Here is a 41,507-nt window from a genome sequence, read left to right as displayed (position 1 = left end):
TCGTCACGGATTCAGGTTAAAGTTAAAGTAACCAAAACAAAAACCAAACAGAAAGGACTCTTTATATGGTTACTTTAACGCAAAAAACACTTGATTTCAATCATAAAATTAAATTGTCAAATGATGGAGGTTCTCTTTCCTCCGATACAGGTGAGTTTCTTTTTAGAGAATTCGATGAAAAAATTGGTTTTTCAAAGACTTTAGTTAAGTACTTGAGACTTAACGATTCAAGGAAATATTATCTTCATTCAAATGAAAACTTGTTACGTCAAAAAGTCTATCAACTCATTGCCGGGTATGCGGAAGATGATGCGGCTGATCAGTTGACTCATGATCCTGTGTTTAAGGAAATCATTGAAACTCCAACACTTGCTTCCCAGCCCAGTTTGTCTCGCTTTTATACACGATTTGATAAAGATTCAATTGAACAATTAAATCTGGCTAACCAAGAAATGCTTGATAAGATTCATTGTTTTCGACAATCGAAAGAGTTATTTATCGACTTGGATTCGACTCATTCGGATACATATGGGGACCAAGAATCTTCGTCATATAATACTCATTATGGCACGATGGGTTTTCATCCATTAGTCGCCTTTGATGGTGCGACTGGTGACTTTTTGAAAGCACAACTCCGTCCCGGAAATGTTTATACATCAAATGGTGTGGTGGAATTTATTCGGCCTCTCATTAAACATTATAACGAAATGTTTCCGGAAACTACCCTGTTTCTTCGTGGAGATAGCGGGTTTGCTGTTCCGGGATTATACGATCTGTGTGAAGAAGAATCTGTTTTGTATATTATTCGGTTGAAATCGAATTCACAACTACAAAGTTTAGCGAAGGAATACCATCCTTCTTCCGCACCTTTAGATGTTTCCAAGACGGAAACCTATTATGAAGAAACGATTTACCAAGCAAAATCATGGTCAAAACCAAGAAGGGTGATTATTCAATCGGTACGTCCTGCAGGTGAGCTGTTCTTTACCCATTCCTTTTTTGTTACTAACTTTGAATTAGCTTTTCCTCAAGATATCGTCCGAGCTTATCAAAAAAGAGGGACGATGGAAAACTATATCAAAGAAGCAAAAAATGGCTTTTACTTTGATCATATGAATAGCCACGCTTTTCTAGTGAACGAAGTAAAAATGATGTTAACACTTCTTGCATATAATTTGACCAATTGGTTACGAACTCTTTGTTTTCCGGAAGGTCAAAAAACTATGCAAATTGATACGATACGTACTCGGTTAATTAAAGCGGCAAGTAAAGTCGTGAAATCAGGCAGATCCCTTTACTTCAAACTATCATCGAGTTTTGTGTATCAAAATTTCTTTTGGGATGTACTGAATCGAATTCAAAAGCTACAATTGGAATGACCAATAGAATACTTCTCATAACTGAAAAAAATAAATTTTTCAGTCAAGGGGCAAGTATGCCCAAAATACCAGAGTTGTTCTATTGAAAATTCAGTTATTTTATGAATTGGCTACGGTTCTTAATTAAATACCGTTATTTTCAACTAATTTAACAAAATTTATCAAATGGGATTTGTAGCTATGAATATTTCAGGTATCACTAAATCATTTTGTTGGGTCTAAACATCTTTGCCAATTTGGACCTTAACCAGATGCCAGACTATATCCCCAAGACACTTATACCTTAATTTATGAATCCAAACATTTCAATATTTTCCAGATAGAATTGAAAGTATTCATCACTAATATCGGCAGGATATTCACTATCTCCTCTCTGAATAAGAGCACCAACGACCAAAGCGTTCAGATACCGGTTTAACCTTTCACATTCCCCTCTCACTATAAATTCAGAAATATAGACCCCATCTTTACTTTCCAGTACAATATCAAGACGTCTTCCTTCTTGTTCATCCAATAAGATATGGTTATATTTCCACTCCGTTTTTTTTACTTTTTTAGGATTAAGCGGATTCTGCCTGTTGTCTTTTATCTCTTCCTTATGATCCTCTCTTTCCTTGTCCGAATATAGTTTTAACAAAACATGAGGATCATCGATACAAAGGCAGGTGAAAATCTTAGAGTATTCTAGTTGATCGTCATTCACTAAATCAAGCAAATCTTCTTTAGGAAATTCCCTTGCATTAAACTTTGTTTTTATTCGATCGACTACTTGTTCTTTCGTAAATGATAAGTTGCTTTGATTGTGTAAATACTGTTTGTACAATTTATTGTATTTATCCATCATTCACCCCTATATGCGCTTTAATAGAAAAATTCTCAGTTCTGATTCAAAGGGAACCTTTTTACGATTGTGCAGCATTCTATTTGCCATCTCAATTTCCTTGGCCGTATACCGTTAATTCATGAATTTTGTACATTTGTTCTTCTGCCTTTAAAATGAGGAAGTGCTTTTCTTTGCCTATTGGGCTGAGTGACAATCTTATAAACCGAACGTCATTTTTGCCTTAATGGTGCCTGTCACTTCCCTGAGTTTGTCAGGTTTCGACACGATTCGGATAGTTGACAGGCACCGCTAATGAGCATTGACAGTTCTCCAGTACCATTGAACCATATTTTCTTAAATCCTTCATCCCCCAAAAAATTTCATCCCATTGAAAAAGCATTTTTCACACTGTATGGTGAACATTCCTTTACATGGCCGGTGTATCTACCTTAAATTGTTCAGCCACATATTTCGCATACGTTTCATGCGTACGTACCAATTCATCATGTGTACCTGATCCTGTGACTTCACCTTTTTCAATAAAGTAAATCTTGTCGCTGTCCACAATGGTTGCCAAGCGGTGGGCGATGACTAAAGTCGTACGGCCTTTCATCAAATTTGTTAAGGCTTCTTGGACTTTCATCTCTGACTCACTATCAAGACTGGCAGTTGCTTCATCAAGCATTAAAATCTTGGGGTTGCGCAAGAAGGCCCGGGCAATGGCAATACGCTGACGCTGGCCGCCGGAGATTTTCACGCCGCGTTCCCCCACTTCTGTTTCAAGCTTGTCAGGCATTTCTTCGACAAATTTGCGTGCAAAGGCTAAATCTAAAACGTTCCAAAGTTGTTCATCCGTAAATGTACCGGCTAATCCGTAAGTCAAATTGTCACGGATTGTACCGGCCATAATCGCAGAATCCTGTGAAACGTATCCGATTTGACTGCGGTAATTTGTTAAATTGATCTCTTCAATCTTCACATCTCCAAATTTGATTGATCCGCTTGTAGGCTCATAGAAACGTTCAAGCAAACTAAAGATTGTCGATTTGCCGCCGCCGGAAGGACCTGCAAAAGCAATGATTTCATTTGGATTTGCCGTAAATGATACATCTTTCAGAATGGGTTCAACCGGCGCATCTTCGTAGGCAAAATCCACATGTTCCACTGATAAGGTTTTACCAGCCAAATCCAATTCAATGCCTTTCGTAAAATCTTCCGGCTTTTCAGCAAGCAATTCTTGTACACGGCGCGTTGAACCGGCAGCCTTTGCCATTTCTGAAAATAGGGTTGCAATGACCGGCATGGCCCCAATCAAGTTAAACAAATACATCAAGAAGCTCATTAATATCCCGATTTGCATTTCACCAATTGCAATACGGTGCATCCCATAAGCAAGAAGCCCAAACACCATACTCATGAATACCATCATCATGATAGGTTGCATCGTTGCATCAAAGACAGCTTCTTTTTTTCCAACTTTAAACAGTTTATTTATTTCTTTATTGGCACGAACTTGCGCTTGCTTTTCTGCATTTGAAGTTTTTACCAATCGGATTTCACTTAATGTTTCACTCGCAATCCCATTAAATTGAGCCATTGCCTCTTGGCGGATATGCCCTATTTTTGTTCCAAATGCCATGATTGGTATCATGAGGATCACGACGACCGGTACAGCTACAATCATGGCTGCAGTCATGTGCCAGTCCATCTTGAACATCATGTATACTGTCCCAATAACTGTAATGATGCTCGCTAATGTTTGCGGGAATGTTACAGCCAGCAATTGTTTGACTTGCGCTGTATCATTTACCAGACGGCTTGAAATTTCACCAGCCTTGACAGTGTCAAAATAGCTCACTTTCAAAGTGGTTAACTTTTGCCACAAGCTTTTTCGTAAGTTTTGGATTACATTTTCTCCAAAAATCCCCAGAACCGTTCCGCCAATTGCAGAAACAATAGCTGAGATAACAAATAGTGCTACGACTTTCCCTAATAACCCATAGTCAATTCCTTTTGAAAAATGATTGACAAGGGATGACGCTAATTTTGGCACATAAATTTGTATACCGGATGAAACAACCAGCAATAAGACACCCATTGCCAGCAACAGATATTTCGGTTGCGTCGTTTTGATGAGTTTTATAAATTGTCCAATTGAAAATTTGGTTTGATCTTTACGGACTGAACCATTGAATCCTCTTTCCATTATCTTTTACGTCCTTTCTTCCAGCCATCGAACCCGCCGCCCATAAATCCGCGGCCGCCAAACCCACCAAACCCGCTGCGTTCCAACATTTGTTCTCGTGCACGACCGAAACGGGCACTCATTTTTCCAAAAAGTTCCCAGCGTTTATCATTGCTGAAGACTTCGAGGAGCTTATCCTGAAATGCTTCACTTGAAATATTGGAAACCATGCGTTCAAGATATTGATCCAACATTGCAAGCTCATCCTCTGCAAACCCTTGGAAGAGGACATCTTTTAGCGTCGTTGAAATGGAACTGCGCTCTTTTAAGCTTTCATGTCCTTTATCCGTAATTTTTACAATCGTTACACGTGAATCTTGCTCAGATTTTTCACGCCGGGCAGTGCCGGCTTCTTCAAGTTTCTTGATAATTTGCGTCACACTTGACGGCTTAATATCAAGCACTTCAGAAATGCGGCCCGCTGTCACATTTTCTTCCGCTGCCAACAACTTCAACGTTTCGAAAGCATTATCTGTTTTTTCTTCTACTTCATTTACAAAAATGAGAAATGGCTGATGCGTAATTTCCAATAATTTGTCCAGAATTTCATCTTTTTTCATTTTAGAACCTCCAAAGATATTTACTTAGTTTTCATTCCTATTAACAAAGTAAATAATATACTGGTTTATTTTGTTTGTCAACAGAAAAACTAAGTAAAAATGAGAGAAAGAAAAGGAGCATCAGGAAAAAGCAGGGATGATACCGTTTGGACAAAAAAAGCCCCTGAAATCGGAATGTTTATGATTCCGAAAACAGGGCCTTTTTGCTAATAATTAAATATCTTTTTATTTCCATTGTAATCCATCTCACCAGCTACTAGAGGCAAGTGATCATCCATATGAAATTTCATACTTTTCTTCGCACGCCTAGATATGGCTGCTCAATTACCTTTATTTCTTCATTATTCGTATGAAAAATGTATAACTCCCGGTTTTGATTTTCCGCATGTAGTTTTTTATACACTTTCCATGCTGCATTGCCGTTTTCAAAGTCATCAATGACTGACATTTCCTCGATGATTCTTTCTTTTCCTCTTGTTTCGGATTTTAATGCTTCCACTAAGACACAACGTTCTGGAAAATGTTCACGAACTTCAAACCATTTCATACATATGCGCCCCCGGTTTCACAAATGATTTTTATCGGATTAACCCAGAAAAGGAATCCGTATTGGATTTTAACATCTATCACATCTGTTATGGTCTTAAGTGAATAGTCCTATTTCTCCACCCTTGACATCGAGACCACACACTCTACGTGCACCGTTTGCGGAAACATATCCACAGGCTGCATGTACGCTATGTCATAAGCCTTGCTCAATATGTGTAAGTCCTTTGCCAGAGTGGAAGGGTTGCACGACACGTAGACAAATTTCTTTGGTTTTACCTTCAAAATCGTCCGCAAGAGGGCTTCGTCGCAGCCCGAGCGCGGCGGGTCGACGATGACAACGTCCGGGCGCCAGCCTTCGTTCAGCCATTTTGGCAGGAGGACTTCTGCTTTGCCGGCAAAGTAATGGGCGTTCGGGATGTTGTGGGCGGCGGCGTTCTTCCTGGCATATTCAATCGCTTCCGAAATCACATCCATGCCCCGAATTTCAGATGCGCCATCCGCAAGCCACAAGCCAATGGCGCCGACACCGCAGTAGGCATCCGCAATTTTCTCCTTGCCAGTCAACGCAGCGGCTTTTTTCACTTCATTGTAAAGCTTCACCGTCTGGATCGGGTTCAGCTGAAAAAAGGCGCGGGCGGAGAGTTCGTATGTGAATTCTTCAAGCCGTTCTTCAATGATTTCTTTTCCGGATAAATGAATCGTTTCGTCGCCGAAAATAACCGACGTTTTTTTGGCGTTCACATTTTGCGCAACCGATACGACTTCCGGCAGGCGCTTTTTGATCTCGGAAAGGATGACATCTTTGCGCGGCAGTTCCCGCTTGGCCGTAATCAGCACAACCTGGGCCTGGCCGGTCTGGATGCCGACCCTTGTGACAATGGTCCGCACGATGCCTTTCCCGGTTTTTTCATTGTAAACAGGGACATGGAAATCATTTAAAATTTGTGTCACCACTTGTGTCACTTTGTTTGTCAGCGGATGCTGGACAATGCATTCCGGGACGTTGATCAGCCGGTGAGAGTCAAGGCTGTAAAGGCCGGAAATGATTTTCCCATGGTCTTCACCGAGCTGGAACTGGCTTTTGTTCCGGTACAGCCATGGGTTATCCATACCGATCGTCGGGCGGATATCGAGTTCGTCCACTTTTAACTTTGTATGGCGTTCGAGCGCCTGGATGACAATGTCGCGTTTTTCGATGAGCTGCTGCTTGTACGCAAGGTGCTGGAGCTGGCAACCGCCGCACTGCTCGTAAACCGGGCACGGGGCTTTTACCCGGTGTGGCGAGCGTTTGCGCACCTTTTTGACAATGCCTTCCACATATTTCGGGTGTATCCGTTTGGCTTCAACGACCACCTCTTCGCCCGGCAGCGCACCCGGCACGAAAACGACTGTCCGTTTAAAATAGCCGACCCCTTCCCCGTTGATGCCGAGCCGTTTGATCGTCAAAGGAAATTGCTGTTTTGGTTTAATGGTGACTTGTTTTTGCATAAAATCCGTCCTTTTATTCAATGCTGCGCCATAAGTACAGGGAGGCATAGCTCAAATACGGCTCCCAGTCTTTTGCGTAAGCGTCCATTTCTTTATAAGTCGGTTTTTTCTCAAGCTGGAAAAGTTTTTTCAATGCCTTTTGAATGCCGATGTCAGCTTTTGGAAAGTGATTTAGGCGGCCGAGTCCGAACATGAGAAAATTCTGCACGGTCCACGGGCCGATGCCGCGGATTTTCACGAGCGTTTTTAAAATTTCTTCATCCGGTTTCTTTTCAAGTGCCACCAGATCTAATTCGCCTGATGCCACCAATTTGGAAAGCCCGATCACATACTCCGCTTTCCGCTCGCTAAACTGCAGGGCGCGTAAATCTGTAACTTGCAATGCAGCCGTTTTTTCCGGAGACGGATAAAACCAGACACCGTCTTTTTGGAAACCAAAGTTATAGACGAAACGCTCTGTCAACGTGTGAGCAAATTTCATATTGAGCTGCTGGTGGATGATGCATTTGACCAGGCAGGCATATGGCGAAAAGTCTAGCACAAACGGCGTGCCGCGGTGTTCTTTAAAAAGCGGTTCAAGGGCAGTGCCGGTAAAATGCTGTGAGATCCCGGCGATATCGGTATCCCATTGAAATAAATGGAAAATCCGTTTTTCCACCATCTGGGCTGTGTCCGCGTTTTCCCCCTGAATCCGGAATTCTGGGTTTTCGGTTGTGCCGGTTGCGGTAATGACTGCTACCTCCGGCTGTTTGTCGTATATCGGGATTTTCACTGTCCGGCTAAGCGGATCCACCGCCTGCAACGGGTCGAGGCTTAATCTTTCGAGCGCACGGTCAAAATTGTACGGGCCATTGATTTTAATGATTTTCTCCCACATGGCGTCCTCTCAATTCGTTTTTAAGTATTATAGCACAAGCGCTCGCCCTTTTCATTGCCGATTCAACGCGGCATGAAAACATCACAGGATAAAAAGACCCGGCCGGTTATCTGTCTAATTAGGTTTTCAATGGGACAAATGCAGGAGGGATGCGCGGGCATTTGTACAGTTAGACCTTCCAACAATGAGACAAACGTGGGCGAGCAGCACGGTCATTTGTCTAATTAGCTTTTTCAATTAGATAAAAGCAGGCAAGCGGCACGCCCATTTGTCTAATTAGCGTTTCCAATTAGACAATTGCAGATGAGCGGCGTGGTCATTTGTACAGTTAGAGCTGCCAATTAGACAAAAGTGGGAAATCGGCACGGTCATTTGTCTAATTAGCTTTTTCAATTAGACAAAAGCAAAAGATCCGCGTGCGCATTTGTCGAATTAGACGCCCATGCGGCAGTGAACGCGGCACCATAGGAACTTTGCTTATGCAGCAAACCCTCATTCGACCCGGCAAGCACTTTTTCTTCTGGCCGGCAAGAAAAACAGAGCTGCCCTTCACTTTTAAGGCAGCCCTCTTTGGTTACTTTTTCAATTTCTCGGTTTTCATGAACTCATCCATGCTTTTGAATTTGTAGCCTTGTTTTTTCAAGTCTTTGATCACGCGTTCCAAAGCGTTGGCGTTGTCTTTTGACACGGTATGGAGCAAAATAATGGCTCCGGGGTGGATTTGCGACATGATACTGTCATAGGCAAATTGTGTGCCGCGCTGGCGGTTCACATCCCAGTCGAGGTAAGCCAGTGACCAGAGGACATGGGTGTAGCCTTCTTCATTGCCCAGTTTCAGCGTCCGCTCGCTCAGGATGCCGCGGGGTGGGCGCAAATATTTCATTTCTTTCTGGCCGGTAAGGCGGGCGGTTTCCGCTTTCACTTTTTCCAATTCTTCACGTACTTGCGCATCGGAAATCTGTGTCATGTCCGGATGGCCCCACGAGTGGTTGCCTATGATATGGCCTTCTTTCACCATCCGTTTCACCAGATCCGGATGTGATTTTAAATAGTGGCCGGTGACGAAAAAGATGGCGGGGACTTTTTCTTTCTTCAAAACATCGAGTATTTTCGGGGTGTACCCATTCTCGTATCCATTGTCAAACGTCAAATACACATACTTGTCATTCGGATTGCCCTTATAAATGCCGCCGTATTTTTGCAAAAGGGCGTTATAAGCGGCGCCGGCATCCGCCTGCTGCCCGTTTTTGCCTTTGTTAAATCCCCAGTTGATCGGGGCGTTGGAAATGGCAAAAGCATCTCGCTCTGGGCATACTGAAAAAAACAGGAACACTGCAAAAAGTGTCGCAAAAACTTTTCTCATAACCAAACTCCTTTGTTGTTTTCCTTATCTTTTTCATTTCTGCAGGCGGAAATGCTGGCAGTTTCTGTTAGTGCTGAAAAACAGGGCAACATCGTTCCAAAACGGTATTCTCCCCGGTCCACATCCGGATTCCCCGCTGCCAGATAAAAAACCGGCCTTTACAAAGAAGGGGCCGGTTTGCGCTTTTTAAATTGGTCTATTTTCATTTCGATTTCATCGATCATTTGAATAAGCCGGTCTATATCTTCAAGGCTTGCTGCTTCCGGATCAATCGAATCCAGAACCTCCAAAAAGATATTCAGCCGTTCCATTAAATAAGTAAGTTGCTGGTCCTTGTCATATACCGCTTTCCCCAAAAAAATCCTCCTCACGTACTACTTTCTTATTATAGTATACCCTATTTTCCGCACAGAAAAAAGCTGCCGTTCAGACAGCTTTCTTTATTGGCGATTGCCATAGAAAATTGGCATGAGACAGGCCTCCTCAAAATCCGATGAACCTGTCCGGGCCAATCTAAATAAACTTCTTTATTTCGGCTGTTCGCTCACAGAAAAACTGAACGAAACATAGTCCTGAATGGGAATCCAGGCACCAATGCCGTGGGAAGTGACGTTTTTAACCAAAATTTCCCGTTTCGTCCCTTTAAGGACAAGGTACACTTCGCCGTATGTGACTTTTCCTTTTTCATTCACGGCCGGAGCATATGCATACAAATAGCCGAGCCGTTTTTTCGGGACATTGTATTCATGGCCTTTTTTCGTGCCGGCCCCGATAATCGTGTCAAAGGAAAGCGGCAACTTCGAGTTTTCCATTGCTTTTAACAGCATCATTTTCTTTACATCGTCTGCTTGCGGAATCCTGGCAGTCAGGCCGCCGTGCACGATCTTTTGCGCTTCCTGGACATAGTGCATTTTATAATTGGCATCGCCGCCGCGGTTATCAAAGTAGTTCGTATTGATTTTTTGGTATTGCCAGTTTGGCGACGTTTCGCTGGATTCATAATTCAGCGGCCATTCGCCCAGGTAAATTTTCGCGCGCAGACCGAGCGATAAAAACGAACGGTTCACGCTTGTTTCATTCAACATCCGCACGAGATTCGGGTTTTCAATTCTCACATTGGACGTTTTCAGCAAGGTTTCGGTAAACTTGCTCGGCTGCAAGTAAGGCAGATCCTGTGACGAGTTCGGATACGTATTTTCTTTTGTAATGTTCAGGACCGACTGTGGAATTTGCACCTGTTTTTCTGTCGGCTTTGCTTCTCCCGCCGGCGCAGCAAAAAGTACGGCGAACAGGAAAATCAGGATCGTCCGCATCCATTTCATTGATGTTATCTCCTTTCACAAGAGGTTCACGAACGTACCGTTATTTTTTCCTGCCCGGATTAAAATATCCGCTTCCAACAAATAAAACCTGATCCCGGTATGCATCGTGCACTCGCCGCTCTATGCCATAACGGCCGGTAACATTCCGGCGTACTGAAAGCCGCATGACAACTTTTGGCATTACAGCAAGTAAAAGCCGATCCCCATGATAATGTAGGCTGCCAGCATAGTAGCCCCTTCAAACCAGTTTGTTTCGCCGTCATTTGCCAAAATGATCGTAAGCATGACCGCAGCGATCATCGAGACGAGCTCCGGTATGGAAAAGACAAGCGGCATGGCTTTTTCAAAAAACAAAGATGCAAGCACAAGGACAGGGACGACAAACATAGACACTTGAAGTGTGGAGCCGAATGCAATTTCAACCGCAATGTCCATTTTATTTTTCACCGCCATCAAAATAGCAGAAGCATGTTCCGCAGCATTCCCGACAATGGCGACGATGATAATCCCGATAAACATTTCGCTCCATCCGAAACTTTTTGCAACGGACTCAAAAGTATGTACGAGATTTTCCGAGATATAAGCCACTGCAAGCGTCGCAAGGGCAAGCACAATGATTGATTTTCCTTTTGACCATTCCGGCTCTTCGTGTTCTTCCTGCTCCTTGACCCGGGCTTCCCTGTCCTGGTAAATCCCGCGGTGTGTCACCAGTTTAAAAAACAGGGCAAACAAGTAAAGCAGGATTAAAATAATGGAAATGCCAATGCTGAGGCTGACCGTCTTCCCTTCTGACATCTTCATGGAAAAGATTTCAGGAATCACAAAAGCGACAAAAATCGCGAAAATTAAAAGGCCTGAGTTATGCCGTGCATCATATACGTTGAATTTTTGGCGTTTGTATTTGATCCCCCCGAACAAAAACGACATGCCTGCAACAAGCAGCAAGTTTCCGAGCACAGAGCCCGTCAAAGAAGCAAGCACGACTTGATGGAGCCCGGCCGCTAGGGAAAACAATGAAATAATCAATTCTACCGCATTCCCGAATGTGGCGTTTAACAAACCGCCGATCCGCGGACCCGCTATAATGGCGAGACTTTCGGTTGCCCGCCCCATAAAGCTGGCCAGTGCAATGATGGTCAGGCAGTAAACGGCAAACATCAACACGTTCGGCCAGTGCAGAAGTGCTCCAGCAACCGAGACGGGAACCCCGATGATCACCATAATGGCAAACATTTTATTCATAGCCATCCTCCTATCTGCTTTCTATAAAATTTTACAAAAGATCGGTTGGCTTGCCAAATTTTTCTGATCTGATTATGCTATAGAGAGCGAATGCACAACGAGAACAAGCCGGGTGAGAGCAATGAATCGTTATGAAAATATGCGTTTTTGGATTTTGGTGTTGATGACTTCTGTTTCCGGATTTACACAGGGCATGCTTTTGCCGCTGATTTCCATTATTTTTGAAAAAGACGGAATTGATGCATCATTGAATGGGCTAAATGCAACCGGCCTGTATATCGGTGTTTTATTTGCGTCCCCGCTCATGGAAGCGCCGCTGCGGAAATTCGGATATAAACCGCTTATTTTAACAGGCGGGCTGACCGTTTTTGCCTCACTGCTTTTATTTCCGTTCTGGAAATCGTTATGGTTTTGGTTTATTTTGCGCCTTTTCATCGGCATTGGAGACCATATGCTGAATTTTTCGGCGCAGACATGGATCACGTCTTTCTCCCGGAAAGGGCGGCTCGGGCGGAACATCGCGCTATACGGGCTTTTTTTCAGCCTTGGATTTGCCGTCGGGCCGTATATGACAAGGCTTGTAAATGTGGATGAACGCCTTCCTTTTATTACCTGCTCCATCATCAGCCTTTGTTTCTGGCTAACCGTTTTTCTTTTAAAAAATGAGCACCCGGAAGCGGATTTAGAAAATGTTTCTTTTCTGGCCACATTTCAACGTTTTGGAAAGGTGTGGAAATTGGCGTGGGTTGCATTGCTCCCGCCGCTCGGTTACGGATTCATGGAATCGTCTTTAAACAGCAGTTTCCCGGTTTATGCATTGAGAAACGGAATAAATGTCGATGCCGTTTCCATGATTATCCCTGCCTTCTCGATCGGAAGCATTGTTTTTCAACTTCCGCTCGGCATGTTAAGCGACCGGTTCGGAAGGCGAAAAGTGTTGATTGCAGTCCTTTTGATCGGCTGCGCCTGTTTTGCGGGGGCTGCTTTTAGCAAATCAAACGCCATCGCGCTGTTTGCCTGCTTTTTCGTTGCCGGTATGGCCGTCGGCTCGACGTTTTCCCTCGGGATCAGTTACCTGTCCGATCTGCTGCCGCGGCCGCTGCTTCCCGCCGGCAACATCATGTGCGGCATTCTATACAGCTTTGGCAGCATGGCCGGCCCTTATCTTTGTGGCGTGATCATTAAATATACAAAAGGGCCCGTATTTTTCCTGCTGATTTGTATGCTATTGCTTGTTTTGTCCGTTTTGATTTTCCGTTTCAAAAAAACGGCCGCTGCTGTTCCCCGGCACTCCTGACAGCTGCCCGCTTCCGGCTTTGCCTTTTGTCCGCCGTTCTCAGCAACCTCCTTTGCTGAGAACGGCTGCGATAAGATCTACCTGAAAAACCGGCCGCGATCTTAACCCGGGGATCTCTGTGTTTAGATCGCGTGGCATTTTGACTGCCTTTCTCTAACGAAGAAATTTGTCCGTCTGTTTTAACTTAGAACGCTTCTCTGTTAAAACAGGCGGAAATTGGAACGCCTTTCTTCACTTAGAATGCTTCGTCTTTTTACTAAGGTGTCATGGTAACTTGCCGCTTTTTTAATATGCGCATAAAAGCAATGATCCAAATTAGCAATTTTTGTGTTTATCATTTAAAACGGCATTCAGTTCACCGCCAAAAATGAGGATGATGCCGCTAATATAAAACCAAAGCATCATGATGATCATCCCGCCGAGGCTGCCGTATGTGGCATTATAATTCCCGAAATGGCTGACATAAAACGATAAGGCGAGTGACGCCACAATCCAGCCGACTGTTGCAAAAATGGCTCCGGGGACAACCGTCAGGCAGCCAAATTTTTCGTTCGGCGCAAAAAAGTATAACAAGAAAAACACGATAAACAGCAGTACCGGCGTAAGCGCCCATCTTAAAATATTGATCAAATTTTTCAAATCATTCGGTAGCCCGAAGTAAGAAAACACATAATGGATGAGCTGCTGGCCGAACACAGGAATTAAAATAACGGCTATAAACACGATAATCATCCCGAGTGTCAGCATCACCGACATGAGCCGTTGCATGACAGGCGGGCGTGATTCCTCTACTTTATAAGCCCTGTTTAATGCTTTAATGACCGCGTTCATTCCGTTTGAAGCGGACCACAAAGTCGCGATCATCCCGAAAGAAAGCAGGCCGCCGTGCCGATTGATCAGCACTTCTTTCAAGGTGGTTTCGATCAGCTTGAACGACTGGCTTGGCGCAAAATACCTGACCATATTTAACACATCATCCGTTTTAATGGGCAAATAAGGAAGCAAGGTAAACAAAAAGATCAATAGCGGAAATAGAGATAAAAGAAAAAAGTAGGATAACTGTGCAGCCATCCCGGTAATATCGTTCCGTTTTGAGTTCTCTAACAAAGCCGCAATGGTTGAACGTTTTTTTTCTGCCTGGAGTGCAATTTTATCCAATTTTCATCACCCTCTGTCCGTCCGGTTTACCACTATATTTCCCTCTCCGGTCCGTATGAAACGTTTCGGGATCGGTAGTCATGCGGTATAATAAAACAAGAAAAACACGAAAAGGGTGAAAATGTTGGATCTCTCAGAAAAATCAGCGCAAAATATGGCTTATATGGTGCAGGCAATTACAGCGAAATTAAAAATGGTCAATACGGCGGCACTGCAGTCGTCCCAGTTTAGCATTGACCATTATGACGATTTGTTTGACTTGTACGAAATGGTGATGAAAAAAAATACATTCAGCCCGAATGAAATGCAAGCCATTGTGGAAGAGCTCGGAAGCCTGAAAAAAGATTGATGCCGGCTGGTTTTAGAATGCAAAAAATTGGGAGCCTTTATTGTCTCCCTGATTTTGGGATCGAAGCATGGGAAGCCTTTGAAGGTTTCAGAATGTAAAAAAGCTGGGAGTTTTATTGCCTCCCAGCTTTTTTAAGTTTCCGGAATAGAAACCCGGATCCGTGTTTCAGTGCAGCATTAATCTTCCTGATCGGTAATGATCACAATGCCGTCTTTTGTAATCGCAATGGTGTGTTCATACTGGGCGGAAAGGGATCCGTCCATGGTTCGGGCTGTCCAGCCGTTGTCATCCATCTTCGTTTCATAGCTGCCGATATTCACCATCGGCTCGATCGTGATGACCATCCCTTCTTTGATGCGCGGTCCTTTATGCGGCAGCCCGTAGTGCGGCACTTCCGGTTTTTCGTGGATCGTCGGGCCGATGCCATGGCCGATAAAATTGCGGACAACCGAGAACCCCTGTGCTTCCACATACGTCTGAATGGCGTGGCCGATGTCACCGATCCGGTTGCCCGGTTTGGCCTGTTCAATTCCTTTATAAAGCGCTTCTTTTGTAACATCAAGCAGTTTTTGCGTCTGCTCACTTACTTTTCCGACCGGATAACTCCAGGCGGAATCAGCCAGCGCGCCGTTCAGGTTGACGACCATATCAATCGTGACGATATCTCCTTCCTTTAACGGCGTTTTCCGCGGAAACCCGTGGCAAATTTCATCATTGATGCTTGCACATGTCGCATACTGATAGCCTTGGTACCCCTTTTGTTCAGGGGTTGCCCCGTGCTCCCTTAAATAACGGTCAACAAATTCCTCAATTTCCCATGTTGTGATCCCCGGCTTGATCATTTTTGCAATTTTTTTATGCGTATCAGCAAGCAGTTTGCCTGCTTTTTTCATCATGTCAATTTCTCTTTGCGATTTCAGTGTAATCATCTTCTACTTCCTTTCATTATGGCAACATTATTCTATGTAAAAGTTCATTTTCTGTTTCCCCGCTCCATTTATCATATCCCTAATTTGCATTGTGCGCAAAGTAAAAAAACTGCTGCCCGGAAAGAGGCAGCAGTTTTTACATACAAGCTCATCCGTTCAGGAGTTTCAGCGATTCCCTGTTAAATGCAGGGATGTCATCCGGCGTACGGCTTGTGACAAGTTGGTTTTGGCATACGACAACTTCTTCGTCGCGGAAGTTCGCGCCGGCATATTCCATGTCAACACGGATTGATTTGTAACCTGTGGCAGACCGGCCTTCCAATGCTTTTGCCGTAATCAAAAGCTGCGGGCCGTGGCAGATTGCAAACACCGGTTTTTTCGAATCCATAAATTGTTTTACAAATTGGACAAAGCGATCGTCGGCACGGAGCTGGTCCGGAGAAAAGCCGCCCGGGATCAGGAGAGCATCAAAATCATCCACGCTGACATCATCGATGCCTTTGTCGATATGGATTTCGGTGCCGTGTTTCCCTTTTACCGTTTTTCCGGCTTCCATTTCAATATTGACAATTTCATGGCCGGCTTCCTTATATGCTTTCACCGGTTCGGTGTACTCAGAATCTTCCACTTCATTAGTGACAAGTACAGCGATCTTTTTAGCCAATCGAACCATCTCCTTTTCTAATCTTTGGGACGTTTATATTTTACCTCGTTTGTGCGGTTTCAAACAAACAGTTTGCTTCACGGAACGATGGGGCGATTGGAAATACGGATCCGGGCGCTCTTTTTGCCTGGTTTTACCGGTCGCTTCCTTCCTCATTTTTCGGGAGAATGAGTACTTCCACCCGCCGGTTTTTTGCCCGGCCATTCGGCGTATCATTCGACGCAATCGGATGGTATTCCCCATATCCTTTTGCCGAAAAATATTTCGGATTTAAATTTTTGTTTTCTAAAATGATCTTTAAAAAATTGGTTGCGCGCATCACGCTTAAGTCCCAGTTTGATTGAAAGACGGAGTTGTGGATCGGCACATTATCCGTATGGCCGCTCACGATAATGCTTCTTGGCGGATCCATTACGAGCAAATTGGAAAGGGCTTTGGCTGTTTTGATATCTTCTTTCCGGACCTCCGCTTTTCCCGAATCAAACAGGACATTGTCTCGGATCGTAATCAAAAGCCCTTCGCCTGTCAAAGACGTTTCAAACTTTCCTTCCAATTTATTGTGCGCTATGTATGTGTTGATTTTTTGCTGGGTTTCTTTTAATTGGGCGTCCCCTTGCCCATTTGATGCATTTGTTGTGCTGTTGCTTTTTGAACCATTCGTTGTGCTGTCCCCGTTTTTTTGTGCATCATTTTTCTTTTGCTCGATAAATTTTTCTGTGTCGGATGTGCCGTTATCATCCCCGGATGTCTGCTTCGTATAATCGAAAAAGCTCGTCCCGCCAACAAACACCCCGTTTAAGACTTTAGAAAATCTTTGAAACTTCTGGGCATCAATGGAACTCATTGCAAACAGAACGATAAACAGGGCAAGAAGCAATGTCAAAAGGTCGGAATAAGGCAGGAGCCATGCCTCGCTGTTTTCCTCTTCTTCTTGTTTTTTCTTCCGCTTTTTACTCATTTGTTGCCACGCTGCCTTCTGTAATCTCTTCCATCAGTTGTATCCGTTCTTCATTTGGCAAATAAGACGCCAGTTTCTGTTCGATCACGCGCGGGGATTCGCCTGCCAGAATGGAGAGAATCCCTTCCAGCATCATTTCCTTGTTTTTTGCTTCGTTTTTGGACTTCCGTTTTAATTTATTGGCAAACGGATGCCACAATACGTAGCCGGTAAAAATCCCGAGCAGTGTGGCCACGAATGCGGCTGAAATGGCATGCCCAAGCACTTCTGTATCCGACATATTTCCGAGAGCGGCAATCAGCCCCAATACAGCACCGAGCACCCCGAGTGTCGGGGCATACGTGCCTGCCTGTGAAAAAATGGCAGCCCCCATCTGATGCCTTTCTTCCATTGCTTCAATTTCTTCGCTCAGCACATCGCGGATATATTCGGCGCTCTGCCCGTCAATCGCAAGGCTCAGGCCGTTTTTCAAAAAAGCGTCATCGACTTCATCCAGCCTTGCTTCAAGCGCCAGCAGCCCTTCTCTCCGGGCAGTCTGAGCCCAGTCGGAAAAAAAGCGGATCATTTCTTCCGTGCTCATCAGTTTTTGTTCCGTAAAAATAATCTTCAACAGTTTCGGAACTTTTTTCAATTCACTCATTGGGAAACCGATAATGACGGACGCAGCCGTTCCCGCCAGTATAATCAAAAGGGCAGCCGGGTTGACGAGGACAGCCGGGCTTACCCCTTTTAACACCATGCCGGTACCAATTGCCACAACACCCAGAATTACGCCAATAATTGATGATTTATCCATTTTTTTCACCTGAATATCATAATGTCTTCTTTCATTATATCGGATGGATGGCGGCAATTTATAGTAAAAAAAGCGGGAAAAATGATGCGGTTTTTAAACGCCCTTGTAAATGGGACAGCTGATTTCCGTTCCCTGGGCTTTAGTAGGCGATTACAATTCAACGGCGCCCTGTACCTCATCCAGGACGCCGCCCATTTTCTAACGAGCTGCCTGAAACGGAACCGCTTCACTTCCGGTCGTGTTCGCGGCATCCCTTAATCAAACAGCTTTTTTTCAATTTTATCCTGATAATTTTTAAAAATGGCGCTGTTTGTTTTGATCCGTTTTTTGGAGAGCATTTGGTTATACGCCAGCAGTTTCTCGCTCAGTTTCTTTTGTAATCCTTCTTTTTCCATTTCATTTTCAGATTGTTTGATTAAATCTTCAATGGAAAGCAGTTCTTTCTTTAAATTGGCTTCTTCCGGGGAAAAACCGGCATTCTGTAAAATCCGGTAAGCCATCCGCAAATCTTCCGGCACGCCGGAAAGCGGGTCTTTCGGGAGCGGCTTTCCGTATCCCGGCAGATTTTCAAATTGCCCTTCTTCATACGCTCTCCGGATTTTCTCTTCCGTCATTCTCATGAAATCCAAAGATCGGCACCCCTTTCGCTTTTTTACCATTATACCGCATGCGGGCACATATTTCCTTCTGTTTAAGAGACGCTATAGGCAGGAAGGGGGAACAAGGATGGGACGCGGAGAAATGTTTGGCCACAAAAGATAAGGCCACCCGGGCCGTTTTCCGAAAGACCAGATGGCCGGTGAAAAGCAGCATAAAGACAGCAACTATGACGACGAGCAAACATTTCCGCACGAAGCGTTTAAAAACCGCATGCACAACCCGTAATAACAGGCGCCGCAGCGTATGCGGCGCCTTTCGATTATGACCGTTCTTCGAGATATTCTTTTAACACCACCGCCTGGTTGTGCTTTTCGTCTTTTGCCGCGTAGAGCAATGTAACCGTTCCAGCCTTTCCCCATTCGATCAGCCGGTCCAGTTCCGTTCTGTCTTCCAGCCGGTCCAGCTCTTCCTTATAAAGCGCGGCAAATTCAGCAAAAAAAGCCGGATTATGGTTAAATTTTTTCCTGAGGGAACCCGTCGGCGCAACTGTCTTCATCCAGGCATCGAGTGCCGCTTTTTCTTTTGATATGCCGCGCGGCCAGAGGCGGTCGACCAGCACACGTTTGCCGTCCCCGCCGGGCTCTTCATAAATTCGTTTTATCCGGTACATCTGGCAATCCCCCTTTCAATGCCTTGCCCGGTCCTGTAACTTTCTTCATTGTTTTCCCCGCTTTTTCTGGTATCATAGGGTTGATACCAATTCTGGACAGATGAGGAAATTTTTATGAGAATACGTGACTGGGATCAAAATTTAAAAGTCCGCCTGCTTGGGGAATCCTTGATGAATATCACCTTTTGGATGTTTTTCCCCTTTCTGACCATTTATTTCACCGAGGCGTTTGGGGCCGGGCTTGCGGGTGTCCTGCTGATTGCCTCACAAGTTTTTTCCGTCATTGCCAATTTGCTCGGAGGATACTACGCCGACCGCTTTGGCAGAAAGAAAATGATGGTCGTGGCCTCAATCGGGCAGGGCGTGTCTTTTTTCATTTTCGGATTTGCCAATTCGCCATGGTTCCATTCCGCCGTGACAGCTTTTATTTGCTTTACGGCTGCCGGCGTTTTCGGTTCTTTTTATTATCCGGCAAGCCAGGCAATGATTGCCGATGTTGTGGATGAGAAAAACCGGAGCCATGTGTTTGCCGTTTTTTATACATCTATGAACATTTCCGTCGTCATCGGCCCGGCAATCGGCGGGATATTTTTTGCGGATTACCGTTTTGAACTGCTTGTTTTTGCCGCTCTTTCCTGTTTTCTGCTTGGCGCACTGCTCGTCAAATATACGCGCGAAACAGCACCGGTTTGGGCAGGCGGGCAGCAGCGCGTCCGTAAAAAATGGTACAGTACGCTGATGGAACAGGCCAAGAGCTACCAGGTGATTGTCAAAGATAAAATATTTATGTTGTTTATTTTTGCCGGAATCCTGATTTCCCAAACGTATATGCAGCTTGATTTAATTTTGCCGGTATTTACGAAGCAGGCCATTCCTGAAGCAGATTTGCTCCATCTGCTCCACTTTACCGGCGAGCAGCTGTACGGTTTTATTTTATCCGAAAACGGGCTGATTGTCGCGCTTTTTTCAGTAGCGGCGACGAAATGGGTGACGAGGTATCGGGAGCGGAATGTGTTTGTCCTCTCCTCCCTCCTGTATGCCGTTTCGATTTATTTGTTCGGCGTCTGGATTTCAAGCATCGGCTTTATTTTCTCGATTCTTTTGTTCTCGCTTGGCGAACTGATTGTGACCGGAATCCAGCAGGACTTTGTTTCGAAGCTTTCCCCGCCTGAAATGCGCGCGCAATATTTTGCCGCCGCAAGCTTGCGCAATACAATCGGGCGCACGATTGCCCCTGTTTCCATCCCGCTTGCCGGTTGGATCGGCTATAAATGGACGTTTTCCATCCTGGCCGTGCTTGCGGTAATGAGCGCGGGGATGTATGTGCTGATGTTCCGACAGTATGAAAAGAAACGCCTGTCTGCTTGAAAACGGGCATGATCGATGCACAATAGGCTAAAAAAGTCTGTCTGTTTAAACGGGCAGACTTTTTTCATGAACAGCAGTGTTTTGATCCATACTAGTTTTAGAAAAGTTTGCGGGCTTTTTCCCGGTGGTAAATAGACTCTAAAACGATTGAACCCATCTTTTTTAAAGAAAGAAGTGGTGAATATGCTGACAAAAGAACAACTGGCGCATTTCCGTTCCATTTTAACCGCGCAGCTGAAAGAATTTGAAGAGAAATTCGGGGAAAACGGCCATTTCAAAACGGGAACGGCACCTCCTTACGATTCTGTCGGGGAACTGTCCAGTTACGATAATCATCCCGCCGATACCGGTACTGAACTGTTTGAGCGGGAAAAAGATATTGCCTTAAATGACCATGCTGAATATGAAGTCGAAAAAATCAAAGCGGCCCTCAAAGCCATTGAGGACGGCACTTACGGAAGATGCAAAGAATGCGGCAAAGAGATCCCGCTTGAGCGGCTTGAAACCCTTCCGTCCACGCTGTACTGCAAAGAGCACACCTCGGACCGGACCATTCCAAGACACCGCCCGGTTGAAGAAGACGTGCTGAATCCACCGTGGGGAAAATTCGTTTTTGATGGAGGCAAAGATGAATCGGTCGCTTTTGACGCGGAAGACGCCTGGCAGGCTGTCGCAAAATGGGGCACATCCGAGTCCCCTTCCGATTTTGAAACCCCGCCGGACAGTTACAATGATATGTATACGGAATCGGATGACCATGACGGCTATGTGGAAGATTTCGAAAACTTTTCCGGCAATGACATCAACGGGAAAAACGTGGAAATCTATCCAAATGAGGAATACAAAGAATACGAAGAAGAATTGGATGAAACCCGTACGATGACGCCGTTCGGGGATCTGCCCCGAAACGAAAAAGATCCTTATGTGGAAGACGAGAAAAAAAAGAAATGAGCATGCAAAAATCAGGTTGAGGTGCCGGGCCTGATTTTTCTTTTGAAAAAATTCCGGATGAAAGCCTTTTTTCTATTCATTTTTGTTCGTATATGCCAACTGATTTTGCTATAATTTTTATATGGTAAAAGGAAATTTGAATCGCGTCTGACAGCGCCGACATATTGGAGTGAGACTTTTGGAAGACAGACCGAAGAAATACATGCGGGAAACCCGCACAGTAAGGACCAGTTATGTTTTTCCGCCGGACACAAACCATCTTGGCACACTGTTCGGAGGAAAACTGATGGCGTATATTGATGATACTGCATCGATCGCCGCGGCCAAATTGGCAAGATGCACCGTTGTCACGGCTTCGACCGACTCCGTTGATTTTATCGCACCGATCCGCGTCGGAAACGTCGTTACAGTAGAAGCCATGGTCAGCCGGACAGGGCGGACATCGATGGAAGTATTTGTAAAGGTCAGTGCGGAAGATTTGAAAACAGAAGAGACAAAAATTGCCGCCATTTCTTTTTTGACCTTTGTCGCACTGGATGAGGATGGAAAACCTACACCGGTGCCGGAAATCATCCCGGAAACCGATGAGGAACGATGGTTAAACCAAACGGCCATCCAGCGCGCCGAACAGCGGGTGCTGCGGAAACAACAAAGTGAAGAATTGGCGCGCTATTTGTCAAAAATGCCGCTGTGATTCTTGTTTAGAAAAAATTCCTTTTGAAACAAAAAGGAATTTTTTCCTGTCCTCCATTGTGAATAAAATTACAAAAAGATTAAATTTGGGGTGCCGGCTGAAGCTGTTTTTCGCATATTTTATGGACTTGCCGCGATCATATTTTTGTAACATAAGAGAATGGAAGAAAATGTAACCTTTCAGAACGAACAAAAAAAGCTATACTAAATGGGAGAGACTACAGTTAATCCGAGCGAAAAGACGATGAAGGTTAGGTGACATGCATGTTTTCAGGGAATGAAATTGGGATCGATCTAGGAACTGCAAATGTTTTAGTATATTCGAAAAAAGAAGGCGTTATTTTAGACGAGCCGTCCGTTGTGGCGATTGACCATTCGACAAGGCAGGTGCTCGCTTTCGGGCAGGAAGCCAAAGCGATGATCGGAAAAACACCTGAAAAAATTACTGTCATCCGCCCTTTAAAAGGCGGGGTAATCGCTGATTTCGATATAACAACAGAAATGCTGAAACAAATTATGAAAAAAATCAATCAGCAAAGCGGCATCTCGATCCGCAAACCGAACGTCGTAGTATGCGTCCCATCAGGCGCAACATCGGTTGAACGGCGGGCCATTGAAGATGTCGTCAAAAACAGTGGGGCAAAAACCGTCCATTTGATTGAAGAACCGGTTGCTGCCGCTATTGGTGCCGATCTTCCCGTGGACGAGCCGATCGCCAACGTGATTGTCGATATCGGCGGCGGCACTACGGAAGTCGCCATTATTTCCTTCGGCGGCGTCGTGACGTATAACACGATCCGCATCGGCGGCGATAAAATGGACGATGATATTATGCAGCATGTCAGAAAAACGTATAATCTGCTGATCGGCGAGCGGACAGCGGAAAAAATTAAAATGGAAATCGGGCATGCCCTTGTCGACCATCCGGAACAAGCGCTAGATGTCCGCGGGCGAGATCTCGTGACAGGGCTGCCGCGAACCATCACCTTAAGTTCGTTGGAAATTCAGGCTTCGCTCCGCGATTCCCTGCTCCAAATTTTGGAAACGGTCCGGGCTACACTGGAAGACTGCCCGGCAGAGTTAAGCGGCGATATTGTGGACCGCGGGATTGTTTTAACAGGGGGAGGCGCCCTCCTTCAAGGCATGCAGGAATGGCTGAGCAATGAAATTTCCGTGCCTGTCCATCTCGCGCCAAACCCGCTGCAATCCGTCGTAGTCGGCGCAGGCCGCTCCCTCCAGTTCATCCATAAAATGACTGCGGGGGCCGGAAAATAACCGGACACATTTAATTTTTAAAAGAAACGGCGTGCTTTTGCCTTTTAATTTGGCAGAAACACGCCGTTTTTTCACCCTTTTGTGCTTTGTTCCAAAGCTGTCGGTTCCGGTTCAGCTGTTTGTTGCAGTTTGATCCCAGAAAGGCCTTCCATCATTTCCCGGACATCAATGCCGCTTGACGCTTTCAAAGTTTCCTGTAAGGTCGACATCAAATCGGTTGCATAGCCGGTGATCTTATTTGCACCGCCGTTTGCGCCGCTTCCGGTATCGACAACGGTGATTTGGTCAATATTGGAAAGCGGGGCCGCTACTTGTTTCGCATATTCAGGCAGCACTTTCAAAATCATATCGAGCACAGCCGCCTGGCCGAACTGTTCGTATGCTTCCGCAATTTTTCGTTTTGTTTCCGCTTCGGCCAGCCCTTTGAGACGGATGACTTCGGCTTCCGATTCCCCTTGGGCGCGCTGGGCATCGGCTTTAGCCATACCATCAATGCGGACGCGTTCCCCTTCCGCTTTCGCCATCGCTTCCACCCGGTATTTGTGGGCGTCGGCTTCTGCCATTTGTTTCGTTTTTTCTGCAACGGCGGCCTGCTCAACCGAATAACGGTCTGCATCCGCTTTTTTCTTGACTTCGGAGTCGTATTGCCGTTCACGCCGCAAAATTTCTTTTTCTTCGAGCTCGATTTGTTTTTGCCGCTCGATGATCTTGATTTCCATTTCCTGTGCGGTGACATCCTGTTTCGACCGGGCAGTTTCCAAATCGTATGCCTGGTCGGCTTTTGCCCTTGCGATGTCCTGTTCGCGGCGGAACTCGGCAATTTTCAACTGGTTGAACTTCTCGGCTTCCGCAATTTCCGTTGCCCGCTCCAGTTCTGCGCGTTTTGCTTCTTTTAATGCTTCCGCTTTCCGGATTCTCGTTTCTTTTTCGGCTTCTGCCGTGGCAATATCCGCATCGCGTTTGACCTGTGCAATCCGCGGTTTGCCGAGCGCATCAAGGTAGCCGTTTTTATCCTTCACTTCTTTAATCGTGAACGACACGATAATAAGCCCCATTTTTGCCAGATCCTGCGAGGCAACGCGCTGGACTTCCTGTGAAAACTTGTCACGGTTTTTATAAATTTCTTCAACCGTCATTGAACCGAGAATCGAGCGCAAATGGCCTTCCAAAACTTCCCGCGCTTCATTTTCGCGGTCTTCTTTTGATTTCCCGAGAAATTGTTCGGCCGCTGTCGCAATTTCGCCGATCGACCCGCCGATTTTAATAATGGCAATTCCATCTGCCATCACCGGGACGCCTTGTTCGGTGTAGACTTCCGGGGTGGTCACTTCCAGCTTGCTCGATAATAAGCTGAGCGGTTTTGCCTGCTGGAATACCGGAAACACAAATGTACCGCCGCCACGAATAATTTTAATTTTATTTCCGGCTTCGTCGACATGGACATTTCTACCGCCAAGAAAACTCCCTGTTACAATCAATGCTTCATCCGGCCCTGCTGTACGATATTTTGTAATAAAAACACCGATAAGGGCAATCACCAAAAACACAACAACCCCGATAACAATCCAAATTCCGCTTGCAAACATGCGGTTCCCTCCTTATAATTGTCTAAAATTTTCAATTTTCAAACGATAATTCTCATAGGGCACAACATATAACACGCCATTTTTCACTTCAATCACCAACACCTGCGTCCCTTCTTTAATTTCCTCATCCTGTATGCTGGCTGCCGGCTTGGAGATAGTTCCTGTTTTGCTGTCAATCACCACTTCACCAAAACCGGCTTTCGGAATCGAAAGAATCGTTTTCCCGACCCTTCCTTTCAGGGATTCTTCCGTATAAGCAAGCGATTCCTCAGCCGAAGACAGCGGGACAAGCACAAACACATTGAGCAGGATATCAAGAATCACCGCGATCACGGCAGAAATGGCCATGATCAGCAGGTGGGAAAGCGGTGTCACCTTTTCCAAAATATACCCGCCTGCCGAGAAAAAAGTAAAAAATGCCAAAATCAGGGCTGGATGGATAAAATGGATGGCGTCTGCAATTCCGCCGAGCAAGTCATTGAACAACAGGTAAAGCACCGTCAGGCATCCCGCCATAATCAGCAAAGCCAAATACGCCGTCTCTATCGGCACGCCGAACACTTCCATAAACATTCCCCCCTTTCCTTGATTGGGATTTTCTTTCAGATGACGCCCGGACATAATTGCTTACTAATCATTACGTTTAAAAATGGTTTAAGTTTCGTGAAAGAGGAAATTTTTTTAAACTGTGGAGCTGCCGCTGCGGATTCGCACGATGGTGATGTTTTACAGCAGGCAAAAGTATGGTGAACATTCCAGACCAGGCGGCAGGAAACAGAGCGGCAATATTCCGCCATTGATACCGTTACAAAAAGCCTGCTCCCCCATGAGAGCAGGCTGACTTTTTACCTTAGCGCGTTTTCCAGATCTTCCAACAAATCTTCGACGTCTTCAATGCCGACTGAGATGCGGATAAGCCCGTCTTCGATGCCAAGTTCGAGACGGCGTTCACGCGGAATGGATGCATGCGTCATAAGCGGCGGGAGCGAGATCAGGCTTTCCACCGCGCCGAGGCTTTCTGCCAAAGTAAAGTAACGCGTTTTTTTCAATATTTCAAGGGCTTTTTCCTGGGATGCCACTGTAAAAGAGGCCATGCCGCCGAAACCACCGGCCTGGGAACTGTGCACTTTATGCCCGGGATGATGGGCAAGCCCCGGATAGTATACCTTTTCAACGGCAGGATGTGCGGCAAGAAAATCAACAATTTGCTTTGTGTTGGATTCAATTTCTTCCATGCGTATGCCGAGTGTTTTAATGCCGCGGATCAACAGCCAGCTGTCCTGCGGCCCGAGAATGCCGCCGGTTGAGTTTTGGATAAAATGCAAGTCTTCTGCAAGCGCCTCGTTCCGCACGGCAACAAGGCCTGCGACCACATCGCTGTGCCCGCCGAGATACTTCGTCGCGCTGTGCACGACGATATCCGCCCCTAAAGTGAGCGGATTTTGCCAATACGGGGTGCTGAATGTGTTGTCCACGATAAATGTCAGGCCGTTTTCACGGGCCACACCGGCAATGGCCCGCAAGTCTGTTATTTTCAGCAGCGGGTTCGTCGGCGTCTCCACGTAGATGGCTTTTGTATTCGGGCGGATCGAGGCACGGACCGCATCCAGATCGCTCGTGTCCACAAAAGTCACGTCGATATGGAAACGGTTCATCACTTTTGTTAAAACGCGGAAAGTCCCGCCGTATACATCATCGGTTGCCAAAATATGGTCGCCGGCTGAAAACAGCTGGATCACCGCTGTAATCGCGGCCATCCCGGATGCGAATGCAAAACCGTGTGTACCTTCTTCAATATCCGCAATCAGTTTTTCCAAAGCTTCACGCGTCGGATTGCCGGTGCGTGCGTATTCGTATTTAAAATGGCCGACGCCATCCTGCTTGAATGTGCTCGCATGATGGACGGGCACCGAAACTGCGCCTGTATATGGATCACGGCTAATGCCGGCATGAATGAATTTTGTTTTTTTACGCATGACAAACTCCTTCTCATCAAGAATAAATGCTGCGGCTGAGATACCGTTCGCTGCTGTCCGGAAAAATGGTGACAATATGCGTGCCCGGTTTTGCCTGCTTTGCTTCGCGCAGGCTCGCCTCCAAAGCAGCACCTGAGGAACTGCCGATCAAAAGGCCTTCAAGCCGGGCTGCTTCCGCAAGCCGTTTAAAAGCTGTATCGTCGGGAATCGTATGGATGGCATCAAAAAATGTACGGTCCATAAATGGCGGTAAAAATTCCATGCCGATCCCTTCCGTACGGTGGCTGCGCGGCTCGCCCCCGTTTAAAATCGAGCCTTCTGGTTCCACGATGGCTGCCTTCAAGCCCGGATTTTTCTCTTTTAAATAGCGGGCAGTCCCCATAAACGTGCCCCCGGAACCGGCACCTGCGACAAAAACATCGATATGGCCATCAAGTGCTTCCCAAATTTCAGGCCCAAGCGTCTTATAATACGTTTCCGGGTTGGACGGATTTTCAAACTGTCCCGGGAAATACGCATTTGGTGTTTCAGCGACTAGTTTTTTTGCTTTCGCAATTGCGCCTTCCATACCAAGTTCGGTCGGCGTGTTCACGACTTCAGCCCCGAGCGCCCGCATCAGCGTCTGTTTCTCCACGCTGAATTTTTCCGGCACAACAAAAACAGCATGCACGCCGTAACGAATCGCAGCAAGCGCAAGCCCGATGCCCGTGTTGCCGGCCGTCGGTTCTATGATCGTCCCACCGCGCTTCAGCTTACCTTCCCGAAACGCGCGCTCTACTAGATAAGCGCCGAGTCGGTCTTTTATGCTGCCGCCTGGGTTAAAGTATTCCAGCTTTGCAAACAGCCGGACGCCTTTTGGCAAATCAAATGCGGTTAATTCAACCAATGGCGTGTTGCCAATCAGTTCGTGTACGCTTTTCGCAACCTTCATTTCACTCGTCTCCTGTTATCAGGCAAATACTTGCGTCCACTCATCGCGTTTTGCCAGCATTTTCCGGGCAATTTCCTTTGCGCCTTCCAAAGAATGGCTTGCCGCCCAGCCGCACTGTGTTTCATTGCAGGCCGGTACTTCTGTGGCATGCAATACATCGTTTAACGTTTTTTCAATGATGTCAAGCACCTCGCCATCATCATCCAAATTGATAACGGAAAAATAAAAACCGGTCTGGCAACCCATTGGGCTGATGTCGACAATTTTATCCGTGTAATTGCGGGCGAATTCCGCCATCATATGCTCGAGCGAGTGGAGCCCCGGCATATCCATATGTTCCTTGTTCGGCTGGCAGAAACGGATATCGTATTTGCGGATGACATCGCCGTGAATCCCTTCTTTTATTCCTGCAAGGCGGACATATGGCGCTTTGACTTTTGTATGGTCCAAATTAAAGCTTTCTACGTTCATTTTTTTCATCTCTGTCATGATGATCATGCTCCTTTCATTTTTGCATCCATTAGCCACACAAACCGGTTCATCTTCCGGAAAGAGACATCAAAACCATTTTCCTCAAAGATGGAAGATAAAACGGGAATGGTGGTGTAATATTCCGTTTCAAGATCTTCCGCAAGCCGGCAGAATCCTCTCGCTTTGGCTTCCCTGATCATCTCCTGTTTTGCTTCTTCCGTCTCAAAAACCGTATCGGCGAACACGATTTTGCCGCCCGCCTTTAACCGGGTGCGGAAAAGGGAAATGGCGGCCCTTTTTTCTTCGTTTGTCAAATGGTGGAACGCATAAGTGCTGGCAAATGTATCCGCCTTTTCCTGCACATGAAAATTCAAAAAATCCCCGTCTATTATTTTAACATCCGGATGCTTTTTTTGAGCGATTTTTCTCATATTGGCAGAAGGTTCTATCCCGATTATCTTCAGCCCTTTCTCCAAAAGCTTGCCCGTCAAATTGCCTGTTCCCGGGCCGAATTCAACAACAAAACCGGTTGCCCGGTCTCTGACGGCATCCAAAATTTTATCGTATTGATAGAATACTTCTTCGTATTCGGCATCATGTCCGGTAACGGTTTGATCATAGGAGCGGGACCATTCATCGAACAGCGCGTCAAACTCCCTTCCCAATCAAATCCCCCATTTCCCATAAAATAACTCTGAATTAAATGTAACACGCCCCTTGTTTTTTCGCAAACAAAAATGTGAAGGATTTATTCCCATTTTTAACGTGTATACTTTTATTTCCTGCCATTGTATTTTAAAATATGCATAAAGGAGTGAGATGTGATGACATTGTTAGATGAAGTACTTGCATTTAACCAGGAATTTGTGGAGAAAAAAGCGTATGAGCCTTACCTGACTTCCAAATTCCCCGACAAACGGATGGTGATTTTCACATGTATGGACACGAGGATCATTGAATTGTTACATAAAGCAATGAATATTCAAAACGGAGACGCGAAAATCGTAAAAAATGCAGGCGCCATTTTAACGAGCCCGTTCGACAGCACGATGCGAAGCTTGCTTGTTGCCATTTATCAGCTGAAGGCGGATGAAGTGTTTGTGATCGGCCACTATGACTGTGGCATGACCGGGTTAAAAGGCGAAACCGTGCTCGAAAATATGAAAAAACGCGGGGTTGACGAAAATGCGATTGAAACACTCGTTCATGCGGGGATTGACCTCGACGAATGGCTGAGCGGTTTCGACAAGGTCGAAAGCAGCGTGAAAAAGAGTGTCGGCATCATTAAAAACCACCCGCTGATGGACAAAAAAGTGCCGGTCCATGGGCTTGTCATTGACCCGGAAACCGGGAAACTTGATCTGATCGTAAACGGCTACGAAAATTAATCCCGGGCGCCAAATCCATGGCGGAGACCTTGACGGGGTTTTCTTCATTTTTTAATCGAAACTTCATGAAATGATGATGTTGCTTTCATTGTTTTTTAGGGTAACCGGTTTACAATTAATCATGTAGCGAGGACAGCAGAGCAGTAAGCATGCTGGACAAATACCCACTGTTTTATCCCCTTTTTAAGCCGGCCTGTGTGCCGGTTTTTTTGTGAGCAGAAATTTAAGGGAATTTTAAAATGGCGTTAGGCTAATAAAATGAGCGTAAGTTTTTACATGAAGACCAAGGATCAGTTTGGTTTGCTGATGATGACGGTTTGCAGCGGAAACGGTGTAACCCACGTTTCGTTCATTTTATATAATAGGGTATATAAGCTGCTGAAAGACGGGGAGATTAGGGAAACAGGAGGAAGGTGTTTCAGACAAAAAACGGGTAAAGGCCGCTTGTACGGCTACTTTACCCGTAATCTTTCCCCCACACGGATGGTATAATCATCATCCAGATTATTCCATTTCTTTATTTCTTTGATGGTCGAACCGTATTCTTTGCTTAAAGCGTAAACGGTATCCCCCTTAACGACTTTATGATACGTTGCACCGCTTTTCTTTTTGAGCTCGAAAGCTTTTGCCAGCCCATTGACATGCCCCTGTGCCACTTCTTCAATCCAGCTGTTTTTCTTCATTTTTTTCGCATCACTTGCTGTGTCAATAAAGCCGTTTTCGGTAAGGAGCGCAGGCATGATCGATTCCCTGAGCACATGAAAATCGGCCGTTTTTCTGCCCCTGTCTTTTAAATCATTCAGCTTCACCACTTCCTGGTGGATGGTTTTCTGGTAGGTTGCCGTAGCAGAGCCTGATTCTGGATAAATATAGCTCTCAAAACCCGTTCCATTTCCTGAATTGATATGAATGGAAAGAAAAAAAGTGGCTCCCCAGCTGTTGGCGGCATCCGTCCGCTCTTCCAAAGAAACAAATTTGTCCGTCGTCCGCGACATTTTTACCGAAACATTTTGGTAATGGTTTGTTAAAATGTCCTGAATCTGTTTGGCAATCTCCAAAGTGATGTCTTTTTCCTCTAGCCCGTTTCCCTCAGCGCCCGGGTCTTTTCCACCATGTCCCGGATCAAGAAACAGTTTAAACAAATACTTCACCCCTTTCCAATCATGCTCAATTTCCACATATCTTTTTTAAAGTTAAATGGTTACTTTCCTGTCCTGTTTTTTGTACAAATGGAAACCATCCGTTTTGCCGGCAGCCGGAATGGCAAGCGGCCGGCAAAATTTTACCGGACATCCGGCAAGTTGAGGCGACAGGGGCAGATTGCAAATACGGGTCAATACTTCGGTAGAAAAACCTTTATCTCACGCAGAGAACCAAATCTCTATCCTATCGTATGTAAAGCATGTGCCATTTGTGACAGGTTGTCCGCCTGTTTTGGTCCGTAAGCGTTTTAAGGAAGAATTTGGATATTGGGAAATAGAATTGTTTCTTTAAGTGTTTTGGCAGTTGAAGCGGGAAGAACCATGTTTTTTCGGAAAAGCGTATGTGTAAAATATTTTACTCGAAGGATCAGGCGAGTGAAAAAAATGGGAAGGCACTCTATCATCTAAATGTACACTTTGAGACAAACATCTAGAGAGCGGTCTACAGGGGTATTGACACAAAACGACAGATTCACTATAATATTTAAGGTGACATCGAACGGATATTAGCAATTTACGGCTCCGTAGCTCAGTGGATAGAGCGTCGGTTTCCTAAACCGTGCGTCGGAGGTTCGAGTCCTCTCGGGGCCGCTTAACAGCAACGCCCGCAGACCTTTAATAGCAAGGGTTTGCGGGCGTTTTGCATTTCTTCTGTGCAAAATCCGTACAAAATTATTTTGTTTCTGCAAAAGTGAGTGCCTTAACATTTGTGGGTGCGGGAGAATTCTTTCGGCGAAAAAATCTTTAAAAAATCCCATTATTTCCGTTTCCTTCTTATTTGTCAGAGAATCAGCCCATTTTCACTAAAATTCCCGCCACTGAGCTAAGCATGATCCGGATTCAGCGCCGTGATAAACATTTCGAAGAGAAATTGTGTGAAGAGAGCCAGCTGTATTGAGTAGAAAAAAGAGCAGGCCGAAACCTGCTCTTGCAGGCGTTCTTCTAAAAAAGATTTAACGAAAATAGGGGGGTATTTTTTGTTGTTAAACTTAAACACTTAATCGAAAACCTTTTTACGCCTGCATAACAAATTATAAGAAAATTGATTTATTTTGTCTAGATCTCCCATTTTTTTGGGAGACTTTTATTTTGTCAAATTTACAGCCCCCGCAAATTCGGGGGCTTTGAACTTTGCAGCAGACTCTAGGATGTAAAAGTATTTTACCCGGACTTCGATCATTTTACACACAATTTTTTACCTACGTAGGATTTGCTGTATAAGCAAAATCCCCAAATTTGGCATGGATGCTGACCGCTTTGGCAAAAATTTTTACAACAACTCCAGGGAAAAGCTAGCACTCGAAAACCGACTCAACGTATTAAGAAGACAAAATTACACATTTTCGCAAATGGATTCTTCTATACTTTGAGACAGGGCTTGCTGACAAATTGGGTACAAACTCAAAATCGGATTCGTTCAGCAAGCCCTCATGACTTCGCCTTTTAAAAAAAGTGCATAACGGAGGAAAATGGCGAGTTCAATGAATCAGCCCAAGCCGCATTGCTTTTACAGCGGCTTCCGTCCGGTTTCTAGCGTGAAGCCGCTTCATCAGGCTTGAGACATAATCCCGGACCGTATACTCGCTCAAATGCAGCATTTCCGCTGCTTCCGTCGTCGAGGCCCCGTCCGCCAAGAGCTGCAAAATATGGATTTCCCGGGCGGACAGCTGGACGAGTTCCGGCTGCTTTTCGTCCCACTGGTTCGCTTTTAAAAACTTGGCCAGCAGTTCACCTGCGCTCTGACCGAATTTCAACAGCGCCGTAAATGTGCTGCTGTCCACTTCAAAAAACTTCCCCGGCCCCTGGTCCAAAATGGCACCGCCAATTAACACCCCTTCTGACGGCACATAAATCGGGGCAACCACGACCGATTCCAGCTCAAACTCCTTCACATACTGCATCGGAAACTCTTCTGACGCTTTTGGGATATACAGCGGCTGGAAATGCTGTACCATATTTACCTGCTGCCCCTTCCCCAGCAATATTTTGGAAATGGAAGGGAAACGGTCGATCGTCTCCTTTATATTCCGGATTGCCGTATTGTTAAAATGGTAGCCGAACAGGCCGAATCCCGCGGCATCGCTCTGCGAATAACGGAACAGGGCACAGCGCTCAAACGGCAAATATTGTGCGTAACCAAAAGCGATGTTTTGGATCGCTTCATTTAAATCCTGGGAGCGCATAATCCATTCGTTAAATAAAATGACTGCATCTTTCCACTGGTCGCCCGCATATACTTTTCCGTTTCGTTCCTCCTCCATCTGCAACAAATGCATCGCATAGGTTAAAAACGGGATTGTGGCCGAAACATCCTGGTCGCTCATACAAAAAATCAACGTCTCGTTTTTCCACGGAACCGGAAACACATCCCGCCTTTCATCCGGTTTCCGGCGCGGCGTCCGCTTCAGCAGCGCTTCCGACAGCCAAAACCATGAAGGATCCGTCCGTTCAAACAGCCCGCTGTCAATCGCGTTCTCCTCCATCCCGATCACTTTCTTCAGCCGGTACCCCCCATCCACATGGCTGACCCTTGCAATCCACTCGATTCTGAGCTGCTCGGATTTGGTTAGCTGCTCACAAAATGAATCCATTTGAAAAGTTTCCTGTTTGGAAATGAGCAGCATTTCTTCGCAGATTTTCGAAAACAGGTACTGGACGGAAGGATGCAAATGAAAAGACCGGGTCGTGCTTTCTTTTATGGCTTTATGAACAGAGTTTTCAATCAGTGTTAAAATAAAGATGAGAACATGCGGTTCCGGCGGGCGGTGGAATTCCTTCACCCATTGCGACCGGATATCGTCAATCAGCGTCTCAACCGATTGCTGGCCGGAACGGAAAAAGGCGACAAAACAATTGAAAGCGAATTCAAAAGCATCCGCACTGCCTTTATGTGTTTCTCTCAAATACTGCAAAATTCCCGTACATTCCGCAATAATTTGCTGCTGGTGCGAGCGCAAAAGGTCCACTCCATGTTTCATGACCATGTCCATATGCGCATTTAACGACAGCGACACCTTTCTCCCTCCTTTGTCTAACCCCTTACCGGTCTTTTTTCCTATAATATTATCATAATCATGCCTGGTTGGCGCGCAAAAAAACATACCGGCTTTCCGACACGATATTTGTAGGCCATAAGCCATTGAATTCCCTACAATAATAGGAATATATTTTTTTGTCCAAAATGAATAAAATAAAGAAAAATGTAAGCGATATCATTTGGAAAGGAAGGGATTTTTCACCTAAATATTTTAGCGTACCATCTTTTTTAAATGATCAAGTTTTAAAGGGGAGGATTGTTACATGAACGAAGGGGCATTAGTCTTACAAGGACAAGGGAGAACTTCAAAAAAATGGTTTTTTACCGCTCTGCTTTCAGGCCTTATTTTTTTGGGGGGACTTTTAGCTGTACTCGGCATTAACGGGGTTGCCGTTGCAGCAACTGTCGGCGGCATTGGCAAATTCAATGTTTCATTCAAACAAATGCAAGGTACCGGGTTTAAATTATACGGGAGTTTATACGGGGATCCATCCAAAGGGGAGGACCATGTCAAACCGGTCTTTGTCAATGAAATTGATAAAGTGACGATCCAGGACTTGGTTATTTCAAAAGATGTTAAGATTCCGGTTCTTGGCGATTACCAGGTGAAAATTACGGCGGGCGACGGAAACACACCTGTACACCTTAATGGGCTGATTCAAAAAGCTGCGCTTGTCCAGGGGGATGCAGTCTTCACCAATATGAATATTTCGGAAAATTATGTCACTGCCGATGACCCTCAAGCTGCTTCAAAGGCTTTTACACAAGGGGCAGATACTTTAACGATCAAAAACGGCAGCCTGGATACACATTACCTATTCCAAAAAGTCGCAAATCTTCCGAACCTAAAAGTGCAGTTTGTCAAAAAATAGGCTTTTCTTCAAGGAGTGATCATAATGGGCAAGTTCCATATGTTCCGCATGAAATTTAGAAACTGGAGAAGAAGCCGGCCATTCTGGGGGGCAACGTTTACGTTGCTCTCCGGGATGATCATTTTATATGTGCCGGTCCAACTTCTTGAAATTGCAGCCGCGCCCGGAAGCATGGTGTCGATCGGCCTCATTTTCGGTGGCTTGATTTTTCTGATCGGCGGAATGGGTTATTTTTTCCCAAAATTTAATATGGTGTTCGGCATTTTGGCCATTTTTCTGTCTGTCCTTTCCATCATGGGGGCGATGGGCGGATTTTTCATTGGAACCCTGCTCGGTATAATCGGCGGGTCTTTATCTGTTTCATGGCGGGTAATCAGGCAGGAGGAAGTGCCGGCTGGTGTGGGCCCGATGGAAGAAATTGCCGCAGGGAGTGCAGAAGAAAGATAAAGACTATACACAGAAATGGTGAGGCAAGTGAAGAAAACAAAATCTTTCCTATTGACAGCCGCATTTATTGCATTTAATTTTTGCTTTTTTACAAACATTTCAGTGGCTGAATCCCCCGTAACAGACGGCTTCATCATTGAAGCAGACCGCGTGGAAGGCGCGATGCTTCCGCCCGGGATTACAGCAGGCGATACAGCGACAAAACAAAATCAGGTCATGCTCCGCCTGCAGTATGCGGATGTCACCATTTACGGCCTGAAAATCACAAAAGTGCTGCAAACGCCTGAGGGACCGGTGACGATCCATATGAATGCCCCCGGCCCGATTCAATTGAAAAATATGCGGGTCGATGCCACAAAGGTGAACTTTGGCGGCATTTACGTTCCGGAAAAAGCCGGACAGATCGGCATGAAAAACGTCCGCCTTGTTGCCCATCAACAGCTTGCTGACAATGCCGATCTGCCGGGTCTTAACCTATCGATGGAAACCGGCGCAGCCGATATTGACACTTCCGGTTCAGATGAGGAAACATTGCGAAAGCAGGCTGATCAGCTGACACAACTGCTGCAGGGCGGCACTCCTGAAAAAAACAAAGAAGAAAAAAACGACAAGTCTGATACGGCTGATAAAGCGAAGGATGGCACGCAGGATAAAGCGAAAACAGAAAAACAGGATACAGAAAAACATAACGATGCGAAAACGGATGGCAAGGTTACGGATCAAAATAAAAATAAGGAATCAGAAAACACAGATGATACAAAATTGGACAACACTGGCACAGAACCTGCTTCCGGTCAGAAAACGGAAAAGAATCGCACCACTACAAAGACTGCTCAGGATCAGAGCAGCACAGATCAAAATGTTCAACAAAAAGAAGGCAGCAGCGCCGGAAATTAGGGGCGCACTGCCTTCTTTCCCATTATTGGAATAATCCCCGGATCGCGTCAAAGATGTTTTGGAAAAAGTCTTTTACGCTTTGCCAAAAATCTTTGTCTCCGGCCGCTTTGTTGATCTTATCGCTCAGTTTGTCGGACAAGGAACTCAATTCGCTTTTGACCGAACCAAAATTGATGTTGAGCTTACGCATCTGGTCGAATAAATCATACAGCAGCTGGCGGTCGGAATCGCTCAAATTGATGTTTAAATCCTTCAATTTATCATCAACGATTTTTTCAATATCTTCTTTTGTTGCCGGATGCTGGTTTGCAATTTCCTGCTTAATTTCCGTAAGAAGCTGGGTCACTTGATCATTGCTTAACCCTTCCTTTTTCGCCAGATCCGTCGCGACACTCAGTTCCTGGCTGGCCACTTCCGTCCGGTCTGAATTAAGTTTATCTCCGGATTTATCCGAATTGTCGTAAGCTTTATAAATACCGACAAGCGCTGAATGTCCGGTTACTTTGAGCGGGGAAGCCACTCCCACTTCCGCATTTTTAATTCCAGCAGTGAGCAGCGCATTTTTATACATATCTGCCGTTACTTCTGTAATATTTTCCGGTGTTACAATATTCACCTGGATACCGCCGGAATCCGTTCTTGTAATTTTTGCGGATGAATACATGTTCGAATTGCGGTTGCCGTCAGGGATGTAATGGACAAGATCATCGCCGGTTACGGTAATCTCTTCGACATTGTTTGCATCATCCACGCCAAGTTCCTTTTCCACCTCTGCTTTTTGCGAGGCAGAAAGAGCCGCGCCTGTCGCAACGATCGGTTTCCCGTATTTTTCATCGATCACTGTACTGTTATCGCCGGACGCTTTTGCCACGCCGTTCATGGTGAACCCAAGCGCAATCATAGCGATGAACCAGATCCATCCCAATCTTTTTAGCATTCTTTTTTTCCTCCCTTTTTGAAATGTTGCGGGCTTGCCGCGCTGCCATTTCAAAAGCCTTCAAACCTGCTCATCATGATGCATCATTTCTATTATACACGATTGCACCTTCCGTTTTCCCTAAAAATATGATGAGAAAACCAGGGCCTAGTGTGGGGGAAATGCAACAATTTTAACATGTACGGAAAATTTATTTAGAGCGCCCCTATGTTAAGATAGGCGGCTAAATTTACGGGATTCCTTCACTTAGAACGCCTATGTTAAGATAGACACGATTTTTCTCCAGCTTCCTTAACATAGAACGTCCCAACGTTAAGATAGACACAATTTTTCATGCCCTTCCTTCACTTAGAACGCATCTACTTTAAGATAGACGTTGATTTTCACGTGCTTCCTTTACTTAGAGCGCCTCTATGTGAAGATAGACATGATTTTTCTCCAGCTTCCTTAACATAGAGCGCCCCTATGTGAAGATAGACGCAATTTTTCATGCCCTTCCTTCACTTAAAACGCATCTACTTTAAGATAGATGCAGACTTTCACGTTCTTCCTTAACATAGAAAACCTCTACGTTAAGATATGCCCCGCCGTCCTCTTCCTTCACTTCAATGCCCATGCCGCAACAAAGGCGGCATGGGCAAATTAGTTTCGACTATATAAAGTAAACTTGGACCCCAGCACGTTTTTTTGCAGCTCGGCGGTCATCCGAACAATATCCGGATCCGGTCTAACGATGGATTTTGCCTGTTGATTGTGGATGGCATATACCGGTTTCGCCTCCGATTGTGCCTGCGTCATCTCCCACTTCTCTCCCTTTTTTTCCAAAGTGAGACTGATCACGCCGAGATGACTCCCCCACTTGCCGGGCATTACTGCTGGCACGCCATTGATTGTCCCTTTCCGGATATCGACGCCGGGGACGCCGGCAAAAAATTCGCTTGGGAACACCCGATGCTGATGCCCAAACAGAATAGCATCGATCCCTTTTACCTCGCTTAATAAATAAACGGCATCGCCTGTATAAAACGGTTGTTTCGCAGCCGGATCCACACCACAATGGGCAAGCGCGATGATCAGGTCGGCTCCTTCCGCCTTCATTCGCGGGACAAACCAGGCAGCCGTATGCAGGATGTCCTTTGCTTTGACTTTGCCGCCAAGGCTCGGTTTTTCCCATTCAATGACTGAAGGCGTAACAAATCCGATGACCCCGATTTTCAGATGATGATGGTGCCCGCTCCGGTCTTCCACTTTTTTATCCAGAATCACATAGGGTTTGAAAAAATTTTGGTCATCTGTATCATTTTTTTCGAAATTATAGTATATATTGGCATTTACAAACGGAAACTTTGCTCCATTGATCGTCTGTTTCAAAAAATCAAGTCCGTAATGAAAATCATGATTGCCCACGGTCGCTGCGTCGTAATTTAAATGATTCATCACGCGGATAAACGGATGAATTTCCCCCTTTTTTAACGGTCGACGGGCAACATAAGCAGCCATTTCGTTCCCTTCAAGTAAGTCCCCATCATCAAACAGCATCGTATTTTTTGCCGTCTTCCTCTCCGCTGCAATGAGTGAAGCCGTAAGAGCAAGGCCATAAGTCTCCGCCTCAGTGCGAGCGGCATAATCATAATTCAGCATATAGCCGTGCAAATCCGATGTCTCCAGCAAACGCAAGTCGACAGTGGCCCGTTTCGATTGAAACCAAAAAGCCGCATCCGCATGTTCCGTCCGGGGAAAAAGAGCGAGGGACAGTACCGCTACCCACAGTAGCATTTTTTTGTCCATCTTTATCCCTCCAAAAAATCAATACATGCTGCTGTGAATAGTTTGTGCCCTAGGGCGCTCATTATTTCAGTCCAACCGGTAACAATCCTTGGAAAGAGAGGCACAATTTTTCCCGACAAAAATCTGTATCGCTCCAAAATCAAAGCCGATCAGGGTAAACATTGCTTCTGGCGACACATCAAGAAGGAGTTCAACTTATATGGATGAAGTTTTCACACCGAGTCCGAGCGCCAATTTGCATGATGACTCCAGTAGGCAACAGAGCTAGCATAATTTGATGGAAATGTAAAAAACTACCGACGTTCTTTACTCGCAAACAAAAAAGGCGCGCTGCCTCTATTCCGGCAGTGCACCTTTTTTAACTTCATCGCTCATCTTAAGATTCCGTTACATATTTGTGATCTTTGGAATCGTGCCCGCCGCCGCTGATTTCGGCAAGGTACGCTTCTGCTTTTTCTTTATCATATTTTCCTTCCCATTTTGACACAATAATGGTTGCAAGCGTATTGCCAACGACATTGCAGGCTGTTCTTGCCATATCCAGAATACGGTCAATGCCGGCAATAAATGCTAAGCCTTCAAGCGGAATCCCGACCGTCCCCAGCGTCGCTAAAAGCACAACGAATGAAACTCCTGGAACACCGGCGATGCCTTTTGACGTAACCATCAGCACAAGCACCAGCGAAATTTGCGCACCGATGGACATGTGAATCCCGTACATTTGCGCAATAAACAGCGCCGCCAGCGACTGGTACAAGGTCGAGCCGTCCAGGTTGAATGAGTACCCGGTCGGAATCACCAGTGTAGTGATCGATTTCGGGCAACCGAATTTTTCCATTTTCTCCATGAGCCTTGGCAGCACCGCTTCCGAGCTTGCAGTGGAATAAGCAAGGATCAATTCGTCTTTCAGGATTTTGAAGAGATTGAAAATATTTACACGGAAAAGCCAGGCAATCAGGCCAAGCACGACAACCACAAAGAAAATAATCGTGCCGTAAACCGTGAAAACAAGTTTGCTTAGCGGAATCAATGACTTGAGGCCGAATTGTGTAACGGTTACACCAATCAGGCCGAATACACCAATTGGAGCCACTTTCATGACCAAATTAGTGACATAAAACATTGCTTCACTGACACCCTGGAAAAAGCGGAGCACCGGTTTTCCTTTTTCCCCGATGGCTGCCACCCCAATCCCGAACATGACAGAGAAGAAAATGATCGGAAGCATATTCCCTTGTGAAAGGGATTCAAACAAGTTCGTCGGCACGATACTTAAAATCGTATCGACTATGCCATTGTGTTGCGTCTCTTTTGTTGTTTCCACATAGCTGCTGATCGATGTTTTTGCCAATGAGCCCATATCCACCCCTGTCCCCGGATGAAACAAGTTTCCGGCCAGCAGTCCTACTACAATCGCGATGGTCGTGACAATTTCAAAATAAATCAATGCTTTCAGGCCAAGCTTTCCAACCTGTTTCATATCGCCTGCGCCGGCAACACCGACAATCAAGCTTGAAACGACAATCGGAATCACAATCATTTTAATCAAGCGCAAAAAGAAGTCGCCAAACGGCTGGAGAATATGGGCCACGGTGTCATTGCCGTGGAAAATGCCGCCAATCGCAATACCTAGTATCAGGCCGATAAAAATCTGCCAGGCTAAGCTCACTCTTTTCATGAAGTTTCCCTCCCAGATGCCAATATTTTTCAAAAAGCGCAGTACGCAAGCTGCATACCGGATTGTTTGTAAAACTCAAATCGCAAGTCCTGCCAGTTTCCGGCTTTACCCCGAAAACCAAATTTGTGAATTAAAAAAACCACGAAAGAGAGAAATTCCTTCGCAGCATTTTTGCTTAAAAGGCGTGTCCAAAAAACACACACAGTTCTCTCCAGACGCTTACGAGGTTAGCTGACGGATTAGGGAATAAAGAGTTTCCCTACCTTTCATTGAAAGGTTTCACCCCTGGTGCATAAAACACCTGTTGGTTCCCCCGTTTACATAAACATGTAATTGAGCGATGATATGAAGTTTTTAAAAAATAAAAAAACAACTCATCCTTCTTCAATGTTTTAGCGTCCTTTGTCATTATATAATATTTTAATATAATATAGCAAATAAATTTTTTATAGGGAGGGCTCGGACGCAATCGTGTTGCATATCCGGCAATTCGGTATGGGTAAAACTTTACTTGAAGGGGCGAATGAGTGAAAAAATGGGCAGACACTCTATCACCTAAATGTACACAGCTAAATGAACATCTAGAGAGTATTCTTCTCATGGATTATGAAAGGAGTCTTATTGACCGGAAATAGCATTCCCCGCCTCAATTTGTTAAAATAAAACCAGTTGATACTTTGTGAAAAGAGGTACATTATGACACTTTTTTATTTTGTACGCCATGGCCAGACAGAATGGAAT

The 41,507-nt window shown here is 45.4% G+C and carries 39 protein-coding genes, 1 tRNA gene and 1 riboswitch; of the genes, 12 read left to right on the top strand and 28 right to left on the bottom strand.

Annotated elements, in window-relative coordinates; all coding sequences use genetic code 11:
- The first annotated feature begins 65 nt into the window (after positions 1-65).
- Positions 66-1,379, top strand: a complete 1,314-nt coding sequence (locus P9687_RS08020; RefSeq protein ID WP_017554688.1) for an IS1380-like element ISBco1 family transposase — start codon at positions 66-68, stop codon at positions 1,377-1,379.
- A gap of 283 nt (positions 1,380-1,662) precedes the next feature.
- Here P9687_RS08020 and P9687_RS08015 read toward each other — a convergent pair whose 3' ends face one another.
- The 10 genes from P9687_RS08015 to cax form a co-directional block, all read right to left on the bottom strand.
- Positions 1,663-2,220 carry a hypothetical protein gene (locus P9687_RS08015; protein ID WP_168985542.1) on the bottom strand — a complete coding sequence of 186 codons (558 nt, stop codon included), beginning with the start codon at positions 2,218-2,220 and terminating at the stop codon, positions 1,663-1,665.
- A 409-nt stretch (positions 2,221-2,629) separates the two neighbouring features.
- Positions 2,630-4,408 (bottom strand): ABC transporter ATP-binding protein, encoded by a 1,779-nt coding sequence (locus P9687_RS08010; RefSeq protein WP_328220251.1) that lies wholly within the window; start codon positions 4,406-4,408, stop codon positions 2,630-2,632.
- The gene (locus P9687_RS08005) at positions 4,408-5,007 is read right to left on the bottom strand and encodes a MarR family winged helix-turn-helix transcriptional regulator (RefSeq protein ID WP_168985544.1); all 600 of its coding nucleotides are present in this window, start codon (positions 5,005-5,007) and stop codon (positions 4,408-4,410) included. The genes P9687_RS08010 and P9687_RS08005 overlap by 1 nt, the downstream gene beginning before the upstream one ends.
- A 286-nt stretch (positions 5,008-5,293) precedes the next feature.
- Entirely contained in the window at positions 5,294-5,554 is a 261-nt protein-coding gene (locus P9687_RS08000) for a hypothetical protein (protein ID WP_061577444.1), read from the bottom strand.
- Between the two features lie 110 nt (positions 5,555-5,664).
- Positions 5,665-7,044 carry a 23S rRNA (uracil(1939)-C(5))-methyltransferase RlmD gene (gene rlmD / locus P9687_RS07995; protein WP_168985545.1) on the bottom strand — a complete coding sequence of 460 codons (1,380 nt, stop codon included), beginning with the start codon at positions 7,042-7,044 and terminating at the stop codon, positions 5,665-5,667.
- 13 nt (positions 7,045-7,057) lie between these two features.
- On the bottom strand, positions 7,058-7,921 hold the full coding sequence (locus P9687_RS07990; protein ID WP_328228772.1) for a DNA-3-methyladenine glycosylase family protein: 864 nt from the start codon (positions 7,919-7,921) through the stop codon (positions 7,058-7,060).
- Between the two features lie 574 nt (positions 7,922-8,495).
- Positions 8,496-9,284 (bottom strand): delta-lactam-biosynthetic de-N-acetylase, encoded by a 789-nt coding sequence (gene pdaA, locus P9687_RS07985; protein ID WP_035183746.1) that lies wholly within the window; start codon positions 9,282-9,284, stop codon positions 8,496-8,498.
- Between the two features lie 158 nt (positions 9,285-9,442).
- Positions 9,443-9,640 (bottom strand): SE1561 family protein, encoded by a 198-nt coding sequence (locus P9687_RS07980; RefSeq protein ID WP_013860353.1) that lies wholly within the window; start codon positions 9,638-9,640, stop codon positions 9,443-9,445.
- 171 nt (positions 9,641-9,811) lie between these two features.
- Positions 9,812-10,606: a YfkD famly protein gene (locus tag P9687_RS07975; protein WP_168985546.1), complete on the bottom strand. Its 795-nt coding sequence runs from the start codon at positions 10,604-10,606 to the stop codon at positions 9,812-9,814.
- Positions 10,607-10,786: 180 nt separating this feature from the next.
- Complete coding sequence (gene cax, locus P9687_RS07970; RefSeq protein ID WP_014097241.1) at positions 10,787-11,848, bottom strand: calcium/proton exchanger; 1,062 nt, start codon at positions 11,846-11,848, stop codon at positions 10,787-10,789.
- 112 nt (positions 11,849-11,960) lie between these two features.
- Here cax and P9687_RS07965 point away from each other — a divergent pair, with 112 nt between their 5' ends.
- Complete coding sequence (locus P9687_RS07965; RefSeq protein WP_168985547.1) at positions 11,961-13,145, top strand: MFS transporter; 1,185 nt, start codon at positions 11,961-11,963, stop codon at positions 13,143-13,145.
- A gap of 315 nt (positions 13,146-13,460) precedes the next feature.
- On the opposite strand, the gene P9687_RS07960 is transcribed toward P9687_RS07965, so the two are convergent.
- Positions 13,461-14,303 carry a YihY/virulence factor BrkB family protein gene (locus tag P9687_RS07960; RefSeq protein ID WP_328228773.1) on the bottom strand — a complete coding sequence of 281 codons (843 nt, stop codon included), beginning with the start codon at positions 14,301-14,303 and terminating at the stop codon, positions 13,461-13,463.
- A 124-nt stretch (positions 14,304-14,427) separates the two neighbouring features.
- Here P9687_RS07960 and P9687_RS07955 point away from each other — a divergent pair, with 124 nt between their 5' ends.
- Positions 14,428-14,652 (top strand): DUF1128 domain-containing protein, encoded by a 225-nt coding sequence (locus P9687_RS07955; protein ID WP_017551472.1) that lies wholly within the window; start codon positions 14,428-14,430, stop codon positions 14,650-14,652.
- 176 nt (positions 14,653-14,828) lie between these two features.
- On the opposite strand, the gene map is transcribed toward P9687_RS07955, so the two are convergent.
- The 6 genes from map to P9687_RS07925 form a co-directional block, all read right to left on the bottom strand.
- Entirely contained in the window at positions 14,829-15,581 is a 753-nt protein-coding gene (map, locus tag P9687_RS07950; protein WP_035183718.1) for a type I methionyl aminopeptidase, read from the bottom strand.
- 148 nt (positions 15,582-15,729) lie between these two features.
- On the bottom strand, positions 15,730-16,245 hold the full coding sequence (locus P9687_RS07945; RefSeq protein ID WP_168985550.1) for a type 1 glutamine amidotransferase domain-containing protein: 516 nt from the start codon (positions 16,243-16,245) through the stop codon (positions 15,730-15,732).
- Between the two features lie 133 nt (positions 16,246-16,378).
- Positions 16,379-17,203, bottom strand: coding sequence for a flagellar motor protein MotB (motB, locus tag P9687_RS07940; RefSeq protein WP_168985551.1), 825 nt, complete (start codon positions 17,201-17,203; stop codon positions 16,379-16,381).
- Positions 17,196-17,999 carry a flagellar motor stator protein MotA gene (gene motA, locus P9687_RS07935; RefSeq protein ID WP_168985552.1) on the bottom strand — a complete coding sequence of 268 codons (804 nt, stop codon included), beginning with the start codon at positions 17,997-17,999 and terminating at the stop codon, positions 17,196-17,198. The genes motB and motA overlap by 8 nt, the downstream gene beginning before the upstream one ends.
- Before the next feature lie 254 nt (positions 18,000-18,253).
- A complete protein-coding gene (locus P9687_RS07930) occupies positions 18,254-18,628 on the bottom strand; it encodes a J-domain-containing protein (RefSeq protein WP_168985553.1) in 375 nt (124 codons plus the stop codon).
- A 290-nt stretch (positions 18,629-18,918) separates the two neighbouring features.
- The gene (locus P9687_RS07925) at positions 18,919-19,269 is read right to left on the bottom strand and encodes a DUF488 domain-containing protein (protein WP_017551467.1); all 351 of its coding nucleotides are present in this window, start codon (positions 19,267-19,269) and stop codon (positions 18,919-18,921) included.
- Positions 19,270-19,383: 114 nt separating this feature from the next.
- Here P9687_RS07925 and P9687_RS07920 point away from each other — a divergent pair, with 114 nt between their 5' ends.
- The 4 genes from P9687_RS07920 to mreBH all read left to right on the top strand — a co-directional run bounded on the left by P9687_RS07920 (position 19,384) and on the right by mreBH (position 23,556).
- On the top strand, positions 19,384-20,637 hold the full coding sequence (locus tag P9687_RS07920; RefSeq protein WP_061575110.1) for an MDR family MFS transporter: 1,254 nt from the start codon (positions 19,384-19,386) through the stop codon (positions 20,635-20,637).
- A gap of 183 nt (positions 20,638-20,820) precedes the next feature.
- Positions 20,821-21,588, top strand: coding sequence for a TraR/DksA C4-type zinc finger protein (locus P9687_RS07915; RefSeq protein WP_260832086.1), 768 nt, complete (start codon positions 20,821-20,823; stop codon positions 21,586-21,588).
- A gap of 178 nt (positions 21,589-21,766) precedes the next feature.
- Positions 21,767-22,282, top strand: a complete 516-nt coding sequence (locus tag P9687_RS07910) for an acyl-CoA thioesterase (RefSeq protein WP_014097227.1) — start codon at positions 21,767-21,769, stop codon at positions 22,280-22,282.
- 263 nt (positions 22,283-22,545) lie between these two features.
- Positions 22,546-23,556, top strand: coding sequence for a rod-share determining protein MreBH (mreBH, locus tag P9687_RS07905; RefSeq protein WP_260832087.1), 1,011 nt, complete (start codon positions 22,546-22,548; stop codon positions 23,554-23,556).
- 71 nt (positions 23,557-23,627) lie between these two features.
- On the opposite strand, the gene P9687_RS07900 is transcribed toward mreBH, so the two are convergent.
- From P9687_RS07900 to P9687_RS07875, 6 genes are all read right to left on the bottom strand, one after another.
- A complete protein-coding gene (locus tag P9687_RS07900; protein ID WP_168985556.1) occupies positions 23,628-25,142 on the bottom strand; it encodes a flotillin family protein in 1,515 nt (504 codons plus the stop codon).
- Positions 25,143-25,154: 12 nt separating this feature from the next.
- A complete protein-coding gene (locus P9687_RS07895) occupies positions 25,155-25,715 on the bottom strand; it encodes an NfeD family protein (protein ID WP_017553463.1) in 561 nt (186 codons plus the stop codon).
- A 272-nt stretch (positions 25,716-25,987) separates the two neighbouring features.
- The gene (locus P9687_RS07890) at positions 25,988-27,118 is read right to left on the bottom strand and encodes a bifunctional cystathionine gamma-lyase/homocysteine desulfhydrase (protein ID WP_328228774.1); all 1,131 of its coding nucleotides are present in this window, start codon (positions 27,116-27,118) and stop codon (positions 25,988-25,990) included.
- A 16-nt stretch (positions 27,119-27,134) separates the two neighbouring features.
- Positions 27,135-28,049 (bottom strand): PLP-dependent cysteine synthase family protein, encoded by a 915-nt coding sequence (locus P9687_RS07885; RefSeq protein ID WP_014097223.1) that lies wholly within the window; start codon positions 28,047-28,049, stop codon positions 27,135-27,137.
- Between the two features lie 18 nt (positions 28,050-28,067).
- Entirely contained in the window at positions 28,068-28,538 is a 471-nt protein-coding gene (locus P9687_RS07880; protein WP_046721879.1) for an S-ribosylhomocysteine lyase, read from the bottom strand.
- Between the two features lie 5 nt (positions 28,539-28,543).
- Positions 28,544-29,185 carry a class I SAM-dependent DNA methyltransferase gene (locus P9687_RS07875; RefSeq protein WP_035188877.1) on the bottom strand — a complete coding sequence of 214 codons (642 nt, stop codon included), beginning with the start codon at positions 29,183-29,185 and terminating at the stop codon, positions 28,544-28,546.
- 159 nt (positions 29,186-29,344) lie between these two features.
- On the opposite strand from P9687_RS07875, the gene P9687_RS07870 reads away from it, so the two are divergent.
- The gene (locus P9687_RS07870; RefSeq protein WP_014097220.1) at positions 29,345-29,908 is read left to right on the top strand and encodes a beta-class carbonic anhydrase; all 564 of its coding nucleotides are present in this window, start codon (positions 29,345-29,347) and stop codon (positions 29,906-29,908) included.
- A gap of 452 nt (positions 29,909-30,360) precedes the next feature.
- Here the strand turns inward: P9687_RS07870 and P9687_RS07865 are convergent, their stop codons facing one another.
- A complete protein-coding gene (locus P9687_RS07865; RefSeq protein WP_014097218.1) occupies positions 30,361-31,050 on the bottom strand; it encodes an N-acetylmuramoyl-L-alanine amidase family protein in 690 nt (229 codons plus the stop codon).
- A gap of 578 nt (positions 31,051-31,628) precedes the next feature.
- On the opposite strand from P9687_RS07865, the gene P9687_RS07860 reads away from it, so the two are divergent.
- A tRNA-Arg gene (locus P9687_RS07860) sits at positions 31,629-31,701 on the top strand.
- 887 nt (positions 31,702-32,588) lie between these two features.
- Here the strand turns inward: P9687_RS07860 and P9687_RS07855 are convergent.
- A complete protein-coding gene (locus P9687_RS07855; RefSeq protein WP_014097217.1) occupies positions 32,589-34,124 on the bottom strand; it encodes a response regulator transcription factor in 1,536 nt (511 codons plus the stop codon).
- Between the two features lie 286 nt (positions 34,125-34,410).
- On the opposite strand from P9687_RS07855, the gene P9687_RS07850 reads away from it, so the two are divergent.
- The 3 genes from P9687_RS07850 to P9687_RS07840 are packed head-to-tail and all read left to right on the top strand — an operon-like array spanning position 34,411 to position 36,363.
- On the top strand, positions 34,411-35,019 hold the full coding sequence (locus tag P9687_RS07850) for a DUF6230 family protein (RefSeq protein ID WP_014097216.1): 609 nt from the start codon (positions 34,411-34,413) through the stop codon (positions 35,017-35,019).
- Positions 35,020-35,043: 24 nt separating this feature from the next.
- A complete protein-coding gene (locus P9687_RS07845; RefSeq protein WP_017551460.1) occupies positions 35,044-35,466 on the top strand; it encodes a DUF6114 domain-containing protein in 423 nt (140 codons plus the stop codon).
- Between the two features lie 27 nt (positions 35,467-35,493).
- Positions 35,494-36,363 (top strand): hypothetical protein, encoded by an 870-nt coding sequence (locus P9687_RS07840; protein WP_328228775.1) that lies wholly within the window; start codon positions 35,494-35,496, stop codon positions 36,361-36,363.
- A gap of 22 nt (positions 36,364-36,385) precedes the next feature.
- Here the strand turns inward: P9687_RS07840 and P9687_RS07835 are convergent, their stop codons facing one another.
- From P9687_RS07835 to P9687_RS07825, 3 genes are all read right to left on the bottom strand, one after another.
- The gene (locus tag P9687_RS07835; RefSeq protein WP_211062252.1) at positions 36,386-37,300 is read right to left on the bottom strand and encodes a DUF1002 domain-containing protein; all 915 of its coding nucleotides are present in this window, start codon (positions 37,298-37,300) and stop codon (positions 36,386-36,388) included.
- Between the two features lie 642 nt (positions 37,301-37,942).
- Positions 37,943-39,088: a metallophosphoesterase gene (locus P9687_RS07830; RefSeq protein WP_026684954.1), complete on the bottom strand. Its 1,146-nt coding sequence runs from the start codon at positions 39,086-39,088 to the stop codon at positions 37,943-37,945.
- A gap of 376 nt (positions 39,089-39,464) precedes the next feature.
- Positions 39,465-40,766 (bottom strand): cation:dicarboxylate symporter family transporter, encoded by a 1,302-nt coding sequence (locus P9687_RS07825; RefSeq protein ID WP_026684953.1) that lies wholly within the window; start codon positions 40,764-40,766, stop codon positions 39,465-39,467.
- A gap of 202 nt (positions 40,767-40,968) precedes the next feature.
- Positions 40,969-41,116: riboswitch (cyclic di-AMP (ydaO/yuaA leader) on the bottom strand.
- Between the last annotated feature and the right edge of the window lie 391 nt (positions 41,117-41,507).

Source organism: Weizmannia sp. CD-2023 (assembly GCF_036225245.1).
Taxonomy (GTDB): domain Bacteria; phylum Bacillota; class Bacilli; order Bacillales; family Bacillaceae_C; genus Weizmannia; species Weizmannia faecalis.
The sequence above is the reverse complement of the archived record's forward strand: the minus strand, read 5'-3'. Positions and strand labels throughout refer to the sequence as shown.

Bases quoted from the DNA above. Each gene is read 5' to 3' on its own strand.
- P9687_RS08020 (WP_017554688.1), top strand. From the start codon at position 66: ATGGTTACTTTAACGCAAAAAACACTTGATTTCAATCATAAAATTAAA.
- P9687_RS08015 (WP_168985542.1), bottom strand. From the start codon at position 2,220: ATGGATAAATACAATAAATTGTACAAACAGTATTTACACAATCAAAGC.
- P9687_RS08010 (WP_328220251.1), bottom strand. From the start codon at position 4,408: ATGGAAAGAGGATTCAATGGTTCAGTCCGTAAAGATCAAACCAAATTT.
- P9687_RS08005 (WP_168985544.1), bottom strand. From the start codon at position 5,007: ATGAAAAAAGATGAAATTCTGGACAAATTATTGGAAATTACGCATCAG.
- P9687_RS08000 (WP_061577444.1), bottom strand. From the start codon at position 5,554: ATGAAATGGTTTGAAGTTCGTGAACATTTTCCAGAACGTTGTGTCTTA.
- rlmD (WP_168985545.1), bottom strand. From the start codon at position 7,044: ATGCAAAAACAAGTCACCATTAAACCAAAACAGCAATTTCCTTTGACG.
- P9687_RS07990 (WP_328228772.1), bottom strand. From the start codon at position 7,921: ATGTGGGAGAAAATCATTAAAATCAATGGCCCGTACAATTTTGACCGT.
- pdaA (WP_035183746.1), bottom strand. From the start codon at position 9,284: ATGAGAAAAGTTTTTGCGACACTTTTTGCAGTGTTCCTGTTTTTTTCA.
- P9687_RS07975 (WP_168985546.1), bottom strand. From the start codon at position 10,606: ATGAAATGGATGCGGACGATCCTGATTTTCCTGTTCGCCGTACTTTTT.
- cax (WP_014097241.1), bottom strand. From the start codon at position 11,848: ATGAATAAAATGTTTGCCATTATGGTGATCATCGGGGTTCCCGTCTCG.
- map (WP_035183718.1), bottom strand. From the start codon at position 15,581: ATGATTACACTGAAATCGCAAAGAGAAATTGACATGATGAAAAAAGCA.
- motB (WP_168985551.1), bottom strand. From the start codon at position 17,203: ATGAGTAAAAAGCGGAAGAAAAAACAAGAAGAAGAGGAAAACAGCGAG.
- motA (WP_168985552.1), bottom strand. From the start codon at position 17,999: ATGGATAAATCATCAATTATTGGCGTAATTCTGGGTGTTGTGGCAATT.
- P9687_RS07925 (WP_017551467.1), bottom strand. From the start codon at position 19,269: ATGTACCGGATAAAACGAATTTATGAAGAGCCCGGCGGGGACGGCAAA.
- P9687_RS07920 (WP_061575110.1), top strand. From the start codon at position 19,384: ATGAGAATACGTGACTGGGATCAAAATTTAAAAGTCCGCCTGCTTGGG.
- P9687_RS07915 (WP_260832086.1), top strand. From the start codon at position 20,821: ATGCTGACAAAAGAACAACTGGCGCATTTCCGTTCCATTTTAACCGCG.
- mreBH (WP_260832087.1), top strand. From the start codon at position 22,546: ATGTTTTCAGGGAATGAAATTGGGATCGATCTAGGAACTGCAAATGTT.
- P9687_RS07900 (WP_168985556.1), bottom strand. From the start codon at position 25,142: ATGTTTGCAAGCGGAATTTGGATTGTTATCGGGGTTGTTGTGTTTTTG.
- P9687_RS07895 (WP_017553463.1), bottom strand. From the start codon at position 25,715: ATGTTTATGGAAGTGTTCGGCGTGCCGATAGAGACGGCGTATTTGGCT.
- P9687_RS07890 (WP_328228774.1), bottom strand. From the start codon at position 27,118: ATGCGTAAAAAAACAAAATTCATTCATGCCGGCATTAGCCGTGATCCA.
- P9687_RS07885 (WP_014097223.1), bottom strand. From the start codon at position 28,049: ATGAAGGTTGCGAAAAGCGTACACGAACTGATTGGCAACACGCCATTG.
- P9687_RS07880 (WP_046721879.1), bottom strand. From the start codon at position 28,538: ATGACAGAGATGAAAAAAATGAACGTAGAAAGCTTTAATTTGGACCAT.
- P9687_RS07870 (WP_014097220.1), top strand. From the start codon at position 29,345: ATGACATTGTTAGATGAAGTACTTGCATTTAACCAGGAATTTGTGGAG.
- P9687_RS07850 (WP_014097216.1), top strand. From the start codon at position 34,411: ATGAACGAAGGGGCATTAGTCTTACAAGGACAAGGGAGAACTTCAAAA.
- P9687_RS07845 (WP_017551460.1), top strand. From the start codon at position 35,044: ATGGGCAAGTTCCATATGTTCCGCATGAAATTTAGAAACTGGAGAAGA.
- P9687_RS07835 (WP_211062252.1), bottom strand. From the start codon at position 37,300: ATGCTAAAAAGATTGGGATGGATCTGGTTCATCGCTATGATTGCGCTT.
- P9687_RS07830 (WP_026684954.1), bottom strand. From the start codon at position 39,088: ATGGACAAAAAAATGCTACTGTGGGTAGCGGTACTGTCCCTCGCTCTT.
- P9687_RS07825 (WP_026684953.1), bottom strand. From the start codon at position 40,766: ATGAAAAGAGTGAGCTTAGCCTGGCAGATTTTTATCGGCCTGATACTA.